We start from the raw sequence: 56,352 nt of genomic DNA, 5'->3' as shown, positions 1-56,352 counted from the left end.
GTCGCGGGCGGTTCACCGATGGCGAGCGCAATTTCACGTTGCGCCATCGCGTAACGGGTTAAGGAGTCCATAATCAGCAGCACATCAAGGCCGCGATCGCGAAAATCTTCGGCGATACGCGTGCAGTAGACCGCGCCCTGCATACGCAGAATCGGCGATACATCCGCCGGTGCGGCGATAACGACTGAACGTTTAAGCCCCTCTTTACCAAGAATGTTCTCGATAAAATCCTTCACCTCACGGCCACGCTCGCCAATCAACCCGACGACGATGACATCCGCTTTGGTGAAACGCGCCATCATGCCCAGCAGTACGCTTTTACCGACGCCGGAACCGGCGAACAGCCCCATACGCTGGCCGCGGCCAACGGTCAGTAAGCCATTGATCGCGCGAACACCCACGTCGAGCACGTTTTTGATGGGATCGCGCTGCAGCGGGTTAAACGGCGCGGTAAACAGCGGCCCGCGATCGGTCGAACCCGGCGGCGGCAGGCCATCGAGCGGACGCGCGCTGGCATCCAGCACGCGCCCCAGCAATTCCGGTCCCAGCGGCAGCAGTTTGCCTTTAACGTTGTTACCAAAGGCATACACTCTGGCGCCAGGCAGTACGCCTTCGACGTTTTCCAGCGGCATCAAATAGAGGGTTTCGGCATTGAACCCCACCACTTCGCTCTCTACGCGCTGAATGCCCGTTTCGGTCTCGCGTTCGACAATGCACAGCGTGCCGATCGGCAATTTCAGACCGACCGCTTCCATCACCAGACCGGTCGCGCGCGTCAGCCGACCATAGCGGCGAAACGGCGGCAGTTCCGCCATTTTGTGCTCGCGCAGGTCAATGCCATCAAGCCACTTTTTTAGCCGGGCGGTCATAACGCGAAGCCCTCACGACTCAGATTACACAGCTCGTTCCAGCGGGTTTCCGTGGTTGCGTCCAGCTCGCCACCGTCGGTGGTTAACCGACAACCGCCCGGCAGCATTTGCGCATCGGTACGCAATTCCCAGCCACGGGCTTCCAGCACCGAGCCCAGCATCTCCTGCACAGCGGCAGACTCTTCGGCGCTGACCCACAGCTGCACATTGCCTTGCTGCAACGTGTCTTCATGCAGCAGTTGCTGAATGCGTGTCATCAGCCAGGCGTTGGTCGAGGTTGACACCACGCTTTCGCCCAACAAACTGCGCGCCGCCATCAGGGCGACCTGCACCAGACGCGCAGGCATCACGCTGTCGAGGCTATCGAGCGTTATCCTGACGTTATCAAACAGTTGGGCGAACTCATCGGTCTGCTTCTGCTGTTGCTGACGGTATTCCGCCGCGCCCTGCGCTGCGCCCTCTTCCCGGCCTTGCGCAAAACCCTCTTCGTAGCCCTGTTTTTTTCCTGCTTCCAGCCCCTGCGCCTGCCCCTGGGCAAAGCCTTTTTGTTCGGCCTGTTTGCGCAGACGCGACAACTCTACCTGCATCGCCGCTTCCGTCGCCGGATCGCCTGCCGGTACAGCCTCGCGCAACTCGCTCTCCTGACCGAATGACTCCTGAAGGAGATTTTCTGGCTGCCAGGACTTCCACTGGTGCTTAGACGTAGACATCGTCGCCTCCACCCAACACGATTTCGCCAGTTTCTGCCAGACGACGGACAATCAACAGGATCGCTTTTTGCTCGTTTTCGACTTGCGACATACGAACCGGGCCACGGGAATTCAGATCGTCACGCATAATATCGGCCTGACGTTTGGACATATTGCGGAAGAACTTATCGCGCAACGCGTCGTCCACGCCTTTGAGTGCCACCAGCAGCGATTCGTTATCCACTTCCTGCAAAATACGCTGGATGCTGCGGTCTTCCATTTCGACAAGGTTTTCGAACAGGAACATCTCGTCGATGATCTTCTGCGCCAGCTCCTGGTCGTATTCGCGCACCGCTTCGATAGCCGCGTCTTCCTGGTGGGATTTCATCATGTTGAGGATCTCCGCCGCCGGACGTACACCGCCCATCTTGTTGCGCTTGATGTTCTGACCGTGCAGCAAGTTGTTCAGCACTTCGGTCAGTTCCTGCAACGCCACCGGCTGCACGCCGCCGAAGGTGGCGATACGCAGCATGATGTCGTTACGTTCGCGCTCATCGAATTTCGCCAGCAGATCGGCTGCCTGGCTGCGTTTCAGATGCACAAGGATGGTAGCGATAATCTGCGGGTGCTCATCGCGGATGAGGTCAAAGACCATCTGCGGTTCCATAAAGTTGAGCGTCTCAATACCGTTACGCTCATCGTTGGCATCCAGCAGATCTTCCAGCAGCGAATTCGCCCGCTCTTCACCCAACGCTTTCACCAGCGCACTGCGCAGGTATTCGTTGGTATTCACATCCAGCACGGCAAACTCACCCGAATCACGGCGGAACTCTTTCATCACCGTGCCCAGCTGATCGTGGGTATAACTGCCGATGTGGACCATGGCGCTACTGATTAACGTAACTTCATGGGTATTCAAGTGTTTAAACACTTCGGCTGCACGCTCGTCACCGAGCGTCAGCATGACTATGGCGCTTTTCTGGGCGGCGTTCATGACGACTTCTGTTCCTTATTCAACCATTGACGAAGAACCAGCGCGATAACCTGCGGCTCCTGATCGGCCATTTCACGCAGCTGCTGCGCGCCTTGTTCCGCCTCAACACGCTGCTGTGCTTTCGCCATTTCCGCGCTCTGACGCTTACGGATTTGCTCTTCCAGCTCGGCCTGGCGGGCCTCTTTTTCCATTTCCATACGCTGTAACAGCATCTCCTGGTGGCGCGTCCAGAACGGCTGTACCGCTTTACGCCACAGGATCCAGGCGATCAGCACTACAAACAGATAACGGGCGCCAGACATCATCAGTTTGATGACTTCAGGCTGTTTCCACAGCGGAACCGGCGGTTCGTCGGCCTCAGTGCTGAACGGGGTGTTCACGACATTCAGCGTATCGCCGCGTTTGTCGGAGTAGCCCATCACCTCTTTCACCAGCGCGTTGATCTGGTCGAGCTTATCTTTGCTGAGCGCGGCGGTTTTACCGTCTGCGCCAGCCACATAGTTCACCACCACCGCAACAGAGAGGCGTTCCACCGTACCGGTGCTGCGCTTGATATGCGTGAGCGTTTTGTCCACTTCATAGTTGGTGGTTTCATCGCTCTGCTTGTTGTATGGCGTCGCCGGTGTGGCAGGCGTCGCGGTTACATTCGCATTGGCGTTGGCATTGGTCGCGCCTTGCCCATTGGCTTGCTGCGCTGCCGGTTGCTCAATCGGCGCCGAAACCGGTGCAGGCGGCTGGTTGCTTAACGCACCAGGTACGCCACCTACCGCACTCTTACCGCCCTGCTCGGCATTGCTGCTCTGGCGGCTGCGGATCGCCATATCTTCCGGGCGGCTGTTGGGCTGGTACTGCTCGGCCGTTTGTTCGTGCTGCGTGAAGTCAACCTGCGCGGTCACCTGCGTTCTGACGTTTTGCGCGCCGACAATCGGTGCCAGGATGGCCTGAATGCGATTCTGGTATTCCGCTTCAATTTTGCGCGTATATTTCAGCTGCGTGGTCTGCGTCGCCTGCTCGCCGCTCTGCGTCATCAGGTGTCCGCTTTGATCGACAATCGTCACGCGATCGGCGCTCAGACCCGGCACGGCGCTGGAAATCATGTAAGAAATCGCACTCACCTGCCCGGCATCCAGCGTTCTGCCACTGATCAACGTCAGCGTCACCGACGCGGAAGGTTGTTTCTGATCTTGCAAAAACAGGGACGGCTTCGGCATTGCCAAATGCACACGCGCCGTGCTGACCGGACCAAGCGTTTCGATGGTGCGCGAAAGCTCGCCCTCCAGCGCACGCTGGAAGTTCACTTGTTCGTTAAACTGGCTGATGCCAAATTTTTCCTGATCAAGCAGTTCAAAGCCCACTGCGCCACCTTTCGGCAGCCCCTGCTGGGCCAGCTTGAGACGCACTTCATACACCTGCTCAGCGGGTATCTGAATAGAACCGTCGATCTCCGCAAAGCGGTACGGTATCTGCATCTGTTTCAGTTGCGTGACGATCGCCCCGCCATCCTGCTCGCTAATATTGCTATACAGAACACGGTAGTCAGGTTCTTTAGCCCAGAACAGCAGTGCAATTACGATGGAAATAGCAGCTGCGGCGGCAATGAAAAATATCATCCGGGGATTAAGCCGGATATTATCAAGCAGTGCCTTAATATCGACAATGCCTTTCTTGTTACTGCTTTGGGTCGTGGCAGTCATGCCAATATCCTGTAAAAGTGATCGCCGCAATAAAAATTAAAAAGCATTACGGCTCGCCTCATTTGGTATGAAATAAGTAAATGCAAAGTATTTCCCAGGGGAATTCCTGGTTACGTATTATCTACAAAACAGGCCATTTTCTAAGTGGTAAAAAGGTGAAATTTGTGTCAGCTATTCAGGTTATGTCGTTTTTCGAGCCACATGATAAGCTTACGGCTAATTACTACTAAGGTTGTTTTCTATGTCTATGAATGCAATAGGCGGGGTACTGGATCAGATTCAGTCCCAGGCCAGAAAAGTCTCAGACGCGTCAGCGCTGAACCCCTTTACTTCGAACCGTAATGTCGAGAATAAGTCACAATTCTCTGATATTTTATTTAACAGTATTAACAATATTAGCCAAATGCAGACCACCGCTAAAACCCAGTCACAGGCTTATCTGGCCGGTGTCGAAGGTATTGGCTTAAACGATGTGATGGTTTCAATGCAAAAATCATCGCTGGCATTAAATCTTGGTATTCAGGTACGCAACAAATTAGTAAATGCATATCAAGATATTATGAATATGCCGGTATAACCGCTAAGTATTATCTTAATGCCGATTACCCCGGAAATATGGTTGCTATTTTTCACACCCGAATCATCCTGGATATTTCTTATTAAGATTTAACAGCACACACGTATTTATCGGGTGATGAGTGACTCATCATTTGCGAATACGTGTGTGCGCAATAAACCAGTGAATTACCGTCAACATTATTATTGATTGTCAGAAAAATATGCGTTCCATGACTCCGCACGCTCCACAAGCACCCATCGTGCTGACCGAGAGTGAAATAGAAAAAATCAGCAAATTGATATACCAGCGCGCCGGTATTGTCCTTACCGCGCAAAAACGCGACATGGTTTATAACCGTCTCTCCCGTCGTCTGCGGGAGCTGAATTTAAAAAGTTTTGAGGATTACACCGATCGGCTGGTGGCAAATCCAGGCAGTGACGAGTGGCAGGTATTTGTGAATGCCCTGACCACCAACCTGACCTCTTTTTTCCGCGAGGCGTATCACTTCCCGACGCTGGCCCGGCATGCCCAGTCCAGAAACGGCAGCTACAACGTCTGGTGCGCGGCGGCTTCGACCGGCGAAGAGCCGTGGTCAATCGCCATGACGCTGGAAGAGACGCTGGGGCGCAGCATTACCGGCCCGCGCGTGCTGGCCACCGATATTGATACCGATGTACTGGAGAAAGCCAGCCTCGGGGTTTACCGGTTAAGTGATATCGACAACCTGACCGAACAGCAAAAACGCACCTGGTTTTTGCGCGGGACGGGCGAGCATCAAAACAGAGTGAAAATCAAAAGCGAACTTCGCAGCACCGTACAGTTTCGCCAGCTCAATCTGATTGATGCGCAGTGGGATATTCCCGCGCCTTTCGATGCCATTTTTTGCCGTAACGTGATGATTTATTTCGATCAGAACACCCAGGAGAAGCTGCTGCAGCGCTTCGCGAAAATACTGAAACCCGGCGGGCTGCTGTTTGTTGGCCACTCGGAACATTTTCAAAATTTAACCAGCCCGTTTCGTCTGCTCGGGCAGTCTGTCTATCGCCTTGGAGATTAATGTAAATGAGAAAAATCAAGGTGTTATGCATTGATGATTCGTCACTGATCCGCAAAATCATGACGCACATCGTTAACGAGCAGCCGGATATGGAAATGGTCGCCACGGCGCTGGACCCGATTGTCGCGCGCGATCTGATTAAACAACACAACCCGGATGTGCTGACGCTGGACGTGGAAATGCCGCGTATGGACGGGCTGGAGTTTCTGGAAAGGCTGATGCGCCTGCGCCCGATGCCGGTGGTGATGTTGTCATCTCTCACCAGCAAAGGCTCCGATATTACGCTCAGCGCGCTGGAGCTTGGCGCGGTGGACTTTATCACCAAACCGCAGATGGGCTTAAAAGAAGGCATGGCGCAATACAGCGACATGATTGCCGACAAAATCCGCATGGCGGCGAAAGCGCGTATCCGGCGCAGCGAAACGAAAGTGGCACCACCCCGCGTGATGAGAGCGCCGCTGGTGGGCAGCGAAAAGATTATCGCCATTGGCTCTTCCACGGGTGGCACCGAAGCGCTGCGCCACTTGTTGCAACCGCTGCCGGCGACAAGCCCGGCCATTGTTATCGCCCAGCATATGCCGCCTGGTTTTACCCGCTCCTTTGCCAACCGGCTGGACCATCTGTGCCAGATGTCGGTGAAAGAGGCGGAACACGGCGAGCGCGTACTGCCTGGTCACGTCTACATTGCGCCCGGTGCTTTTCATATGGAGCTGACGCGCAGCGGGGCGAACTATCACGTCGCGCTGAGTGATGATTTGCCGGTTAACCGCCACCGCCCCTCGGTGGACGCGCTGTTCCATTCCGTCGCGCGAAGCGCCGGGAAAAACGCCATCGGCGTCATTTTGACAGGGATGGGCAGCGACGGTGCCGCCGGGCTGCTGGCCATGCGCCAGGCAGGAGCGTGGACCATCGCGCAGAGTGAACGCACTTGCGTGGTCTTCGGCATGCCGCGCGAAGCGATTGCGCACAACGCCGCCTGTGAAACCGTCGATCTGGAACAAATTGGTCAGCACATCCTTCAGCGTTCTGCCGGTCAGGCGCGCAGGATTTAATTTTTCACCTACTTCGTTCTCTCTTATTCAGGAAAAAAAGAATGGCAGACAAAAACTTACGCTTTCTCGTTGTTGACGATTTCGCCACCATGCGCCGCATCGTTCGCAATCTGTTGAAAGACCTTGGCTTTAACCGTGTTGAAGAAGCCGAAGATGGCCTGGACGCGCTGAACAAACTGCGTGCAGACGCGTTCGATTTCGTTATCAGCGACTGGAACATGCCGAACATGGATGGCTTACAGCTGCTGACGGAAATCCGCGCCGACGCGAATTTAAACAAAATGCCCGTGCTGATGGTTACCGCAGAGGCCAAGAAAGAGAACATCATCGCGGCCGCGCAGGCGGGTGCCAGCGGTTATGTGGTGAAACCTTTCACCGCCGCAACGCTGGAAGAAAAGCTCAACAAAATCTTTGAAAAAATCGGGTGGTAACCGATGAGCGGCTTAGAAAATACGCAGCCAGAAGACGACTTTAAAAGCATCTTCTCCCGTGTCGGACAACTGACACGACTGCTGCGCGACAGCCTGGTCGACTTAGGTCTGGACCGCACCATTGTTGAAGCGGCAGAGGCGATCCCCGATACGCGTGAACGCCTGAACTACGTGATAGCGAAAACGGCGCAGGCGGCTGAACGCGTACTGACCTGTGTGGAAGAAGCGCGCCCGCAGCAGGAGGCAATTAGCGCGCAGGCGGAAGATCTCTCCGCCCGCTGGGATGCCTGGTTCGCCGATCCGGTGGAATTGCCGGTCGCCAAAGAGCTGGTCACGGATACCCGCCAGTTCCTCGTTCAGGCGCCGATGATGTCCCGCCAGACCAACGAGCATCTGATGGAAATCATGATGGCGCAGGATTTTCAGGATCTTACCGGCCAGGTGATCCGCCGCATGATGCTGCTTATCGAAATGGTCGAGAAAGAGCTGATTCAGGTGCTGCTGGCTTACGTGCCGGAATCACTCCAGCAGGAGAAAGAGGCGGAAGCGGAAGCAAAAACAGCCGCCATGCTGGTCAATGGCCCGCAAATTGACAGCAGCAAAGCGGGTGTTATGGCGTCGCAAGATCAGGTCGACGACCTGCTCGATAGTCTGGGGTTCTAACGGTGCGCGGTTCGCCGCGCCGCTGAGCAAATCATGTCAGAAGAGAGTGATGTAGAAAAAACAGAAGAACCCACACCCCAGCGAAAACAGAAAGCGCGTGAAGAGGGGCAGATCCCCCGCTCGAAAGAGCTGAGTTCGCTGCTGATGTTGCTGGCCGGGTGGGCGTTTATGCTCTCTGGCGGTTCGCAGTTTGCCCGGCAACTGCTGGAGTTATTGCGAACCGGCCTGGTACTCAACCGGCTGTCGGTAATGGATGAACAGTCGATGTTTCATCAGACCCGCTATTTGCTGGAGATGATGAGCAACGCGCTACTGCCCATTTTGCTGGGATTGTTTGTCACCGGGATCGTATCGCCGATGTTGCTGGGCGGCGTCAACCTGAGCGGTAAATCGCTGAAGCTCGATCTGAAGCGGATCTCGCCGCTTTCGGGGTTCAAACGTCTGTTTTCCGCCCAGGTGTTATCAGAAATGCTCAAAGGGTGCCTGAAGGTCGTGCTGGTCGCGTGCGCCTTCGCACTCTACATCTACAAAAATAAAGCGCATTTCATTCAGTTAGTTAACGAAGCACTGCCGATGGCCATCGCGCATGCCATGAGCATGACGCTGGATTGCCTGATGATGGTGATTTTTTTCCTGTTACCGGTGGTGGGTTATGACGTTTTTTATCAGATAACCAGCAACCTGAAAAAGCTGCGGATGAGCCGTCAGGAGATCCGCGACGAATTTAAACAGAGTGAAGGCGATCCGCACATTAAGAGCCGCATTAAACAGATGCAGCGTGCGGCGGCGCAAAACCGAATGATGAGCGATATCCCGCAAGCGGATGTCATCGTCAACAACCCGACGCACTACTCTGTCGCCCTCTCTTATAAAGAAGGCGGAATGAGCGCGCCGGTCGTGCTGGCCAAAGGCGCCGGTGATATTGCCTTAAAAATTCGCGAGCTGGGGGCGCAACACCGCATCCCGATGCTCGAAGCACCACCGCTTGCCCGTGCGCTCTATCGCCATTGTGAGATTGGCGAACAGATCCCAGGCGAGCTTTATAGCGCCGTCGCAGAAGTGTTGGCCTGGGTTTATGGCCTGCGTCGGTGGCGCAACAACGGCGGCGTTCCGCCGAAGCAGCCCAGGGATCTCGCGGTTCCTGAGTCGATGGATTTTGTACATGAGAGTTCAAACTGATGGCTAATATCGCCAGCAAATTACGCTTACCCGCGTTTAAAGAGACACAGTGGCAAATCATGGCAGGCCCGGTGCTGATCATGCTGATTCTGGCAATGATGGTACTGCCGCTGCCGGCATTTCTGCTGGATACCCTGTTCACCTTTAATATCGTGCTGTCGCTGATGATATTGATGGTGGCGATGTTTACGCAGAAAACCCTTGAGTTTTCCGCGTTCCCGACGGTGTTGCTGTTTTCGACCCTGCTGCGCCTCGCGCTGAACATTGCCTCCACGCGTATCATTCTGATGGAAGGCCACACCGGTGCCGCCGCAGCGGGCCGGGTGGTTGAAGCCTTCGGCCACTTCCTGGTCGGCGGCAACTTCGCTATCGGTATCGTGGTGTTCGCCATTCTTATCATCATCAACTTTATGGTTATCACCAAAGGTGCCGGACGTATCGCCGAAGTGGGCGCGCGTTTTGTGCTGGACGGGATGCCAGGTAAGCAGATGGCGATTGATGCCGATCTTAACGCCGGGCTGATTGGTGAAGCGGAGGCAAAACGCCGCCGTAGCGAAGTGACCCAAGAGTCTGATTTTTACGGCTCGATGGACGGTGCCAGTAAATTCGTACGTGGTGACGCCATCGCCGGGTTGCTGATCATGGCGATTAACGTCGTCGGCGGTTTGATCATCGGTGTAATGCAGCACGGCTTAAGCGTGGCGGAAGCGGGCGAAACCTACACCCTGCTGACCATCGGTGATGGTCTTGTCGCGCAGATCCCGGCGCTGATCATCTCCACCGCCGCCGGTGTGATTGTGACCCGTGTTTCCAATGATGAAGACATTGGGGAACAGATGGTCGGCCAGCTGTTCAACAACCCGCGCGTGATGCTGCTTTCCGGCGGGGTAATTGGTCTGCTGGGGCTGATCCCGGGGATGCCGAACCTGGTATTCCTGATGTTCACTGCCATCCTGCTGGGGCTTGCCTGGTGGCTGCGCGGTCGCGAAATGAAAAATCCGGGCCGTCGCAGCGCCGTGACCGAAGATAAAGACAGCGCCAGCGCGCTGGCCGCCAACGAGCAGGCCTCGGCCGAAGCCTCATGGGCAGATGTTGAAATGGAAGATGTGCTGGGTCTGGAAGTGGGCTATCGCCTGATCCCGCTGGTTGATAGTGACCAGGACGGGCAACTGCTGGTGCGCGTGCGCGGTATCCGTAAGAAATTCGCGCAGGAGATGGGCTTTTTGCCACCGGCGATCCATATTCGCGACAACCTCGATCTGGCGCCTGGTGACTACCGCATTCTGCTTAAAGGCGTGGAAATCGGCAGCGGCACCATGGAGCCGGAACGCTGGATGGCCATCAACCCGGGTTATGCCGAGGGTGAGCTGCCCGGTACGCCGTGTGTCGATCCGGCCTTTGGCCTGCCCGCCTGCTGGATTGATGAAGTATTACGTGAACAGGCGCAAATCCAGGGCTTTACCGTGGTTGACCCAAGCTCGGTTATCGCCACGCACCTGAACCACTTGATCACGCTGTATACGGATGAATTGTTCAGCCGCCAGGAGACCCAGCAGTTGCTCGACCGCATCACCAAAGAGATGCCGAAGCTGGTGGAAGATTTAATTCCTGGCGTGATTTCGGTGACGCTGTTCCACAAAGTGTTGCAGAACCTGCTCTCTGAACGCGTTTCTATCCGCGATATGCGAACCATCATCGATACGCTGGCGGAATATGCGCCGGTGCAAAACGATCCGGATGAGCTGACCTCGCAGGTGCGTATTCGCCTGGGCCGCGCGATCACCGCGCAGTGGTTCCGCAATGACGATGACATCAAAGTGATCGGTCTGGATACGTCGCTGGAAAAACTGCTGATCCAGTCCCTGCAAAGCGGTAGCGCGATTGAGCCGGGTATTGCAGAAAACCTGATGCGTCAGGCCGACCGCGCCATTACCGAACAGCAGTCGCTCGGCGTTTCGCCGGTGCTGCTGGTTAACCCGGCGCTGCGCACCATGGTGTCACGTTTCCTGCGTCGTGCGTTCCCGCAGCTGGCGGTATTGTCGACGCTGGAAATCAGCAATAACAAGACCGTGCAAATGACGGCGGTCATTGGCACCCATTAATGAAATCCCGGGTATGACTTCTTCCGGCGCTGCAGGTATCCCCTGCAGCGTGCGCACAAACGACGGCTGCAACTGGCAAAAACTAATGAAATCAGTGGTATTACTTCTTCTGGCACTGCAGGCATCCCCTGCGGCGTCCGCCCAAACAACAGGCGCCTGGAGCGCCTCATCCGCTGGCGGCAGCGTCACTACCGGTAAGCAGTTACTGCGTGGACGCCCGCTGTTCTCCCCTGAATCCCTTTCTCCTTCGGCGCAAGCGGTGCGTATTTCATGGCGTATTACGCTGCTCTCCCCTCCCCCGCCGGGGCTGGTCATTAAACTTTGCCGCATCGATAAATGCATTCCGCTGCCTGCCCTGAGCGGCGAGCGGCGCATTGATGTGCCGCTGGCGGCGAACGGTGAGTTCCGCTTTATCTACTCCGTCAACAGCCTCGGCCAGCTAAGACCGGCACTCAACGTTGTACGTAATCAGTTAACCGTAAATTATCGCTAATCAGAAAAATGAAAGGCTATGCGGGCAAATGCTGTGCCGCTGGCGGCGAACGGTGAGTTCCGCTTTATCTACTCCGTCAACAGCCCCGGCCAGCTAAGACCGGCGCTCAACGTTGTACGTAATCAGTTAACCGTAAATTATCGCTAATCAGAAAAAACGAAAGGCTATGCGGGCATATGCTGTGCCGCTGGCGGCGAATGGTGAGTTCCGCTTTATCTACTCCGCCAACAGCCCCGGCCAGCCAAGACCGGCACTCAACGTTGTACGTAATCAGTTAACCGTAAATTATCGCTAATCAGAAAAACGAAAGGCTATGCGGACAAATGCTGTTCCGCTAGCCTTTTGGGGATGATTAATGCAGTGAAGGGGCTTGATGTTGGGAATAAAGCTGACTGCAACGGGCACCACGATGTATGGAGGATAAATTCTGTTTGAGAGTATTAAGACGCGCCTGTAAATTCCGCGTTATTTCCGCTTCATTCGCCAGCAATTCTTTTAACAGTATCTTCAATTCGTCTTTCACCATCATTGAAAGCGCATCGGTACTATGATTTAAAATATCCTGCTTCTTAATAACATAATCCGATGCGACTTCAACGAAGTCATCCCAGCGAGCCTGTTTCGTCATCTCCAGCATCGCTACGTTCATTTCAAATAATTCATGGTAATACTGCAAAATACTCTCAGCCATAACGCACTCGCTTCTGTACCGGCTCAATCTCTTTCCATGTGGCGGCCAGTTTCATTAACAGGCTGTCGACATGTTTTAACGGCTCAGGTTCGTTACGCAAATTCGCTTCTAATAATGTGCGCGACATATATTCGTACATCTGTTCGAGATCGGCGGCAATATGCTGACCTTTTTCATGATCGAGCGCGGCACGCAGTCCGTTGTCGATAATATTAATCGCTTTAGAAATCATTTTTCCGCGCTGGGCAACGTTGCCTTTTTCAAAATAGATAGAGGCTTGCAAAATAGCGCTGTGGGCGCCATCAAACAGCATGGAAATTAACTGATGCGGTGTCGCGCCCGCTAATTTGCTTTGCAGTGATACCTGCGCATAGGCATTAGTGCCCTGAGATGCATACATATGCGGCTCCTGAAAGCAGGCCGTCAGGCCTGCTGATAACAAAAATTAAAGAGTTGCAAGCAGCGAGGACAACTGGCTGCTCATGTTGTTCATGTTCGACATCACGGTATCCAGATTCTGGAACTCGACGCGATAACGCTCAACCTGGGCGTCAATCAGCTTCTGCGTTTTGTCGATCTGGGTCTGGGCGATTTTGGACTGGGTTTCCAGACTCTCGGTCGCGGTATCAATTATACCGTCGGTCTTGGTTTTGCTATCGCCGAGGTACTCTTTCAGAATCGAACCCAGCGACGTCGCCAGCCCTTCGTTCGCGCCGCGACCGGAGAACATGTTCGCAATCTGCTCCGGGTTGTCGGCAATCGCTTCATCCAGCGTATCTTCATTCAGCGTCATCTGACCGGTCTGGGCATCAATCGAGATACCGAGATCCGCCAGTGATGCATAAGTGGCATCCGCATCGCCGTAAACACCGTTCACCGCAGAGCGAACTTCACTCACCAGACCGCGCAGGGTGGAATCGCCCATCAGCGCACCGCTCTTGGAACTCTGCGTGGCAACGTCTTCATCGCCAAGGCCGGAGGTATCCGCGGCAACATATTTACTCGCAGCAGAGGTCTTATCCAGCAAGGCGTTGTATTGCTTCACAAAATCTTGCAGGCTGGTTTTAATCGCCGAGGTATCGCTGGTCAGCGTAAGCTGCTCAGATTCACCGTTTTCCGAGACTTTTTTCAGGTTCAGCGTCACGCCATCGATGATGTCCGTGATGTTGTTGGTTGAACGCGTATAGTCAGAGCCATCGACGCGCAATTTCGCGTCTTTCGCATCGGAAACGGAGACCATGTTATCGGTCTGGCCCGGGTCGTTAACCACCTGGCCCTGATCGTCAATATGCTGGCCGCCATTCGACGTATCCAGCACACCGGCAAGCGAAGCATCGCCGGTTACTTTGACGCTCATTTGCCCGTCGGAGCCGGTTGTTTTCGAGCTCAGTACCAGCTGATAACCGTCATCGGTGCGCTGAACGGATGCGCTCACATCGCCTTTCTCTTTATTGATTGCTTTCGCAATCTGGTTCAGCGAGGTTTCATCATCAGCCAGCTCAACGTCCATCGTTTTCCCGTTGTTCTGGGTAATAGTGATGGTGCGCGTACCGCCAGAGGTTTTCGCACCGAGTGCGGTATCGGCATCGGTTTGCGGCTGGGTTTTCAGTTTATGCGCGGTGGCTAACTGCGAGATCGTTACCGAGTGGCTGTCGGCTTGCGCGCCGGTGCCCGCGACAGCGGAAAAGGCTTCGTTAGCGCTGACGGTCATTTTGCTAAACGCGTCGCCGCCCATGGTGGTGACGCTTTTTTGCAGGTTCGACAGCAGGCTTGAAATCTGGCCCCAGGCCGAGATTTGCGAGTCGTACTTTTTTTTCAGGTTGGTATACGGCGTCAGGCGCGTTTGTTCGCCCGCTTTCAGCTGATCCAGCATCGACGCCGTATCAATCCCGCCAGTACCAACCCCTAATGATGATATAGCCATTTCTTCTCCTGTCGGAAATGTATATTTGCGGTAATTCTCTATTAAGCTATCGGCGCGGGAAAATAAAAGATGAATTTTTTACTTTCATTCCCCTATAAAGGAAGAACCACTTTTCAGCGGCTATTCTCAACAATTCAGGTCGTTTACAAAAGGGCAAACACCGCACATAAAGAAGCGAAAAACCATTCCTGATAATTAGCGACAAAAATGACGGCAATTTATCGCTTTGCGTGCAATAAAAACGCCTTCCTTATATAGCAGAGATGCACCATTAAAATTCAAAGAAAAAATCCAAAAAAGTAATTAGGCAAAACACGCGCGGTTTTGCGGGCAATTTAAAAGATAAACGGCAAAGGCGCATAAAATATCAACGATATAGCACCAAAACCCCATAAAAAAACAAAAAACGGCCAGCGAATAAAAAAGTTTTTCGCGCAAAAGATTTTAGTCATTTTTTATAAGGCCGATTTATTAAGTATGCGAACGAAATGACGCATAACCATACTCTGTATAGTAAATTGTGTATAAGGAAACCCCATGTCCCAGGTTATTAACACCAACGCACTCAGCCTCGTCGCCCAAAACAACCTGAATAAATCTCAGGGCTCTCTGGGTACTGCAATTGAACGTCTGTCTTCTGGTCTGCGTATTAACAGCGCAAAAGACGATGCCGCAGGTCAGGCAATCTCTAACCGCTTCACTGCGAACATCAACGGCCTGAGCCAGTCTTCCCGTAACGCCAACGATGGTATCTCTCTGGCGCAAACCACTGAAGGCGCGTTGAACGAAATCAACGACAACCTGCAGAACATCCGTCGTCTGTCTGTACAGGCGCAGAACGGCACCAACTCTGATTCTGACCGTCAGTCCATCCAGGACGAAATCGACGCGCGTCTGTCTGAAATCAACCGTATCTCTGAACAGACTGAGTTCAACGGCGTGAAAGTACTGAGTAAAGATCAGAGCCTGTCTATCCAGGTTGGATCTAACGACGGCCAGACTATCGATATCCAACTGAACAAAATGGATTCCAGCACCCTGGGTATGGACGGCTTCACCATTGCAAGCGGTGTTGACGTTAACTCCCTGACGGCTTCTACCACCGTTGACATCAGCGTAGCTGTTGACAAGGGTATGACCAACGTTGTTGATTCCAATGGTGCAGCGACAGTAAACGCGACCGGCGTTGTTGAAGGTTCCGATGGTAAAACGTATGTTTCCGGGGATGATGGTAAATACTACGAAGCAAAAGCGAACACCAACGGTAATGGTCTGACCTACGATACCACCACTGCAGCAAACACCACCGGTGTGACCATGAGTGCTAACAAAGCGGGTTCTTCCGTTACTGTATCTCAGAATGCCACCACCACCGGTTTGCCTGCTGGTAGCAGCCTGATGACTGATGGTGAAGGTAACTTCTATGTTAAAGATTCTGCTGGTGGCTTAACTGAAGCCGTAGCAGCACAAAATGGTGACATTACCACGGGTAAAGCGGTGTCTACCGCTCAGGCGACCACCGATCCGCTGAGCAAAATCGACGAAGCGCTGGCTCAGGTTGACGAACTGCGTTCTGGTCTGGGTGCGGTACAGAACCGTTTCGCTTCTGTTATCAGCAACCTGAACAACACTGTTAACAACCTGTCTCAGTCTCGCTCTCGTATTCTGGATGCTGACTTCGCTTCTGAAGTTTCCGAAATGAGCCGCGCGAACATCCTGCAGTCTGCTGGTACCTCTGTACTTGCTCAGGCTAACCAGGTTCCGCAGAACGTACTGTCTCTGCTGCGTTAATTTCTGGTGTTTCCGGCAGGCTCCGGCCTGCTTTTTACCCACCCGCCCATTCGCCCGGGCGGGTTTTTTATTGCCTGCAATTTACCCCTCACTTTCTATCAGTAATAACCGCCCTGCACCGCGTTGACTAAAACGCGTTATCAGAACCTTCATCTATCTTTTATTTCCGTGCTGGCTCTCTTTTTTATATTCCGTTTAAAGGAGAGTAGTCATGGCAGATTTAACCGCACCAGAAGGTTCATTCGCATGGGCAATATTACAGCTTCAGGCTGGTAACCGGGTCAGCAGAAGCGTATGGCATGATGCAGGAATGTACCTCGTCAGAAATCCAGGCTTAACAGAGCAGGTGGTGGTTGAAAATGACTGGCGTGCGGCGGCAGGTATAACGGTTGGCACACCATTTAACTATTTGCCCAATATCGAGCTATGCAATGCGCAACAGGATTTTGGTCCCTGGGTTGCGACACAGGAAGACAGGGAAGCGACGGACTGGAGCGGGGTTGGTGAGCCTAGCGACAACGGGAAATTGATAGTTGATATGGAGGTTATCGTTCTCACTGGAGGAGAGGGAGAAACATATGCAGCTAAAAGTTAGTAACGATTATTCAGGCACCTGAGTTGATTGCTAATGTGGTGTATTTCAGGACGGGGTATCTACCTGAACTCACCCCCGCTAAATGCCAATTCGCCATATTCTTTACCACCTACACTCTTGAAAACAATGAGCCATTAACGGCTGACAATATTGCAGGAATACATGTCCTGCCTGGTGATACTGCTTATTACCTTTCTCATGGCTTTAGGGTTGAGACTTTTGCCGCGACGAATGAACATCTGGTACTTTTTTACTTTGACGACGTTAAAACCAGCAATGATGCCTACAAAATGCACCAGTATCTGAAAAGCCAAGTTGGTAGAACCATTCGGGTTTATATCACCTGGTGATCACGTTGCGAAAAAGCAAAAAAAAGCCTTTCCGTCTGGAAAGGCCCGTAAGGTACAGCGCGTATAAAAAGTAAAACAAAATTAGTTGAATGAGGTCTCGGTCGCGCGCTCAATCAGCTCCATCTCTTCGCTGTTCAGCAGCTTTTCAATATCGACCAGAATCAGCATGCGCTCATCAAGCGAGCCAAGACCCAGCAGATACTGCGTGGAGAGCGTGACGGTATATTCCGGCGCAGGTTTGATCTGCTCGGCATTGAGCGCCAGCACATCGGAAACGCCGTCAACCACAATCCCGACCACCCGGCCGCTGTCGAGGCTCAGCACAATCACCACCGTATTGTCGTCAAACTCGGCGGAAGCCAGTTCAAACTTCACGCGCAGATCGACAATCGGCACGATGACGCCGCGCAGATTGGTCACACCGGCAATAAACGCAGGCGTGTTGGCGATGCGCGTAACGCGATCGTAACCACGGATCTCTTGAACTTTGAGGATCTCAATGCCGTACTCTTCATTGCCCAGGCGGAAGACCAGGAACTCATTACCCGTGTTATCACCGGTTAACTGTTTGTCTGTGTTAGATAAATTCATTTCTTAACCTTTTTAAAAACTGATGTCAGGCGTTGTCTCAGTTCGCCCTGGCGCTTTTTGCCAGCGTCGTTAGAACCGCGACATCCAGAATGAGCGCAACGCTGCCGTCGCCGAGGATGGTCGCCGCGGAGATACCCGGAATTTTGCGGTAGTTCTGCTCAAGATTTTTCACCACCACCTGGTGCTGGCCAACAAGCTGATCCACCAGTAAGGCGTAGCGGCTACCGGCGCTCTGCACAATGACGGCAATCCCTTCGCTGATGTCGTAGTTTTCATCGTGAATACCAAACAGCGTACCCAGCTCAACTAATGGCAAATACTCTTCGCGCACCTGCAACATGCGTTCGCCGCCAGTCATCCGGTGCAGCGTATTTTCCGAAAGCATCAACGATTCCATCATGCTGCCGAGCGGCAGAACGTAGATCTCCGGGCCAACACGCACCGACATCCCGTCGAGGATCGCCAGCGTGAGCGGCAGAATGATGCGGATCTTCGAGCCGCGCCCCTGCTCAGAATGGACAGTCACATGCCCGCCCATTTCCTGAATATTACGGCGCACCACGTCCATACCAACCCCGCGGCCAGAGACATCGGTCACTTTTTCCGCCGTGGAGAAGCCCGGCGCGAAAATCAGCATCCAGACATCTTCATCGCTCATGTTGTCGCTGATGGTCATGCCCTGCGCCTGCGCGCGCGCGAGGATCTTCTCGCGGTTCAGACCGGCACCATCATCGGTCACTTCAATGATGATATTGCCGCCGTGGTGTTCCGCCGAAAGGATCAGATTGCCTTTGTCGGCTTTACCGTTGGCGCGGCGCACATCAACCGGTTCAATACCGTGGTCGAGGCTATTACGCACCAGGTGCGTCAGCGGATCGACAATCTGCTCGATCAGGCGCTTATCCAGCTCAGCAGAACCGCCGACCAGCGTCAGTTCCACCTCTTTATTGAGCTTACCGGCCAGGTCATGCACCAGCCGAGGGAAGCGGCTGAAGACATACTCCATTGGCATCATGCGAATCGACATCACCGATTCTTGCAAGTCGCGCGCGTTGCGTTCGAGCTGCGCAATGGTGCTGATCAGCGTGTCGTGATTGGTGGAATCAAGCACGCCGGAAAGCTGCGAGAGCATCGCCTGGGTGATGATAAGTTCGCCCACCTGATTGATTATCTGGTCGACCTTCTCGACCGCCACGCGGATGCTGCTGGCTTCTGTCGCTTGCGGGCGCTGACGATTATTTTCCGGGCGTGTCGCGCGCACTGTTGGTGCTGCCGGTGCCGCCACCGCGTTAACCGGCGCAGGCGTGGGTGGCGCAGGTTCGTTGGTTGTAGCAACGGGTTCGTCTGCAGCCGGAGCGGGCTCAATGGAAATCTGTTCCGGTTCGAGCACAAAACACAGCACTGCCAGAATATCGTCCGGGGATGCGGTGGTGTGCAGCGTCAGTTGCAGGCTCTCATTTTCAGCCTGCAACTGGCTTACGCGGCCTAAATTACCCATTTCATCGATTAGCGGCTGGCGATCGTCTTCTTTGATTTTGCTCAGCACGATACGCAGCCGCTGGCCGTCTTCGCCAGGTGTCGCAGCCGCTTGTGCGACCACGGTTTCGGCGGCAACAGGCGTGGCTACGTCTGTGGAAACCGCAGCAGGAGCCGTGCCGTCGAGCGCTATCTGACGTAGCGCTTCGCAAATATAGTGGAATGTCTCCTCATCGGGCTCGGCGGAAGCTTTATAGGCATCCAGTTGATCCTGCATAATATCTTTGCTCTCCAAAAACAGATCGCGAATAGGGCCGGTAATCGTCAACGTACCGCTGCGTACATCATCCAGCAGGTTTTCCAGGATGTGCATGGTTTGCTGTAACACAGTGAAACCAAAGGTGCCCGCACCGCCTTTTATCGAGTGCGCAGCGCGAAAAATCGCATTCAGAACTTCTCTGTCCGGCGAGTCGAGATCCAGCTCCAGCAGATACTTTTCCATATCCGCCATCAGCTCATCCGCCTCGTCAAAAAAGGCCTGATAAAAATCGCTTATGTCCACTTACTTAATCTCCTCAGGACCGCTTTTTACCGTAGGTTCAACTGCCACTGCGCCGCTGCTCTGCGCCGGCGCATCGGTGGCCGATGTACTCTGGCGCGCCGGGGATGAAACCAGCGTGTCGCGCAAAAGCACATCTTCTTGCATGATCTGTTTCTCTTTCTGCTGGCTCAGCACCAGGATACTGATACGGCGGTTGATCGGATCGGCCGCGTCGGAACCGGCCTGCATCATGGTGTCCGCCGTACCGACAACGCGGATAAATTTATTGCTGGCAAGTCCTGCACCCGCCAGGATGCGCCGCGCCGCGTTTGCACGATCGGAAGAGAGCTCCCAGTTGCTGTAGCCCTGCTCACCGTTGGCATAAGGCAGCGAATCCGTGTGGCCGGTCACAATGATGCGGTTCGGCATGTCGTTTAACACCGGCACCAGCGCCTGCAGAATATTCACCATGTAGCTTTCCGGTGTCGGCCGGCCTATCTGGAACATCGGGCGATCCGCGCTATCGGTGATTTGGATCAGCAATCCGTCATCGGTCAGTGAAAGCCGCAGGTTGGAGGTGAAGTTGTTCAACCGCGGATCGATTTGGATCAGGCTTTCCAGCTTCTCCCTCGCCCGCTTCAGATTGACTTCACTCTTCTTCGCGTCCAGTTTTTGCAACGTCTGTTTAAGGACTTCGCCATCCTGTTTGATAGGGTCATCGCCGCCGCCGGGAATAACGCTATCGCTGAGGCTCGCTTTATCACCCTGCGCCAGCGTGGTTTTAATCGGCATTTTGAAGTATTCCGCGATCTGCTGGCGCTGCTCCGGGCTGGAAGAAGAGAGCAGCCACATCACCAGGAAAAACGCCATCATTGCGGTCATAAAGTCCGCATAGGCGATTTTCCAGGAACCGCCGTGAGAACCATGCTTTTTATTGATGGATCTGCGGACAACAATGGTAGTGGCAGACTTCTTACTCATGCCGACTCACCCGAAGAGGATGAAGAGCTTGAGGTGCGCACTTCGCGAACGTGATCTTCCAGTTCCGCGAAGCTGGGACGTTCCGTGGAAAAGAGGGTTTTGCGACCAAATTCAACGGCGATCTGCGGCGCATAACCGTTCATGCTGGAAAGCAGCATCGTTTTAATGCACTCAAGCATTTTCAGGTGTTCCGCACTATGCTGACGCAGCAGCGTCGCCAGTGGCAGCACCATGCCGTATGCCAGCAAAATACCGAGGAAAGTACCCACCATGGCGTGGGCAATCAGCGCGCCCAGTTCCGCTGCCGGGCGATCGGCGGCCGCCAGGGCGTTAACCACCCCCATTACCGCCGCCACGATACCAAACGCAGGCAACCCGTCGCCGATGGCGTTAAGGCTGCTCGCGGGCACTTCGTGCTCGTGCTCGCAGGTCTCAATCTCTTCATCCATCAACGCTTCCATTTCAAAGGCGTTGGTATTCCCGCTTACCATCAGGCGCAGGTAATCGGTGATGAAGTTCATGATTTCACTGTCGGCCATCAGCCGTGGATAGGCAGAGAAAATCGGGCTGTTTTGCGGATCTTCAATATCGTTTTCCAGCGATACGAGGCCATTCTGGCGACCTTTCGCCAGCAACAGATACATCATCGCCAGCAGATCCATATACAGCGCTTTGGTGAAATGGGAGCTTTTAAACAGGCCAGGAAATGCTTTTAAGGTGGCCCGGATCGCTTTACCGTTATTTCCGACAATAAAAGCCCCCACGCCCGCGCCGCCGATAATTAAAAATTCGGTCGGCTGAAACAGGGACGCGAGATTGCCGCCGCTGAGGGCAAAGCCGCCAAATACGGTCGCGAACACGACGATATAGCCAATAATGACTAACACTTCAACTCCTTAATAACTCGATAATCATTGCGCAACACTAATAACGGGCTGCGCGATGAAGATGTCGCAGCTTTTATTCCGATTGACTATGCGAACACGTCAGTTCGGGGGCGGCTTTTTTAATGGCCCGCGAGGGTGGAAAACACAAACAGCAGGTAAATGTCGCGCTGTTATTTTCCGGCGTGGTAATAAAACGCCCGCCACAAATGCTGCACTCAGTGTGTTTAACCATGCCGCAGTCAATAAACCGCAGCAGCGTCCAGGCGCGCGTTAAACCCAAAACAGGCTTTTTCTCTGTACCGTTGAGACTGTTTTCCAGATACAGTCGATAGCCTTTCAGCATTATTTCAACGGGACGCCCCGATTCCGTCTTTTGCAAATAACAATAAATGTTATAAAACATTGACGAATGAATATTTTGCTCCCACGCCATATACCAGTCGGTGGAAAATGGGAGCATGCCTTTCGGCGGCGAACAGCCTTTGAGTTCTTTATACAGTTTTAATAATCTTCTGCGGCTAAGATTGGTTTCACTTTCGAGAACCTGCATCCTGGCGCCAAAAGAAATCAATTCCATGGCAATTTGCGCATCCCTGATTTCTGACATGATGCTTTTTTCACACATACAAACTCCGCTGTCAGGATCTCGAAGGCTCTTTCCCAGAAAGAGAATTAAGCAAATCAGTGGATAAAATGATTCCGGTATGGATACTTTGCAAAGCATCAATACGGGAATCTTTGGTTAAACAGTCAATGACTGTTTCATTATCAATGCGTAACCGGCAAATAAGCTGACCGGTTGACGAAAGTTTAATAAGTTGTGGAAACGTTAATCCTTTCACAATATCGATCGTGGCATCACTTAATCCAAGGCGGAACTTTGCGGTAAAGCGGTCCTCATGAATTAAGCGCTGCGCCAATAACAAATAAGAAAGGTTCAAGTCCCGGATACATTGTGTCGGCTCATTAAAACTTGTTACGTTCATTACCATTCCCCTTGTATAAGGTAATCCATACTGCAATTACCGTCCTTTTGCTGTGTAACCACTATGTAACAACTTTAATGCCGATCTTTAGTTTAAGAAATCAAGGTGAAACGGAAATAATGAACCCAGTAAGGAAAGCCGGCCGAATCAATAATTAATCGGAGTAGGATTTTCCTGATATCTGATTATTCCCAGCCTCTTCCTTCCAGACGCGCACGTAAACGTTTGATGGTTTGACTATGCAACTGGCTGACGCGCGTTTCGGTAATACCCAGCAGTGAACCAACCTCTTTCATATTCAACTCCTGTTGATAATATAAATTGAGTAGCATCTGCTCGCGCTCAGGAAGTTCTCTGATCTCCTTACTGATCTGCTTTGTTAAATCGCCTAACAGAACATCATTTAGCGGGTCAAGATGGTCCTGTTCCATTTCTGACAGCTCAACACCATCTGCCAGTAATTCCTGCAGCTCGTCGAGTGAACAGAGCATGCTGGTATTGGTATCAGATAATACTTGCTGATATTCCTGCAAGCTCATACCTAATTCAGCAGCGACGTCCGACTCGCTTGCCACACCACCAGCACGTTGCTCAACGCGCATAATGGCAGAAGAAACTTCACGGGTTTTACGACGAACGCGACGAGGTACCCAATCGTGTTCACGTAATTCATCCATAAAGGCCCAGCGTAAACGCTGCGCAATGTAAACCGTGAGTTTGACCCCTTTTTTGGGGTCAAACTGTTCGATTGCATCCAGAAGCGCAATGGCACCCGCCTGAATAAGATCGTCAATATCAACACTTGACGATAATTTAGACTGCATCTTTAACGCTTCGTAGCGAACCAAATAACCATATTTGGTCCATAACTGGTCTTTCTGAATTAACCCGTCAGGGCTATATAATCCATTCACTATTACAATTTCCGGGATGATAATAATTGACTAAAATTATTATCGATTATCGCCAATTCAAATAGCATGATAAGCAACCGGAAAGTGGAACATATCGTGACTTTATTTCCCCACGAAACCCACAGCTAATTAAAATGTTTCCCAGTCGCCTTCCATTTTCTTGGCAGGAACATAATCTCGCTTGGCAGTGGTAATAACAGGGCGCAATGTTTCGCTGTTATTTCGTTCACGAGCGACGGCAGAAACATGGTTCTCATTAACGGTAAACTGAGCGACAATTTGTTCCAGCTCGCTGGCATGCTCTTCAACGCTGGTTGCAGTTCGCGCGGCGTTTTCTACCATGCTGGCGTTCTGTTGGGTAACCAGGTCCATTTCATTAACCGCCTGCGCAATCTGGTTAATTCCCGTGCTTTGTTCATCCGATGCTGAGGTAATTTCCGCCATGATGTCGGTTACCTGAATGACGGATTTCACAATTTCCTGCATGGAAGAACCAGCCAGTTCCACTTCCTGGGAGCCGATGTTCATATTGGCAACACAGGTGTTGATCAACTGGCGGATCTCTTTCGCCGCGTCGGCGCTGCGTTTCGCCAGGTTACGCACTTCACCGGCGACAACCGCAAAACCACGCCCCTGCTCACCGGCACGCGCCGCTTCAACCGCCGCGTTAAGCGCCAGGATGTTGGTCTGGTTAGCAATGCTATCAATTACGCTGTTGATGTCGGCAATTTGACGGGAGTTTGCCGTAATTTCCGTCATGATCTTATCAAGATTGGTCATCACTTCACCGCCTTTCTGCGCGCTGACGCTGGCGCTTTCAGCCAGTTGCTGCGCACTGTGGGCGTTGTCGGCGTTCTGACGCACGGTGATTTTCAGCTCTTCCATGCTGGCCGCCGTTTCCTGCAGAGCGGACGCCTGCTGCTCAGTGCGCGAAGAGAGATCGTTGTTGCTGGTGGCGATTTCCTGAGCGTTAGAGTAAATCTGTTTCACGCCGCGACGGATACCATAAACCGTGTCGGTCAGCGACTGGCGCATGTGCTCAACTTCCAGCAGCATTTGGCCGATTTCGTTAAGCGCACCCGCTTCAATTTTGCTGCTCAGATTGCCTTCAGCAATAGACTGGAAAGAGGTAATCGCTTGTTCCAGACGGTTAAAGATGGTGCGTTTCAACCAGATACGCGAACCCACTGCGATGATAATCGCTAATGCCAGAGCCAGGAAAGAGACAAAGGTCATACGCTGGGTGTCGTTGTGCGACGTTTCGCTAAAACCGCCAACCAATTGTTCGGCATACGCTAAATATTCTTCGGAAGCGTCCTGCAGCGCGACACGCATTCTGGCTTCAGAAATAATATTTCCGGAATAACCTGTTGGGTTGCGAATAAATTCTACCTTCTTACGTGCAGCTGCCAGCACAGTTTCAAAGTGTTTTTGAATATTCGCGGCAATAGTGCGCTCGTCTTCCGTTTGAAAAGGCGTGGACATAAATTTATCCATTTGCTTTTCGGCGTTATTCAACATGCTTACTGCCCGGTCAATACCGCTTTGCTCAAGTGGTTCATTGAGCATGGTGGCCAACATACCGGCGTTAATATGTGCCATCCCGCCAGACACACCAACGATTGCGCTATTTAACATATCAATATTGGTGTTGGTCATAACGGCATCGTCGAAGTTTTCCGCTGTCGATTGGGAACTGGTCAACGCGTAAGCAGATATCACAACAATACAAGCAATTAACAACCCAAACAGGATATTAATCCCGGTGGAAATTTTTAAGTCTTTAAACATAATGAAACCTAACTAAAAAAACAGGGTGAAATATCTTTTCGCAGATAGTGATTCACACATGCGGGGTGAATAAAAACCCGTCAATAATGACGGGCCTGTAATGCGTTATCCCATAACTTTAAATATGGAAAGTTGCTGCATCGACTGAAATACGGTCATGGACGAATTGAGCGCGAATTCCGACATTTTTGATTGCGACAATAACGTAATCATCGAATCCCAATCCGAACCTAATGTTTCCTGCAACCGGCTTTGCACATTGATATTTTGCGTTTCAGAGCTGAAACCCAGGGCTTCAAGTTGCTGCATATTGGTACCGACGGTGGCGCGAACCTTACCGAGGTTATCAATGTTTTTCTTAACGCTGATGTTGGTGCTGTCCAGCGTGGTTTGCAAAGCCTGGCGATCGGCATCGCTGGTAATCGGCTGCTGCAGTTGCGTAATAGCCGCGTCCAGCGCTTTGAACAGATCGTCTGGCGTACCGCTCATAAAGACATCGCTGCCGGTATGCCCCACCTGCATTTCCGTGCTGTCGGAAACCACCTGCGTCATCGCGGTATCACCGCCGACATAGCTACCGTCTTTCTGGAAAGGCGCGGCCCCGGTTTTGTAACCGGCGAAGATGTAGCGACCGTCGCTGTTTTTGGCGTTCGCCAGATCCAGCAGGTTGTCGCGAATACCCTGCAACTCCTGCGCCAGCGCCGTGCGATCTTCGTCGGAGTACGTACCGTTACCGCCGGCGACAATTTTCTGCGTCAAATTTTTAGACAGCAGATTAGAGATAGAGTCCAGCGTACTATCTTCCTGGCCCAGCGCATCCTGCGCGTAGGTGCGCGCCGTGTCGTACTGGCTCATTCTGGATAACGCGTTCTGCAAAATAACCGCCTGCGACGCGCCCGACGGATCGTCGGAAGGCTTCAGCAGCGTTTGCCCGGCAGAGAGGCGCGTGGACAAATCGTTATAACCGTTCATGGCATCCGACAGGCTATCAATACGGTTTTGAAACATGTAACTGGTGCTAAGACGCATCGTTTATTCCTGACTTTTCATTTAGTGGCCCGGCTAACCGGGCGTACTTAGCGAATACTTAACAACGTGTCGAACAGGGTGGTCGCCGTCTGTAAAACTTGCGCGTTCGCCTGGTAATACTGAGAAAACATCTGCAAATTGACGTACTCCTCATTGATGTCGACACCGGATACCGACTGCTGCTGAAGCGCCCACTGGTCATAAACATTCGCCGAGGTGCTCATGTCCGCTTTCAGCCCGCTGACCGAAGAACCGACTGAGCTGACAAGGCTTGCGTAAGCGCCAGACAGCGTCATGCCGTTCACCACTTTTTCATCCTTGATGCCAATCATCGCCAGCATGTTTTCGTTATCGCTCTGATCGGCCGGATCGGGAGATTTCGCCGCCGCAATCTGATCGCCATCGGTGATCGCCACGGTGATGTTATCCGCCACGCCATCGGTCGGGTTCAGCGTAAAGCTGTCTCCCGGCTGCGGCGTACCGCCAGGGGTAATCGTGATCCCTTCGAATTCCAGTTCGCCATTGCCGCCAATGGTCGGCGTGATGGTGCGGCCGTCGGCGGTGGTGATGCTCCAGTCGGTGCTGGCTGGCCCGTTAAAGGTCAGTTCGTAGTTTTCCGATTTCACCGCAGGGATATCGGCAAAACTGACATCCAGCGAACCGGTGCCGGTGTTGTTGATATTGCCGATGGCTTGCGGCTTGCCGATGTTGAAAATATCGGCACCCGCATTACCGTCGAGGTCGTAACCCTGGCCGTTCACTTCATTGAACGTGTTGGCCATTTGCAGCGCCAGCTGGTTCAGTTGATCGCGCGCGGAGACCAGGTCTTCGTTGCGGAATTTGAACAGCCCGCCCAGCGCACCTGTGGTTTTGCCTTCGTCGAGCGGCAGGGCGTTGCCCGAAGCATCAACGTACGCCACCACGGTTTTTGCCGGGTTGCTTTCAGATGCGCTGGCCTGTAGTTCATAGGATTTGCCGCCGCTGACCAGCGCCATGCCGTTTTGCATGGAAACACTCACCGCGCCGGTATCGGTATTTTCTGTCACCTTAATACCGAGCTTCTCGCTCAACTGGCCTAATAATTGGTCACGCTGATCGAGTAAATCCGCAGGCATACCGCCGGTCTGACCGTGGATCTTTTCAATTTGCTTATTCAGCGACGCCAGCTGTTTGGTATAGGAGTTAATATCATCAACGGTCTGTTTAATTTGCGTGTTGGTGCTCTGCTCCAGACCATTTAATGTTTTGCTGCTGCTGCGATATTGGTTAGCAAGAGCATTTAATTCAGCCATAACCCCCTGGCGAGCCGCCGGGTCAACGGGATCTTTACTGACCGATTCCATGGCTTTGAATAAATTGTCCGTGGTCACGGAAATATTGTTGGTGCTATCGCCAAGCATGTTATCAATTTGGCTAACCTGCTCGTAACGGCTATTAAGGGAATAAAATTCCGTTGCCGCACCGCGCACCTGGTTGGTCATAAAACCATTATAAGCGCGCTGAACGTCGCCTACTTTTACGCCATAGCCGAAGAAACCATAATTGGTGGATTTGCCACCCGCTTCGCCCAGGACAATATTCTGGCGGCTGTATCCGGCAGTCGTCGCATTTGACAGGTTATTCCCCACCACATTCAATGCATTCTGCGCAGCGTTAAGCCCATTCTGGGCCAGGTTGATTAAATTCATATGTTATCGATCCTAACCAGAGGAGGAGGTAAGACGCCCCTGATAAAAGTAGCGCTCTCTTATATTTATCGGCCTTGCAAAATTTCACTAAAGCCTGACGGTTAAAATAATGAAGAAAAATCTGACGAATAAGCTTCAGCCGCCTGATTCACGTTATTCTTCACTTGCTGAATGATGCTGATCAATTTTTTCGCATAGGCGGGATCGGTTGCATATCCGGCAGACTGCAACGCTTTTGCCGCTATTTCCGGCGATTCAGATTTCACAACATTTTTATAACGCGGGCTACGACTTATTAACGACGTATAATCTTCCAGCGCCTCGGCATAAGAGGAATAAACTTTAAATTTGTCTTTTATTTTTTGTGCGACGCCACCTTCATATTCCGTGGTGGTGATTTCCGTGGTTTCACCCTGCCAGTCCGCCGTGGCTTTCACGCCAAATAAGTTATGGCTGGGTTTACCATCGCTGGTCATAATTTCGCGTTTACCCCAACCAGATTCCAGCGCCGCCTGCGCAATAATTAATTGATGCGGAATACCGCTTAAACGCGCGACCGCCATCGCGGGTGCCATCATGCGGGAAATAAAGCTGCCACCCGGAGCTGCCGGTATTTCCGCCTGCGCCGTGGCGGCTTTTTCCGCCGGCTGCTCGTCAGGCTCAACCGGCTGCAAACGCAGCGGCACGCTGATAAAGCGTGCCGGGCTGATATTAAGCGGCACTTCACGCGTCGCGGTGACATTTTCCACGGTTGAGGCGGGTTTACCGGTCAGTTGTTGCACCATCAGATCGGCAAAGCCCATTTTTCCTTTTTCGGCGATGTTCTGCGACAGCTGCTGGTCATACATCGAGGTAAACATCTCCGACTGCTGCGTATTAAACAGCCCGTCTTTGAAGGAGGCCTGGCGCATGCTCTTGAGCATCATCTGCACGAACAGGCCTTCCATCTGTTTCGCCACCGCCTTTAGCGCATCCGGAGCGTCGTTGCGGGCGGCCAGTTTCAACTTGTCGAGGCTGTGCGCGTCAAACGCCGCCCCCTGAGTCATTGCCGGGCCGATCATCAGTTAATCTCCAGACGAGCATGCAGGCAGCCTGCGGTTTTCATAGATTGCAGGATCGCCATCAAATCATTCGGCGATGCGCCAAGGCTGTTTAACGCACGAACCACATTGTTCAAATCGGTGCTGGTGTTCACGCGTTGCAGAGAGCCGTTTTGCTCACGCACGGAAAGCTGCGTGTTTTGCGTGACCACCGTTTGCCCGCCTGCCAGCGGCGTATTCGGCTGATTCACCTGGGTGTTGTTAGCGACTTCTACCGTCAGATCGCCCTGCGCAACCGCACAGGAATCGAGGGAAACATGGCGGTTCATCACCACCGAGCCGGTACGCGAGTTGATGATAATTCGCGCATCGCCCGCATCCACGCGCAGCGGGATATCCTGCACTGTTGCAAGGAAACGCACACGCGCGGCGCTGTCGGCAGGTGCGCGCAGGCTAATGGTGCGCGCATCTTCCGCAAACGCGGCACCCGCGAAACGGCGGTTGATGGCATCGCTCACCTGTTGCGCTACGGTGAAATCATCTTCATTAAGCTGGAGCTTGAGCGAGCCTTGTCCGGCAAAGTTCGACGGTACTTCACGTTCAACCGTTGCGCCGCCGCTAATGCGCGCGCCATTGAGCTGGTTCACCTGCACCCGGTTGCCACCGGCCTGCGCACCTGCGCCGGAAACCAACAGGTTCCCCTGCGCCAGCGCATAAATCTGGCTATCCGCGCCCTTCAGCGGGGTCATCAGCAGCGTGCCGCCGCGCAGACTTTTCGCGTTACCCATTGAGGAGACCACCACGTCAATTTGCTGACCGGCGCGGGCAAACGGCGGCAGTTCCGCTGTCACCATTACCGCCGCGACGTTTTTGAGCTGCATATTCACGCCCGCCGGCACGGTGATACCGAGCTGCGAGAGCATATTGTTCAGGCTCTGGGTGGTGAACGGTGTCTGCATGGTCTGGTCACCCGTACCATCAAGCCCGACAACCAGGCCATAGCCCATCAGGGAGTTGCCGCGCACCCCTTGCAGGGTGGTGATATCGCGGATCCGCTCCGCGCTGGCCTGCCCGGCTACCAGCGCAGACAGACAGCACACCAGCGCCAGGCAGCGGGTTAAGAAATTCGTTTTCATCATCAATCAAAAAGGTGCAAGGTTAAGAAACATGCGCTGCAGCCAGCCCATTTGCTGCGCTTCGTTGATATAGCCATTACCGACATACTCGATGCGCGCGTCCGCCACCTGGGTGGAGATAACGGTGTTACTGGCGCTGATCGTGCGTGGGTTCACGATGCCGGAGAAGCGGATAAACTCAGTCCCCTGGTTAATCGCAATCTGTTTTTCGCCGACAACCGCCAGGTTGCCGTTTTCCAGCACCTGTTTCACCGTCACGGTGATGGTGCCGCTAAAGGTATTTTTCGCCGCCGCGCCGCCTTTCCCGGCGAAGTCATTCGTTCCACTGATCGACGCATCGGCTTTGCCGTTGCCCACCAGACCGGCCATAAAACCGGGTACGCCGGCAACGCCGACATCGGTGGAACCGTCACGCGAGGCACTCGCCGAGGAACTTTTGCTGGCGCTGACATTTTCCTGCAACGCAATGGTCAGCGTATCGCCGACGTTACGTGGGCGGCGGTCTTCAAACATCGGTTGATAACCATAATTCATCGCCTGCCCTGTCTGAAAAATCGAGCCATTCGCGGTAGCGGCAGCGACCGGTGCAGGCATAGCGGAGGTTTCGCCCCCCACCAACGGTTTTTGCGGGATATAGGCACAGCCGGTAACCACGGAAATCAGCATAAAGGTCGTTGCAAAACGACAAAGCGTACGTACAGAGCAAGGGTGATTGGTCATCTCATTCACTACAGGTAAAGCAGCCGCGAGCAACGCCCGCGGCCAGGGATCAAAGTTGGGTCAGTCGTTGCAGCATCTGGTCGGACGTCGACACCGCTTTACTGTTAATTTCGTAGGCGCGCTGTGTCTGGATCATGTTGACCAGCTCTTCTGCGACGTTAACGTTCGAGGTTTCGACGTAGCCCTGTTTCAGGGTTCCCGCGCCGTTTAAACCCGGTGTGGATTCATTCGGTGCGCCAGACGATTGCGTTTCGCGATACAGGTTTTCACCAATGCTTTCGAGGCCGGAATCATTGATAAACGAGCTCAGCGTCAGCTGACCCACCTGCTGCGGCGCGGTCTGCCCCGGCACGGTCACGCTGACAATACCGTCGTTACCGATGGTCAGGCTTTGCGCGTCCTGCGGGATGGTGATCGCCGGTTGCACCTGGTAACCGCTGGAGGTCACCAGTTGTCCGTTCTGGTCAAACTGGAACGAACCGTCGCGGGTATAGGCGGTGGTGCCATCCGGCAACTGTACCTGGAAGAAACCGCTGCCCTGAATGGCGACGTCTTTGCTGTTGTTGGTCTGCGTCAGGCTGCCCTGGCTGTGAATACGCTCGGTCGCAACCGGGCGAACACCGGTACCCAGCTGTAAACCAGAAGGGATGGTGGTCTGCTCGGAAGACTGCGCGCCCGGCTGGCGTAAGGTCTGATAAATCAGATCTTCAAACACCGCACGCTGGCGTTTAAAGCCGTTGGTGCTGACGTTCGCCAGGTTGTTGGAAATCACATCCATATTGGTTTGCTGGGCTTCGAGGCCGGTTTTCGCAATCCATAAAGAACGGATCATGGTGTTTTTCTCCTTACCGGGGCTTAACCGGCGCTCAGTAACTGGTTAGCTTTTTGTTCGTTATCATCAACGGTGGTGATGACTTTCATGTTCATGTCAAAACCGCGCGCGGTGGCGATCATGTCCACCATCGATTTCACCGGGCTGACGTTGCTGCCTTCCAGCATGCCGGGCATCAGGCGCAGATCGGCATCAGCGGGAAGCACCTGTGCCGCAGCCGGATCGGCGACATGAAACAGACCGTCGTCGCCATGTTTCAGCGTGTTCGGTGTGGCGTTAACCATTTTCAGGCGCGCCACCTGCGCCAGCGCTGAAGGCTCATCCCCTGCGCCCAGCGCGGTGATGGTGCCGTCCGCCGCGATAGTCAGTTCCGCCTGCGGCGGTACGGCTACCGGGCCGCCGTCACCGAGTAGCGGCATACCGCGCACCCGCAACTGGCCTTCGGCATCCACTTCGATGTTGCCATCTTTGGTGTAGCCTTCACTGCCATCGGGCAGTTGCACTGCCAGCCAGCCGTTTTGCGGCATGGCCACATCCAGGCTGCGCCCGGTGGCCTGCATCGCGCCCATGGTGTTGTCGCTAAACGGCGTGGATTCCGCCACCATGGTGCGGGTTTCTATCGACGGCCCCTGCACAGGGATCGCGCGAAACGCCGCGATCTGCGCACGAAAACCGGTGGTAGAAGCATTCGCCAGGTTGTTAGAAGTCACCGCCTGGCGGTTAAGGGCCGCGTTCGCGGCCCCCATTGCGGTATAAATCGCGTGATCCATGAAGCGCTACTCTTAACCCAGGTTAACCAGCGTTTGCAGAAGCTCAGACTGGGTCTTGATGGTCTGAGAGTTGGACTGGTAGTTACGCTGGTAAACAATCATGTTCACCATCTCTTTACTCAGATCCACGTTGGACGCTTCCAGCATGTTGCCGCGCAGCGAACCCAGGTTACCGGTGTCGGCAATACCAATCACCGGCTGGCCCGATTCCGGGGTTTCCGTCCAGCAGTTGTTCCCCGCCGACTGGAGGCCGCCCGGGTTGGTGAAGTTGCTCAGCACTACCTGGCCCAGCAGCTGGTTTTCACCGTTGCTGTAGGAGGCGATGATCTGGCCGTTATCACCGACGGTGTAGCCGTTCATCAGTCCCGGCGGGTAGCCGGTGGTGCTTGGGCTGTCCATGGTGTTTTCCGAGGCTTGCTGAGAAAGACCGGAAAGATCGAGGTTGAAATTCAGCGCCGCGCCGCCCTGGTAAGCGGCACCCACCACCGGCAGATTCGCCGGGTTGGTGGTGAGCTTGCCGGAGGTATCAAACGTCAGGTTGACGGAGCTGGTGGTGCCCGGCGACGTGGAGTCCACGGAGTAAGCCGTCCACTGGTTATCCGCCGTTTTCACGTAATAGACGTTGATCGCATGCTCGTTGCCCAGGCTGTCATAAGCGTTAACCTGGGTGGAATAGCTGTAAGATTTGCCATCAGCCGGATCGAAAGGCGTTACCGTGACAACGTCGTTACCGGAATTCAGGTTACCGGAAATGGAACCTGCGTCAGACGCACGCGCTGGCATCTGCCCGGTCGGGATCTGAATCGGTCCTACCGGAGCGCCCTGCTGGATCGCCGGCGGGGTACCCGTTGCCATATAACCGGTCAGGCGCATGCCCTGGTTATTGACGACGTAGCCATTTTCATCGCTCTGGAACTGACCATTACGGCTGTAAAATACGCGACCCGCTTCGGTCACCATGCGAAAGAAGCCATTGCCCTGGATACCCATATCCAGCGGGCTGCTGCCTGCGCCAAGTACGCCATCGCTGAAGTTCTGGTTCACACCAGCAACCTGTACGCCCATGCCGACCTGAGAACCGGCAAACACATCGGCGAAAGCCACAGAACCTGATTTAAAACCGACCGTTTGTGAGTTGGCGATGTTGTTACCTACAACATCCAGCGCCTGTGAAGAGGCGTTTAATCCACTAAGACCTTGAGAAAAACCCATGTGATAAATTCCTGTGCGCGGGTTGCGCAAAATCCAAACTAAAAATTACTCGATGAGGTAAACGTCACTCAGCGAGGCGGTACCATTAACACCCAGTTGCAGTACCGCCCCTGAGTTGGTGAAGGAGACGCTCTGCACTTTCGCCGGTTTCAGCGCGGTAATGGTTGGCGTGCTGCCGTCGGCGTTGGTGGCCGAGAACGACACTTTGAAGTTCGCGTCGGCCTGCAAGCGCGGGTCGCTCGGCTGGAAATCGTCAAAATCATCCAGCGAGTACTGATGCACGCCCGCGTCCACATTTTTCAGCTTCGCGGTATAGGCGTTACCGGCCGGATCGGTCAGCGTGACGGTGACTTCATCCGCCGGGCTGTTCAGGGAAAGCCCGACTTTCTGGTTTCCGCCCTGCGCGGTGGAAACTGAAGGTTCGCCTTCAACCATGATGTCGCGGCCTACCCAGTCAGCGGAGTTCATCTGCTGCATACTGGCGACCAGCGTGCCCATGCTGTTCATGGTGGTGTTGAGCTGCTCGACACCCGCCGCCGTGTTGAACTGCGCCAGCTGAGCAGTCAGCTGGTTGTTGTCCATGGGGCTGGTGGGATCCTGGTTTTTCATCTGTGCAACCAGCAGCGTCATAAAGTTGTTCAGCAAGTCGTCGGCGCTGGAGCCGTTACCAACGCTGGTATTACTGGTGTTATTAGCCCCGGACGACGAGGTGGTTTTCGTCGTCGTGGCGCTTTGGGTCATGACCGGTGAAATTGCCATCGTTTAATCCTTACTGGCCCAGCGTCAGCGTTTTCAGCATCAGGTTCTTCGCCGAGTTCATCACTTCGACGTTGGCCTGGTAGCTGCGGGATGCAGAAATGGTGTTGACCATTTCACCCACCACATCGACGTTCGGCATATGCACATAACCTTTGTCGTCCGCCAGTGGGTTTGCGGGTTCATAAACCAGTCTGTCCGGCGCAGTGGATTCCGTAACGCCGCTCACTTTCACCCCGCCAATCTCCTGACCGGCGGAGTTATCGACATTGAAAACCACCGAACGCGCGCGGTACGGTTTACCATCCGGACCGGCAATACTGTCGGCGTTCGCCATATTGCTGGCACTGACATTAAGTCTTTTTGATTGGGCAGCCATTGCCGAACCTGAAATATCGAAAACACTAAACAGCGACATGAAAATTATTGACCTTGGTTAAGGGCACTCGTTAAACCTTTTATTTGAGCGCCGAGAATCGTTAGACTCGTCTGATATTTGACATTGTTGTCAGCAAAATTAACGCGTTCACGATCCATATCGACAGTGTTTCCATCAGCTCTTGGCTGATCGGGAATACGATAAAGTAATTGACGATTGTCCGTTTTCGGCGCTACGCCAGGAATATGTTTCCCGGCTGTTAAACTTAGTGTTAATGGATGACGCGTTTCCTGCTGCATTGCATTTTTCAATTCTTTCGAAAAATCAATATCTCGCGCCTTGTATCCCGGCGTATCGGCATTCGCGATATTGGACGCTAAAATATCCTGCCGCCGTGACATCAGGCTTAACGCCTGCTGCTGGAAACGCAATTCATTATCAAGTTTATCAAACATGAAATGACTCGCTTACTTCGAAATTGATTACGGGGCATAGTCTAAGAGACAACCTAATAAATCTATACCTTAAAAATCCGACAGAAGTAGACGCATTTAGCCAATTCACTTTCGCTTAATTTGCCAAAAAGAAGCTTATATTTAAAAGTTGAAATATCAATGCAGTGAAATGCTGTCAAAACTGACGGCATTTAATTGATAAGAAAATAGCCTTCCTGAATTACAATAAAAAAAATATTAATCCTATTGCTCTTTTATATTATAAGGCAGGTTTATCCCATTATGCCGCAGTCCCTTATCAGGTCGCTTATCGTGATTTTCGCGCTCTGCAGCCCGTTCTCACCGGCTTTTGCCAGCGCGCCGGAAAATAGCGATCTCGAAGCCAGGATCGCCACCTTGCTGGCCGCGGACAATAAACAAACAGAAAATCAGCCGCAGCTGCGCATTAACATTCTTACCCCAGCGGCCAAACTCGCCGCATTATGCGCACAGCCGGATTTACGCCTTTCTGGCCGCTCCGTGCGCCTGACCGGCCGGCGCAGCGTCATCGCCAGATGCGGTAAAAAACAGCAGTTCATTCAGATTCAGATTAGTGCCACCGGCAGGTACTGGGTGGCAACGCAGACGCTGAAACCGGGGCAGATTATCGGCGCAGAGGATATCCAGCCCGTGAGCGGCGAACTGGATCGTTTACCGGCCGGTTTATTGCTTGATCCGCAGCGCATCATTGGCAGCACGCCCACGCGCATCATCCAGCCGGGGTCGCCACTGGCGGATAATCAGCTGCGCCGCAGCTGGGCGGTGATTGCTAATCGCACTGTCGAAATTACCGCGCCGGGCGACGGTTTTCTGATCCATGCCAAAGGAAAAGCGCTGGATAACGCGGCACTTGATGAAAGCGTCAGAGTACAGACGCGCACCGGCCAGGTGGTGGTCGCCACCGTAACAGGACAAGGCCAAGTGAGCATTAGCCTGTCGAACTGATTTCAGTTTTATTTTCCCCGTGCCGATATCTTTAATACAGAGCCACCGCATAGAAAACCAGGATCCGTATGAACATTGAACGCACCCGCCAGGCCACTCCTATTCAGGCAACCGGCACTCAACAACCGCTCGTTGAGACCAGAGTCATGAATGATGAGCCAGCGCAATCGGGGAAAACAGACGCCCAGCAGGCTGGTACGCAGGTCAAACTTAGCCAGCTGACGCAGCAAATAAAAAATGACGGCAGCCGTGATATTGATACGGAACGTCTTGCCGCCATTAAAGCGAAGATGGATGCAGGTGAACTCCACCTGGACAGCGATAAAATCGCCAGCGCGTTGGTACGCGACATCTTTCGATTCTCATAATCTCAACGTGCACGTGAATGATGGAAAACTTACCCGTAATTCTGAACAAACTGTATAAGCTGCTTGGTGAGCTTGAAGCGACCCTGGTGGAAGAAATTGGTCAGCTTAGCCGCGCCCAGATCAACCCGGTTTCGCTGCAAGTGATCTCCGACAACAAGAGCCGTTTGTTGTCGGCGATTAACTTTTATGATGAGCAGCGCAAGCAGGAAGAGAAACAGCATAAGCTGACGTTTCCCTATCCGCGCCACTCCGAACTGGCCACGCTTTGGGATCGTATTACCGTGGTAGTGCGAAAATCGGCTGAGCTCAACCAAAAGAGCTATCAGTTGCTGAACATGCATATGAAGAAGATGAACGACTTCAAAAAGATTGTCAGCCAGACGGCCACCACCACGCAGCTTTATGGCGAAAGCGGAAGCCGCAGCAATGATGCTTCGGGTAATGTTTACCGCATTTCCGTTTAACGCGACGTCTTCTCTGTGCAGCATTCAGCATTAACACCATGTCATGGCGACTTACCCGCCCGTGTTGTTTCCCGCGCCAGGTTCGGAAGTGATTCTCTGCTTCCGCGCCTGGTGTGTATCTCCTGCCTGTGCCTGGTGTGTATGTCCTGCCCGTGCCTCACGCGTTGCCCCTGACGCATAGTACCTGAACCCTCTATGCGCGGATTTTCTGCGCATCATCTCCTGTATCCGTTCGGCATAGCCTACCGACGCGGTGATGGGCCTTTCTTGCGGGCTGCGGGCTGGTATTTCATTCCATTGGTTTCTTCGGCGTGCTGTCGGGCAGGTGGTCGATGGCTAAGCCAACCCTTTTCTTAACCCGGATCTTCTCTTCTATGCTGTTAGCTGGCGTTTAGTTCCGGCAATGTGTTCTATGTGACGTCAGGACGCCGAAACCAGCACCTTTCTTCTGCGCTGTTAGCTGACTTCCAGTTCCGGTGTTTTCTTCTGCGTGACGTTCGGGCGCGAAAATCAGCGCCTTTCTTCTGTACCGTTAGCTGGCGTTTAGTTCCGGTGTTTACTTCTGCGTGGCATTCGGGTGCTAAAACCAGCATCTTTCTTCTGCGCTGTTAGCTGGCTTCCAGTTCCGGTGTTTTCCTCTGCGTGGCGTTCGGGCGCGAAAATCAGCACCTTTCTTCTGCGCTGTTTGCTGACGTTCAGTTCCGGCGTTTTCCTCTGCGTGGCGTTCGGGCGCCAAAACCAGCATCTTTCTTCTGTGCTGTTAGCTGGCATTCGGTTCCGGTGTTTACTTCTGCGCGGCAGTCGGGCACCAAAACCAGCACCTTTCTTCTGCGCGGTTAGCTGCCGTTTAGTTTCGGTGGTTTACCCTGTGTGGCGTTATGGTATTCATTTGGCCTTCAGCGCCTGTCCGGACGGCTGCAATTTCCCGATGCGCCCTTGCGTTCTGTTTTACGGCCTTTATCCATAGCACAATCCTCTGTGCGGTTTATTTGACCATCAGCGTTGGTTATCTTCGTACTAGTCTTAGCGATAAACCCGCGCAGAATGCCGCTCCCAGGGCATCCCCTAACAAAAATGTTTCTAAATGTTTCATAAATTCCGACGATGAGTGTGAGGTCAATCGCATTAAAAAACAAAAGCGCTGATTTTGATCCTTTTTTTCCGGTTAAAAATGCTGCCTGATCGGGGGATGACCAGAGTAAATAATTGGCACTTTTTTAATAAGGTTTTTTTGTTCTGTTTTTTTACCCCCGGATATATCAATCGGTAGAAAAAAGGTTATTTACGAACGCATCAAAAATAGAGAAAATACATTCAAGCAATGCAACAGGACGTTTTACCGGTTCATTCTGATTGGTGCTTTGCTTAAATCCCCTCTCGATGAAAGGCGTGATCTTTAGTTGCCATATGTCGGGAAACCTGGTGACTAAACTATATTACTGTGGCAATTAAACAGTACATTAGTTGTCATATGTGATGTAAAACCACTATTTCGATTGCCACCTTGGGTGGCATTTTTTTTTGCCTTTTTTTCAGTGCGTTAAGCAAGGAAGGCAAGCAGAAACTCAACAAAGACAGGAAACAAGGGAAAGGTCTGCATATTTTTCTCAGCACGCAAGCTGGAAAGTTAAAATGCAAAGAGGAGATATAAAAAAGGTAAACGTCAGGAATGGGAATTACTGTAATTCAAAAAAAACAGGAGATATAACACACCATAAAAATATCCATTTAATATTTTAATGGATATATTCTGATGGTTTTATCTTATTAGCGAAAAAAATAGATGGCAGCGTGTTTGGCAATGACTGCGGAGGCGTATTCTACCGTATCTTTTTTAATCGTCCAGTTTCTGCCGTCTGCGATGTTAACACCACAACCCATTGTTATAGTTAAACTTTATTGCAAAAGCACGAAAAAACGATACCACAAGGCAACTTTTAATATCGTCAGCGTTAATTTTCCATGCCAATTTCCGATTTTAAACACCAAAACTAACGAAAATCACGACATTTTAAACCAGAAAAGCTACTCCTGTTGCGGTTGTATGCTCTCGGCAGGCTGCGACTCATCGGTCCATAGCCTTGTGAAATCGGGCCAGCTTTGCGGGTAGCAAAAAACCCCCTGCACGCTGGCAGGTGTTACAAGACGGTAGCGTTGCGCAAGCAGCGGCACGATCCAGCGGCGGTTACTGAGAAAGCGCATCAATCTTTTGACGCGCTGGCTATAGCGCTCAGCAGGCCCGGCATTAATACGATCAAGAATGCTGATCCCGCGCCGCCAGACCGCTTCGCCCCAGAACCAGGCCCACATCACGCTATGACGGTATCGCTCTTCCATGCTGAAAGCATCATGCTGCTCAAAACGCAGAAAACCCATGCACAGATCCTGCTCGGCCCAGTTTTTATCCTGCAACAGCCAGTGCGTCACGCTTATCGGCGTCAACGTTACCTTGCACCCGCGATAACGCAGGCTTTTTGCCAGCTCATCTACCACTTTGCGCATCTCCGTTGAGCGGAAATAGACAAGATTCAGGCTATCCGGCAACAACGCCTGCACATCCGGCTCGTGGGTTGGCTGCAGCCACTCCGGCAGCGGGCCGAGCGTCTCTTCCCGCTCAATCAACCCCGCGCAAATGCAGCGCGTAACGCGCCGGATAAACGCCTGCTGCTGCGCATTTAAACGTCCGCGTGCCTGGTTGAAAGTGACATAGTAGAACGCGTCGGCATTATCCCGTTCGGTCATGGCTTCCGGCGCAATCATCAAATGAGGCGTATCCAGACGCACCAGCGCCGGCAGCGGTGCGACACTGAGCGGCGTGTTGTAAACAATCTCCGACGCCTGCGGTGTTTCACCATACCAGGACGCCGCGCGGGTAAGCACCAGTTGGCTGCTTGAGTGCTCACTCACTTTAAATGGCCCCAGGCCAATGGAGCCGTTGCGCGGATGCGGTAGCGCATAAACCGGGTTTGCCAGCCGGTAAAGCAGCATGTTGTCTCGCTGGCCGAGCTGCATCGTCAGCACATAATTTTCGCATTTCACGTCCATGACATGCGGCAGGCCAGGGCCACCGGCATAACGCTCGAGCGTCTGCCGAAGCTGCTCAGGCAGCACAGGCTCGCCGTTATGCCACACCAGACCGCGACGCAGAATAAAACGCCAGCGCAATCCATCTTCACTGCAGGTGATGGTATGGGCAAGACCGGGGATCGGCGCAACTTGCTCAGGAATATGGCGCGCCAGACCGGCATGCACCATTTGCAAAATATGCCGCCCGGCGCGATCGGTGTGGATGGAAGGAATCGGCGCCAGCAGCGGCCGGTAGAAAGAGATGAAATAGCGAAAGCCATCGCTGGAATAGTGCGGCTGCGCCTGCACGGCCGCCATTTCGGTTTCCGATGCCGGGTACTCACCAGCCACCAGCGTCTCCAGCGCCGCCGCATTCATGCGGCATTGCAGTACGCCAAGCGCGCCGCGCCCCGGGCGGGAATTCCACACCAGCCAGCCCTCCTCCTGCATTTCATGGAGCAAAGAGCGCGCATAGCGCGACGTACAGGCTAATGTATCGGCGATTTGTGCCAACGATACTTCATGGCGGTGGGTATTATAGCGGGTGAGCAGCCGATTATAACGGCGCAGCAAACTCCCTTTTTTAACGGCAGAGTTATAGAGCATTAAGGTTTCCCAGCGTCACACAAGGAAGTTAAAAGATGAGCCATCAGGCCAGAGGAAAGCCTCTTAAATGTAGCATATGAGAAAAAAGCCAGAATCGACGCCGCCGCATTCCGTGCGCTTTATAACCGTCCTCTAAGGGCAGTAATCATATGACAAACAAGGCTAAATGGGTAATTTTCATTTGAAACCCAGCCCCTTTTTATCAGGTTAACCAATTCAGATTTTTCATTGATTTTCTTTTCCAGCACACCATAAAAATGCACATGACGCAGCATTACGCACCACGCTTGCCGGGAAAATAACGCTATTTTTTTAAAGCTGCGCGAAACTTTTGCCGGCATTCGAACGAACTGTATTTGAGCGTTAACTGACTTCCCCAACTGGAGCGCAACATGATCCCGATAAAAAAACTCGTTCTCAGCCTCACCGCCGCTGCACTGTTAAACATCGCAAATGCCCACGCTGCCCTGCCCACCGGTTCGCAAGCACCGGACTTTAAATTACAAGGCGCGCTGGCCGGAAAACCGCTCACCTTCTCGTTGCAGCAGGCACTGCAAAAAGGCCCGGTGGTGCTCTACTTCTTCCCGGCGGCGTTCAGCAAGGGTTGTACCATCGAAGCGCACGCCTTCGCCGAAGCGACGGACGATTTCAAAAAACTGGGCGCAACAGTGGTTGGCGTTACCGCTGGCAACACCGACCAGGTCGATGAATTTTCAAAACTGGAGTGTCGCGACAAATTCACCGTCACCGCCGATCCGGGCGCGAAAGTGGCGGCGCAATATGACACGCTGATGAAAATGAACGGCAAAACCCTCTCGGATCGCACCTCTTATGTGATCGCGCCGGATGGCAAAATCCTGTTGAGCTACACTGACAGAAACCCGGAGACGCATATTCAGAAAACGATGGAAGCGGTGAAACAGTATGCGAACGCGCATTCGTAAACAGCCCCGTTAATGTCGTTATCCATCAGAGAATCGCTATGTTAACCGCCATGCTCGCCGCCTTCGCAGGCGGCATTATTCTCAACTTTATGCCCTGCGTGTTTCCCATCATTTCGCTGAAAGCGCTGGGGCTGCTGCGACATACGCAACGTCCGGCGCAAACCCGCAAAGAGGGGCTCGGTTTTTTACTCGGCTGTGTGCTGACCATGCTGGCGCTTGCGGGCGTGTTGCTGGCGTTACGCGCCGGGGGAACCGCCGTGGGCTGGGGCTTTCAGTTGCAATCGCCGCTGGTGATCGCCTTTCTGGCGCTGGTTATTCTTGGTGCGGCACTCAATTTGCTCGGCGTGTTTGAGGTCGGTCTGTCGGTGCAACGCGCCGGTGAGTTAACCATAGAACGCGGGGCATTTCTGCGTGCGGCGCTGACCGGTGCGCTCTCAATCATTGTCGCTACCCCGTGCGCGGCCCCGTTTATGGCGGGCGCCATCGGCTACGCGCTGGTGCAACCGCCCGCCGTGGCGCTGGCGATATTCGTCGCACTGGCGCTCGGTTTTACCGCGCCGTTTACGCTGATTTCACTGTTTCCGGCGCTCGGCAAATGGCTACCGCGCCCCGGCGCGTGGATGAATACGCTAAAACGCGGGCTGGCCTTTCCGATGTTTGGTGCCTTCGGCTGGCTGGTGTGGGTACTGGCGCAACAAGCGGGAACGACGGCGCTGGCGGCTATTCTGGCGGCGGCCGTGGTGGTCAGTTTCGCCGCCTGGCTTTACGGCATGGCGCAGCAGCGTCGGTTCGCCGGGCGCGGTCATAAAGTGCTGTTTGCGCTGACCGCAGCGCTACTGCTGGCCGCGATTGTTCCGCTGCCTTCGGTAGTGCAAAGCGGCGCGCCGCTTACGGCGAGCAATACGGTAGAAGAGGTCAAATGGTCGCCGCAAACCGTGGCGGATAATCGCGGCCACGGCAAGGCTATCTTTGTCAATTTCACCGCCTCCTGGTGCATAACCTGCCAGGTGAATGAAAAGACCTCGCTCTCGACAGAAGCCGTGAAAGAGGCGCTGGCGAAAACCGGCACGCTGTATATGGTGGCGGATTCGACCAAATTTAATGCTGATATTGATGATGCGCTGAACGAGCTGGGGCAAGGCAGTTTGCCGCTGTATGTGGTCTACCCGGCGGACGGCAGCGCACCGCATATTTTACCGCAGGTGCTGACCCCCTCAATTGTCGTCAACGCGCTCACGCAGGCCAGCGGTAAAAAAACCTGAAGGCGGGATATGGAAAAAAATGAGGCAGCGCGCGACGAATGGCCGCAGCTGATGGCGCTGGCGCAGTCCGGCGACAGTCAGGCCTATACGCGGCTGCTCAAAGCGCTGGTGCCGGTTATCCGCTCGCTTGCGCGCAAACATATCGCCGACGAGGAGCTGGTGGAAGATGTGATTCAGGATGTGCTGCTCACCGTACACCGGGTACGGCACACCTACGATCCGGGCGCACCTTTTCTGCCATGGCTGATGGCGATAGCCAACGCCCGCGCGGTGGATGCCCTGCGCAAACGCGGTCGCCACCAGCAGCGCGAAATCGCCAGCGAGACGGATATTCCCCTGCTTGCCACCAGCATGGAACCGCCATCACACGACGAGCTGGCAGTGCTGCTGAATCAGCTTCCTGCGCGCCAGCGGGAGGTGGTTGAACATGTTCACCTGCGCGAAATGACGCTGGCAGAAACCGCGACACAGCAAAATTTGACGGTCGCCGCCGTGAAATCCCTGCTGCATCGCGCCCTGAGCAACCTTCGTCGGTTAGGAGCACACCATGGCCGATCATGAACTGTTAATTGAACAACTGGGGCGTTCCATCGCCCCGGTAAAACGCCCCTTCCAGCCGGGCTGGCGGGCGCTAAGCTGGGTGGCGCTCGCGCTGCCCTGCGGGGTTATAGCCGGTTTCGTGCTCAACCGCACGCTAACCGACTGGTCGCAGCCTGGTGCGTGGTGGGCGCTGATGCAGTTGCTGCTGACGTTTATCGCCGGGACGCTGGCGGTGCGAAACGCGTTTTTGTTGAGCATCGCCGGACGCAACGCGCTGGGCTGGAAATGGTTTACACCGCTGGCGGCACTGTGGCTTGCCGGTACGTTCAGTAATCTGCATCTGCACCGCGTGTTGCCGGTAAGTACGGCGGTCGAAGGGCCAAACTGTTATTTGTTTATGGTGACGGTCAGCACGCCGATGGTATTGATAGTGATTGCTTACCTGCGCCGCACGCGCACGCTTTTCCCGGCGCGCAGCCTGGCGGCCGCAGGCGCGGGCGTCGCCTGCATGGCGCTGACGTTGCTTGCCCTTTGCCACCCGACGCACATCAGCCTGGCGGATTTGATGCTGCATATCGCCGCCTTTAGCACCATTGTGCTGGCGACGATAGCGCTGGGTTACAAATGGGTGTCACTGCCGTAATGCGCAGCACGTACTGAACAGTCAGTACGTGCTTACATACTTAGCTTTTTTGCGGGAAGATCCACAGCTGTTCAGCAGGCAGCACCACGCGGTAGTTTTGCTGGTTGCGCTGCTGGGTGCCGTAAACACGGATCGCGAAATCATCGCCGGAGGTGCGGAACAGGTACTCCCAGCGATCGCCCAGATACATGCTGGTGAGCATGGGCAAATCCAGCGAGTTATCCTGCGGCGAGTCCGCCAGTCGCAGGCTTTCGACGCGGATCACCGCCGTGCAATCCTGGCCCGCGCGTACGCCCGGCCCGGCAACGCCCCACAGCGCCCAGTTTGCCCCTTCAATCCTCGCCCTGCCGTTACTGACTTCGCTCACCTTGCCGTGCAGCCGGTTGTTGCTGCCCATAAACTCGGCGGTAAACAGCGTCGACGGCGTGGCGTACATCTCCTGCGGCGTACCTTGCTGCTCAATCACCCCGTTGTTGAGCAACAAAATGCGGTCGGAAATCGCCATCGCTTCATTCTGATCGTGCGTCACCATCAGCGCCGATAGCCCCAGTTTGACAATCAGTTCGCGCAGGAAAACCCTCGCCTCTTCACGCAGCTTGGCATCGAGGTTGGAAAGCGGTTCATCGAGCAAAATCACCGGCGGGTTGTAGACCAGCGCCCGGCCAATCGCCACACGCTGCTGCTGGCCGCCGGAAAGCTGGTGCGGATGGCGCTTGCCAAGCGTACCCAGCCCAAGCTGATCCAGCACGGTTTGCACGCGGGTGTTGATTTCCGCCGTACTCACTTTGCGCAGCTTGAGCGGGTAAGCGACATTCTCGAACACCGTTTTATGCGGCCACAATGCGTAGGACTGGAACACCAGGCCAAGATTACGTTCCTCTGCCGGAACTTCACTACGCGGCGTACCGTCGTATACCACGTTATTACCAATGGTGATCCGCCCGTGGGTTGGTTTTTCCAGCCCGGCGACAGCGCGCAGCAGCGTGGTTTTACCGCTGCCGGAAGGGCCAAGCAGCGACACCACTTCGCCGCGTTTCAGCTCCATCGAGACGCCTTTAAGCACCGCGTTATCACCGTAGGTCAGATGCAGGTTTTCTACCGCCAGCTCAATCATGTAATTTCACTCCAAAGCGCAGGGCCACACCAAGACCAATGACCACCAGCAGAATATTGATAAACGACAGCGCGGCGACAATATCAATCGCCCCTGCCGCCCACAGCGACACCAGCATCGAGCCGATGGTTTCCGTCCCGGGCGAGAGCAGATAAACGCCGGTTGAGTATTCGCGCTCAAAAATCAGGAACATCAGCAGCCAGGAGCCAATCAGGCCATAACGCGACAGCGGCACCGTCACATGGCGGGTTACTTGCCCACTTGTCGCCCCCGTGCTGCGCGCCGCCTCTTCCAGTTCCGGCCCGACCTGCAACAGCGTGGAGGAGATAAGCCGCAGGCCGTAAGCCATCCACACCACGGTGTAGGCCAGCCAGACGCTAAAGATGGTGTTACGCAGCGAGCGCAGCCAGACAATCAGGTTTTCGCGCAGCCACTCGGCCACCGGCAACCCGGAAAGCCAGCCGTTTTTTAGCGACTGATCGAGCCACATCGGTAAAAACAGGAATACCCACAAAAATGCCAGACCGGCCAGCAGCCCAGGTACGGCGCGGGGAACCAGCACGCTGTAATCAAGAAACCGCGTCACGTTATCCTGCTTGCGGTGCATGGCAATGCCGACAAACAGATAACAGATCACCGCCAGCGCGCCACCAAAAATGCCAATCGCCATCGAGTTGACAATGGCGCGCAGCAGGTTGGGTTGCTGCCAGATATTGCGGAAGGTATCGAGCGACACTTCATCCCACAGGGAAACGCCAACCCCCCAGTTGGAGATAAACGCCCGCAGCACGACGCCAATCAACGGCACGCCGATGGTGACCGTCAACCAGGCTACCACCACCGCACCGGCGACCCAGCGCCATTTACCCAGCGGCAGCGCCCGCGCCTGCGAGGCTTTGCCTTTCATGGTGACAAAACGGTTGGCGGTGCGCATCAGGCGGCGTTGCAGCATCACCAGCGGAATAGTGATACAAATCAGCACCACCGCCACCGCTGCCATCAGGTGGTAAGAGGGCGTGCCCAGTTTATTGGTCAGTTTATACAGGTAGGTCGCCAGCACCATGTTGCCTTCCGGGTCACCCAGCACCAGCATCAGGCCGAACACCTCCAGCCCAAGGAAGAACAGCAGAACGCAGGCGTACAAAATTGACGGGCGCACCATCGGCAGGCTGACAGAAGTCATCACCTGCAACGGCGAAGCGCCAACCGTTCGCGCGGCTTCTTCCACGTCAGAACCGACGCTGCGCAGCGCCGAGGAGATATAGAGATAAGCGTGCGGGACGTGCGTTAGCCCGGCAATCACCACGATGCTGAACATCGAATAGATGTTCCATGGCACAAAGCCGATTAACTCCTGCGCCCAGCGCGAGAAAAAGCCCACCGGCCCGGCGGCCACCACGTAGCCAAAGCCGAGCACCATCGGCGAGACAAAAATAGGCACGAGGATCAGCGGCTCAATAAAACGGCGGCCCGGTAAATCGGTGCGCACCATCAAAAACGCCAGAATGCCGCCCAGTGGAATAGCGATAAACACCAGGCCAAAAGCGAGGATAAAGCCGGACTTCAGTGCCAGATAAAAATCCGGATCGGTAAAGATAAACTCGAAGGCTTCGAGACTCAGTTCCTTAGAACGGACAAAAAAGGGCGCCGAGAGAAAACTCTGCACCACAATAAATAACAGCGGGATATAGATAACCAGCGCGGTAATTAACACAATGACGCCGCGCGGCAACCCCTGCCATTTTCTGCACACACTATTCATACATCTTCCCTTTGGTCAGGAACCTCACGCCAACCCGCTGGCTGAGAAAAGGGTTGTGCGCAAAACCGGCGCACAACCGGTCAGGGCGTTATTTAGCGGCAGCAGCGCGCCATTGTTTAATAAATTCCAGACGTTTTTTCGGCTCCAGATACTCCAGCAGCGACTCATCCACCGCAATCGGCTTCAGTGCGTCGCCCAGCTGTTTGGTCATGCCATCGATGTCGTTTTTGCCTTCAATATCGTTACGCAGCGAGGGGATATCCGCCTGGTTAGCGAGAATGCTCTGCCCTTTTTCCGACAGCACATAGTCAAACCACAGTTTCGCGGCGTTGCTGTGCTCTGCTTCAGCGCTAATAAACGACACGCGCGACAGCACCAGCACGTAATCTTTCGGGTAGGAGATGCCCAGCGAGTTATCCCCCTTCGCGCGCGCTTCGGCGTAGGAGCCCAGGATGTTGTAGCCAATCAGATTTTCGCCGGAAGAGACGCGCTCCATCATCGTGCCGGTGGAGGATTGCACGGTTAAACCGCCCTTCGCCACATCCGCCAGATGGGTGAAATAGTCTTTGTCGTGCTTGCTGTCTTCAACCGCGAGCATAAAACCAAGCCCCGATTTTTCGATATCGTAGGTGGTGACTTTATTTTTGAATTTGTCGGTCTGACTGGCGATAAGTTTGCCAAGCGCGGTGTGCGAATCCGGTACGTCGCCCGCCGGGATCAGGCGTTTGTTATAGATAAAGACCACTGGCTCGTAGGTGGTGCCGTAGGCTTTTTTCTCCCAGACCGCCCACTTGGGTAGTTTATCCAGCTCGGGCGACGCGTATTCAGCCGCATAGTCGGTAGCCAGCTTCAGCGCGGTATCCATTGAGGAGCTCCAGACCACATCGCCACTGCCGCCACCGGAAGCCTGTTCGCTAAGATAACGGTTGTACAGTTCGGTACTGTTCATATCGTTATATTCCACTTTTATGCCCGGATACTGCGCCTCGAATCCCTTGATCAGCGGGCCTGCGGCTTTGGTATCGGTGGTGGAATAAATAACAACTTTGCCTTCTTTGGTTCCGGCGTCTACGATTTTCTGGTAATCCGCCGGGTACCCCTGAGGCACGGCAGCCAGCGCAGCGCCGGAAAACAGCGCCGCCAGCGCCACGGCCAGAACAGTGAATTTCTTATCCATGAACAAACCCCTTTGGTATCATTTTTTTAAACACAAATTTAACATATAGCGTGCATTTCACCCGCTGCAACGCAGTGGCTTGTTTTTTCCAGGTTTTGTGACGCTGGCGGGATTAAAATTCATGCTGTTGCAGTGTGCGGGCATAACGCGGGTTAACGCGCTGGCTGGAAAGGGAAAATGGCGCGAATCTCAGGCGAAAAGTCGGTGGAAGGACATCCCTTGCGGCGAAGGGAATGGCGGGGATTAATCCCCTAAAATTAACGGGCGGTCATATAAGATAATGTGCTGCGGATTTTGCGGATCGTACTTCACGGTCGTGCCGTTGCCCTCGGCAAACCGCACAATTTCACGGCTATCCAGGAACTGAAACACGCTCGCCTGCACCAGTTGCCCCTCGCGCGTTCTGAAGCGCAACACCAGTTCACAATAGACAGAGCGCCTGTCCATCCAGTTGGTGCGTTTAAGGGCAATAATATCGGCATTCGCACCGATACCGTGTTTCATCACATGGGCTTCGATAAAGAGCTGGCGAACCCAGCGCAGCGCGTAATAAAGCAGAAACGCCGCCAGGGCGGCAATGAAGGCGGAAACAACATAGTCCAGGTGGTACGGCATAAGGTTATTTCCTGACCTGAGAAAACGGATTTTAATCGCCTAAAATCAATGGGCGATCAGACAGCGCAATACGCTTAGGATCTTTGGGATCATACTTAAGCGTCACACCATTTCCGGGCTCAAATTGCATAACGTCCTCTGCCGCTAACGGGCGCTCAAGACTCGACTCAACCTCAACACCTTCGCGAGTTTTGAATTTAAAAGTCAGCCTGTAAACGGGTAGCCCTCCCTCAAATGAACCAGCACGACTCCTGGAGACAATAGTGGCTCCAACGCCAACACCATTTTTACGCACATCTGATTCCATCATTGTTTGTCGAATACCCGGTATCACCATCGAACCGGCCATGATCAAAACTCGAATGGCGACAATAGCGATAAAGAGATAAACGAGATACATCCATCTGAATTCCATTTTACAGCTCCATCATTTTAAACTATTAACGTCAGAGCCTTAGAACTCCACCGTAACGCTCCTGACTCTAGTAAGACCCCAACCTGCTTGTAATCCAGCGGCACATTTTTCTTTTCAAATGCTTTTGAACTAATAGAAATAACATTACGTGAGATAGCTGTGTTCGCTACACCGATAGACAGAGCTTTATAATCAAACGCAACACCTGTAACCCCTTCCGACGCCCCAGTGAAGCTAAGACTATTGCCCGTCACGGCTTCCTTATGGCCACCCACGGTATAAGTTGATTTCGGTGCATCAAGATCGATGGAAACACCGCTGCGCAACGTTATGGTTTGCGGGCTGGTAATGGTAATTGTCCCGTTGTTAACGTTTTGCGTCCAACTGCCGCTGTTAACATTGATTGTCACGCCACCATCAATCGTTTCGGTTTGCCCGCCTTTAACAGTGGTTATCAGCGCGCTATCGAAGTTTTGCGTCATATTACCTGTTACATGGTGCAACTCATTGCCCGTCACATCGGTTGTGCGACCATCTTTTATGATCACATTGTCACCGCCGCTGGTGATTTCCAACTTACGGCCATTCTGGATGGTGGTGGTTTCGCTATCGTTAAAGGCTTTGATTTCCGCTTTCTTTACCGTAGTTGTGCGCTTCGCCTGATAATTGAAGGTCGCATCCTCCGTGACAGTATCGGTCTGCGTCTTTTTGATAGTGGTATTGCGATGACCATCAATATTGACCGTTTGGTCATTTTCCACCGAGACAGACATATCTTTTTCTGAATGAAGCTGGACGGCTTCACTACCCGGTTTATCTTCGAAAAACAAATAGCTGGCATTATCTTTATTGCCATCTTTACTGCGCGTCATAAAGCCCATCACGGTTGCTGCCGCAGGCAGTTCCCATGGAGGCATGCTGGCTTCGTTATACACGCGTCCGGTAATAATCGGGCGATCCGGATCGCCATTAATAAAGTCGACAACCACTTCATCGCCAATGCGCGGGATCTGCACCCCACCAAATCCCTGCCCTGCCCACGCGCTGGAGACACGCACCCAGCAGGAACTGGTATCATCGCCTTTCGATTGCCTGTCCCAATGGAATTTAACTTTCACACGACCATAACGATCGGTCCAGATGCTCTCACCAAGTGGGCCAACGACGTTAGCCGTCTGCGGGCCATAGGTTCGCGGCCAGGGTGTTTTCACTTCGGGACGATACGGTGTTGAAGCAGGAATCACAGAGAAATCAATGCGGTGCATGGTTTCACCTGCATCGCTTGAGGAATAAGGGTTTTCACGGAAATCATATTCAGCGGTAGTAACCAGATAGTCGCCATTATCCCCGGTGAAAGGCGCGTTCCTCAATGTGAAAACAAACCCTGGCGCAATGCCGGTAGCCGTTGCCGAACCACCAATTTGCTGGTGATCCACCTGCCAGCGCTCCTGGCGAATGCGGGCATATTTCTCACCATGGCTATGTTGCGTAAAACGACCGGGCCATTCATAAACATCAATATCGCCGGGTTTTGGCGATGCCGGGTTCTGCCGGGCCTGGAAAAGCCATGCATTCGGCTGGCGGAAGTCGTAATCCTCAAGACTTAATTTTCCGGGCGTAACGCTATCTTCCATCGCCCACTGGCTAATCCCCTCTTCATCAGTCACCCCGCCAGACGTTGTCGAATGATAGGGAATCGATTCATAGCCCGGGAATGTTTCATGTTTTGAGTCGGCATCATTCAGTACCAACATATGGCGATCCGCCTGATGGCGAAAGTAATAGCTAATCCCTTCGAGTTCCATCAAACGGCTTACAAATTCGAAGCTGCTTTCCTGATACTGAACGCAGTAATCCCAGACGCGATAATTTCCGGTTAGCTGGTCATCCACATTCACCTGATATTCACTGAACAGCGTTTTGACAATTTCCGGCACCGTCTGCCCCTGGAAAATACGCATATTGCGGTCGCGTTTCATCGGCCAGAGGTCTGACTCGACGGTAAGCGTATAGGCAGCATAACGCGTACCGGACAGCTCAACAGGACGCACACCGGCACGCGTTATTTTGCCGTTGAGGTAGCGCGGTGTTGTCAGCGATTGGGTAGGTATCGTGATGGTCACGGGCTGACCAAGCAGCTTATTGCGATCAAGGCGAGCATCCTCGCCCAGTAAAGTGAGACTGAATAAATAAGGTTCAGATAGAGCTTCATGACCGGACAATTGCCAAAACAACAGATTACTCGCTACAGGGAGTTGTACAGAAATACGCTCGTTCATACGTGTTGCGTCCTTAGTACGGCGCGTGTACCTGCGCCTTCAACCTTTTGTTCGCGAAGCCCTATTCGGTTACAGACTATGTGAACCGTGTTTATTCTGGCTTAACGCCAACAATTACCTCAGCCAATGAAAATACTCATCCATGATGACAATTTATATTCAGATCAACTGACCGGAAGTGGGTATCTCTTTCGCTGTGTCATATACAAAAGCTTACACAGAATACGCACTTTGCCCGGCTTGGAGATAAGAATAATCTGAAGATAAAATCACAAGCTGTTCTATGGAGTAACCGATGTAAAAAAGCGATAGCGTTGACATAATCACAGCGCATGAAGCAACCGAGTTCTCACAAGCCCGTTCGACAGTTGTTATTGGCGGGGTCGCTACAAATCTCATCGTTCCATGCCTGGTGCTGGAAGCTGCGGTACAAATCGATTCACGCCATTATCTGCTGTTTCTCACCGACGACATTATTTTTGAAGAGTGGCTGACGATAGTGTTGTTGGATATTCATCATGGTGTGAAAGAAACAGTGCGTATTGGTCAGGCGTGGGCCAGCGGCTATTTTGAGAATTTGTCGGTCAAAGAGGAGGAAATAACCTTTCGCTTTCTCGGCGATGCGAAATGGCGTGTAAAAATAACCCTTACTCCCCGTCTGCGCTTTCCCTTTTTTTTTCCGATCCACCAGCCGTTCACCGCGCACCGGGCTGGAAAAAACACCTCACCGTCGATTGCGTAAAATAAAGGTCCACACGGGCGAGTATCTAAGCCAAACACCCGTGTTCATTATTTGTTCGCTTTTTCGTCATAAAACGATCATCACCCGTGCTCTTAATGGTCGCCAGTTTAATGAAAAAACCGGAAGACTTATGAACAGCGCGTTGGCAGAAATCTCTGAAGACCACTATTCGTCTCTGCATCAATTAAACACGGTGCCGAAGCAAAAGGTGCTGAGCGTGAAGAACTTACGCAAAGCCTATAACGCGCACCAGACCGTGCTGCACGACATCAGTTTTGATCTGCACAGCGGTGAGATGGTCGGCGTGATTGGACGCTCCGGCGCAGGGAAATCCACCTTGCTGCATGTACTAAACGGCACGCACAGCGCCACCTCTGGCGAAATTCTAAGTTTCCCGGAAGTGGGTACACCGCGCGATGTCACTCATCTGAAAGGTCGTGCGCTTAATCAGTGGCGCAGCCAGTGCGGCATGATTTTCCAGGACTTCTGCCTGGTGCCGCGCCTCGACGTGCTGACCAATGTGCTGCTCGGCAGGCTTAGCCAGACGTCGACGCTGAAATCCCTGTTTAAAGTCTTTACCGATGAAGACCGCGCCAGAGCAATCGCTTTGCTGGAGTGGCTGAACATGCTGCCGCATGCCTTACAGCGGGCGGAAACGCTTTCCGGCGGTCAGATGCAGCGTGTCGCCATTTGCCGCGCGTTGATCCAAAACCCCTCTCTTTTACTGGCGGACGAACCTGTCGCTTCGCTGGATCCGAAAAATACCCAGCGCATCATGGGCGTATTACGCGAAGTGAGCGAGCAAGGCATCAGCGTGATGGTGAACCTGCACTCCGTGGAGCTGGTGAAAGAGTATTGCACCCGCGTTATCGGCGTTTCCCAGGGACGGATCATTTTTGACGATCATCCCTCCCGGTTAACGCAGGACGTGCTGCAGGTGCTGTACGGCGATGAAATCAGTCAATTGCATTAATTATTCCTTCCAATGAGACGACACAGGCAATGACAATGAAAAAGCATATTTCTGGCGCATTACGTTTATCGGCATTGATGACAGGTCTTCTGCTGGCATGGCAGGCGGCTGCCGCGGAGCAGCCGAAGGAATTAAATCTGGGGATTTTGGGCGGCCAGAACGCAACCCAACAAATTGGTGATAACCAGTGCGTGAAAGAGTTTCTGGATAAAGAGCTCAGCGTGGATACCAAGCTGCGCAACTCGTCTGATTATTCGGGCGTGATTCAGGGTCTGTTGGGCGGAAAAGTCGACGTGGTGCTGAGCATGTCCCCCTCCTCTTACGCATCCGTGTATATCAATAACCCGAAAGCCGTGGATATCGTCGGGATCGCGGTGGATGACAAAGATCAATCGCGCGGTTACCACTCGGTGGTGATCGTGAAAGCCGACAGCCCGTACAAAAAACTGGAAGATCTGAAAGGTAAAGCGTTTGGCTTCGCCGATCCGGATTCCACTTCCGGTTACCTGATCCCGAACTACGCCTTCAAACAGAAGTTTGGCGGTAACGCGGACAATAAATACAACAACTACTTCTCCAGCGTCACCTTCTCCGGTGGTCACGAGCAAGATATCCTCGGCGTGCTGAACGGCCAGTTCGCGGGCGCTGTAACATGGACCTCGATGGTCGGCGATTACAACTCAGGCTACAGCGTCGGGGCGTTTAACCGTCTGATCCGCATGGATCACCCGAACCTGATGAAAGAGATCCGCATCATCTGGGAATCGCCGCTGATCCCGAACGGCCCGATTCTGGTGAGCAACAGCCTGCCGGCGGATTTCAAAGCCAAAGTGATTACCGCGGTTAAAAAACTGGATACCGATAACCACGCCTGCTTCGTGAAAGCGATGGGCGGTACGCAGCATATCGGCCCGGGCAGCGTGGATGACTTTAAGCAGATTATCGAGATGAAACGCGAACTGGTTACCGCACGCTAATCCTTCGCCGCATCGATTCTTCGGCCCCTGCGTAAAAACCAGGGGCTTTTATTCGATGGTCATACAGGATCTCCCGCTACGCATGAATATGTCGAATACGCAGTTTGAGCACTACTATCAGCAAGTCCGAATGCGACAGAAGCGCGACACTGTCGCCTGGTCGCTGGTGCTGCTGGCGCTCTATTTCGCCGCCGGTAACGCGGCAGAATTCAATCTCACCACCATCTGGCACTCGCTGCCGAACTTTATGGATTACATGCTGGAAACGGTGCCGACGCTGCACTGGCCGGTGCTGTTTGCCGACAGCCACACCAAAGGCTCGCTGGCGTACTGGGGCTACCGTTTGCCGATCCAGCTCCCGCTGATTTGGGAAACCCTGCAACTGGCGCTGGCTGCAACGCTGGTTTCATTCGCCATTGCCGCCGTGCTGGCTTTTCTGGCGGCGGGCAACACCTGGTCTCCGCCGCCGGTACGTTTTGCCGTGCGTACGCTGGTCGCATTTTTGCGTACCATGCCGGAACTGGCGTGGGCGGTGATCTTCGTGATGGCGTTTGGCATCGGGGCGATCCCCGGATTTCTGGCACTGGCGCTGCACACCGTTGGCAGCCTGACCAAGCTGTTTTATGAAGCGGTCGAGAGCACGCATGACAGACCGGTGCGCGGGCTGGCCTCCTGCGGCGCGACACGTTTGCAACGCATTCGCTTCGCGCTGTGGCCGCAGGTGAAACCGATTTTTCTCTCTTATGGCTTTATGCGTCTCGAAATTAACTTTCGCTCCTCGACCATTCTTGGGCTGGTCGGCGCGGGCGGCATCGGCCAGGAGCTGATGACCAACATCAAACTCGACCGTTACGATCAGGTCAGCATCACATTGTTGCTGATTATTATCGTCGTTTTCGTGCTCGATACGCTCTCTGGTCGCTTGCGCCAGTGGGTGCTGGAGGGGAAAAAATGACCAACTGGCAAGCCGTACCGAATGTGGAATTGAGCCGCAAATTAAACCGAAAACTGTTCCAGGCGCAGGGGCGTTATCTGCGCCGCCTCGGGCTTATCGCCCTTGCCGTACTGCTCTATTACGTGTGGTTCTTTATGCAGTTCGGCATTCCTGTTGAACAGGCGCTGACCGGCATGCAGCAGATCGGCCGCTATATTTTGCGCATGTTCGTCTGGCATGATTTCCTCAACTGGCCGTTTGGTTACTACTTCACGCAGATTGGCATTACGCTGGCGATTGTCTTTGCCGGCACAACGACCGCCACACTATTCGCGCTGTTGTTGTCGTTTTTTGCCGCGCGCAACATCATGAAAGGCGGCATTGCGGGCGTTATCGCTTTTTTCGTGCGCCGCCTGTTCGATATGTTGCGCGGCATTGATATGGCGATCTGGGGGCTGATTTTTGTGCGCGCCGTCGGGCTTGGTCCGCTTGCCGGGGTGCTGGCGATCATCATGCAGGACACCGGCTTGCTCGGCCGGCTGTACGCCGAAAGCCACGAAGCGGTGGATCGCTCGCCAGGGCGCGGCTTAACCGCCGTGGGCGCGGGCGGTTTGCAGAAACACCGCTTCAGCACTTTTACCCAATCCTTCCCGACATTTCTGGCGCTGAGCCTGTATCAAATTGAGTCCAACACCCGCTCGGCAGCGGTGCTCGGTTTTGTTGGCGCGGGCGGGATTGGTTTGATTTACGCCGAGAATATGCGGCTGTGGAACTGGGATGTGGTGATGTTTATCACCGTGATTCTGGTGGCGGTAGTGATGCTGATGGATAGCGCGTCGGCCTGGCTGCGCCGACGCTATATTACCGGCAAGACAGTGCCGCTGTTTAAACCCGAGTAAGTTGCCGGGGCCTCAATGCCCCGGCAGGTTAGCCATAATAAATTTTCGCGTTCACATATCCTTTTTTAGTTTGTCCCACTCGCCCTCCACTTTGCTTTTGAACGTGGCCTGTTTGTCCTGTTTGCAGGCTTCAATCACGGCGGGCGTCACCGTTTCAATCCCCTGAACATCCACCACCGCTTCTTCAGGTTTGTCCTTGTTATTTAACGCTTCAGCAATGCCGATGGCAGTTGGCTGGAAAGAGGCTTTCAGCGCGAGGAAATCCTCACAT

The 56,352-nt window shown here is 53.6% G+C and carries 60 protein-coding genes (2 of these 60 running past the window's edge); 25 read left to right on the top strand and 35 right to left on the bottom strand.

From position 1 onward, the window contains the following. The 4 genes in view from fliI to fliF are tightly spaced (each overlapping or abutting the next) and all read right to left on the bottom strand, a layout consistent with a single transcriptional unit that may run on beyond the window. A protein-coding gene (fliI, locus tag O3S68_RS16220; protein ID WP_269231940.1) for a flagellar protein export ATPase FliI crosses the window boundary here: on the bottom strand, positions 1-869 show its 5' portion. The gene continues 499 nt to the left of window position 1, outside the view; the window shows 869 of its 1,368 coding nt (coding positions 1-869); its start codon is at positions 867-869; the stop codon falls past the left edge of the window. Beyond that, the gene (locus O3S68_RS16215) at positions 866-1,579 is read right to left on the bottom strand and encodes a flagellar assembly protein FliH (RefSeq protein ID WP_044489458.1); all 714 of its coding nucleotides are present in this window, start codon (positions 1,577-1,579) and stop codon (positions 866-868) included. Before O3S68_RS16215 ends, fliI begins: the two co-directional genes overlap by 4 nt. Beyond that, a complete protein-coding gene (fliG, locus tag O3S68_RS16210; protein ID WP_020454834.1) occupies positions 1,566-2,552 on the bottom strand; it encodes a flagellar motor switch protein FliG in 987 nt (328 codons plus the stop codon). Before fliG ends, O3S68_RS16215 begins: the two co-directional genes overlap by 14 nt. After that, positions 2,549-4,246 (bottom strand): flagellar basal-body MS-ring/collar protein FliF, encoded by a 1,698-nt coding sequence (fliF, locus tag O3S68_RS16205; RefSeq protein WP_269231939.1) that lies wholly within the window; start codon positions 4,244-4,246, stop codon positions 2,549-2,551. The genes fliG and fliF overlap by 4 nt, the downstream gene beginning before the upstream one ends. A 241-nt stretch (positions 4,247-4,487) precedes the next feature. Between fliF and fliE the strand changes: the two genes are divergently transcribed. The 10 genes from fliE to O3S68_RS16155 all read left to right on the top strand — a co-directional run bounded on the left by fliE (position 4,488) and on the right by O3S68_RS16155 (position 12,077). Continuing rightward, positions 4,488-4,823, top strand: coding sequence for a flagellar hook-basal body complex protein FliE (gene fliE, locus O3S68_RS16200; protein ID WP_020454836.1), 336 nt, complete (start codon positions 4,488-4,490; stop codon positions 4,821-4,823). A gap of 202 nt (positions 4,824-5,025) precedes the next feature. Next, positions 5,026-5,862, top strand: coding sequence for a CheR family methyltransferase (locus O3S68_RS16195; RefSeq protein WP_071925218.1), 837 nt, complete (start codon positions 5,026-5,028; stop codon positions 5,860-5,862). Positions 5,863-5,867: 5 nt separating this feature from the next. Continuing rightward, entirely contained in the window at positions 5,868-6,914 is a 1,047-nt protein-coding gene (locus tag O3S68_RS16190; protein WP_044489461.1) for a protein-glutamate methylesterase/protein-glutamine glutaminase, read from the top strand. 41 nt (positions 6,915-6,955) lie between these two features. Next, positions 6,956-7,345 (top strand): chemotaxis response regulator CheY, encoded by a 390-nt coding sequence (gene cheY / locus O3S68_RS16185; RefSeq protein ID WP_020454839.1) that lies wholly within the window; start codon positions 6,956-6,958, stop codon positions 7,343-7,345. Positions 7,346-7,348: 3 nt separating this feature from the next. Next, positions 7,349-8,008 (top strand): protein phosphatase CheZ, encoded by a 660-nt coding sequence (gene cheZ, locus O3S68_RS16180; protein ID WP_269231938.1) that lies wholly within the window; start codon positions 7,349-7,351, stop codon positions 8,006-8,008. A 33-nt stretch (positions 8,009-8,041) separates the two neighbouring features. Then, a complete protein-coding gene (gene flhB / locus O3S68_RS16175) occupies positions 8,042-9,187 on the top strand; it encodes a flagellar biosynthesis protein FlhB (RefSeq protein WP_269231937.1) in 1,146 nt (381 codons plus the stop codon). Continuing rightward, positions 9,187-11,289 carry a flagellar biosynthesis protein FlhA gene (flhA, locus tag O3S68_RS16170; RefSeq protein ID WP_020454842.1) on the top strand — a complete coding sequence of 701 codons (2,103 nt, stop codon included), beginning with the start codon at positions 9,187-9,189 and terminating at the stop codon, positions 11,287-11,289. Before flhB ends, flhA begins: the two co-directional genes overlap by 1 nt. 85 nt (positions 11,290-11,374) lie before the next feature. Further along, positions 11,375-11,782 (top strand): flagellar protein FlhE, encoded by a 408-nt coding sequence (locus O3S68_RS16165; protein ID WP_269231936.1) that lies wholly within the window; start codon positions 11,375-11,377, stop codon positions 11,780-11,782. Between the two features lie 18 nt (positions 11,783-11,800). Next, a complete protein-coding gene (locus tag O3S68_RS16160; RefSeq protein ID WP_269231935.1) occupies positions 11,801-11,929 on the top strand; it encodes a flagellar protein FlhE in 129 nt (42 codons plus the stop codon). Between the two features lie 19 nt (positions 11,930-11,948). Continuing rightward, positions 11,949-12,077, top strand: coding sequence for a hypothetical protein (locus O3S68_RS16155; RefSeq protein WP_269231934.1), 129 nt, complete (start codon positions 11,949-11,951; stop codon positions 12,075-12,077). A gap of 57 nt (positions 12,078-12,134) precedes the next feature. On the opposite strand, the gene fliT is transcribed toward O3S68_RS16155, so the two are convergent. Genes fliT through fliD form a run of 3 tightly spaced genes read right to left on the bottom strand, consistent with a single transcriptional unit; the run spans position 12,135 to position 14,397 of the window. Further along, positions 12,135-12,473 carry a flagellar protein FliT gene (gene fliT, locus O3S68_RS16150; RefSeq protein WP_020454846.1) on the bottom strand — a complete coding sequence of 113 codons (339 nt, stop codon included), beginning with the start codon at positions 12,471-12,473 and terminating at the stop codon, positions 12,135-12,137. After that, positions 12,466-12,873: a flagellar export chaperone FliS gene (gene fliS / locus O3S68_RS16145; RefSeq protein WP_020454847.1), complete on the bottom strand. Its 408-nt coding sequence runs from the start codon at positions 12,871-12,873 to the stop codon at positions 12,466-12,468. Before fliS ends, fliT begins: the two co-directional genes overlap by 8 nt. Before the next feature lie 45 nt (positions 12,874-12,918). Continuing rightward, positions 12,919-14,397 (bottom strand): flagellar filament capping protein FliD, encoded by a 1,479-nt coding sequence (gene fliD / locus O3S68_RS16140; protein ID WP_020454848.1) that lies wholly within the window; start codon positions 14,395-14,397, stop codon positions 12,919-12,921. A 537-nt stretch (positions 14,398-14,934) separates the two neighbouring features. Between fliD and O3S68_RS16135 the strand changes: the two genes are divergently transcribed. The 3 genes from O3S68_RS16135 to O3S68_RS16125 all read left to right on the top strand — a co-directional run bounded on the left by O3S68_RS16135 (position 14,935) and on the right by O3S68_RS16125 (position 17,133). Next, positions 14,935-16,188, top strand: coding sequence for a FliC/FljB family flagellin (locus O3S68_RS16135; RefSeq protein WP_269231933.1), 1,254 nt, complete (start codon positions 14,935-14,937; stop codon positions 16,186-16,188). A gap of 211 nt (positions 16,189-16,399) precedes the next feature. Then, positions 16,400-16,783 carry a Thoeris anti-defense Tad2 family protein gene (locus O3S68_RS16130; RefSeq protein ID WP_269231932.1) on the top strand — a complete coding sequence of 128 codons (384 nt, stop codon included), beginning with the start codon at positions 16,400-16,402 and terminating at the stop codon, positions 16,781-16,783. Positions 16,784-16,806: 23 nt separating this feature from the next. After that, positions 16,807-17,133 carry a hypothetical protein gene (locus O3S68_RS16125; protein WP_269231931.1) on the top strand — a complete coding sequence of 109 codons (327 nt, stop codon included), beginning with the start codon at positions 16,807-16,809 and terminating at the stop codon, positions 17,131-17,133. An 81-nt stretch (positions 17,134-17,214) separates the two neighbouring features. Here the strand turns inward: O3S68_RS16125 and cheW are convergent, their stop codons facing one another. From cheW to flgB, 19 genes are all read right to left on the bottom strand, one after another. Then, the gene (gene cheW / locus O3S68_RS16120) at positions 17,215-17,724 is read right to left on the bottom strand and encodes a chemotaxis protein CheW (RefSeq protein WP_269231930.1); all 510 of its coding nucleotides are present in this window, start codon (positions 17,722-17,724) and stop codon (positions 17,215-17,217) included. 37 nt (positions 17,725-17,761) lie between these two features. Then, the gene (gene cheA, locus O3S68_RS16115; RefSeq protein WP_269231929.1) at positions 17,762-19,762 is read right to left on the bottom strand and encodes a chemotaxis protein CheA; all 2,001 of its coding nucleotides are present in this window, start codon (positions 19,760-19,762) and stop codon (positions 17,762-17,764) included. Next, positions 19,763-20,722 (bottom strand): flagellar motor protein MotB, encoded by a 960-nt coding sequence (gene motB, locus O3S68_RS16110; RefSeq protein WP_160269011.1) that lies wholly within the window; start codon positions 20,720-20,722, stop codon positions 19,763-19,765. It lies immediately after the preceding gene. Then, complete coding sequence (motA, locus tag O3S68_RS16105) at positions 20,719-21,609, bottom strand: flagellar motor stator protein MotA (protein ID WP_020454854.1); 891 nt, start codon at positions 21,607-21,609, stop codon at positions 20,719-20,721. Before motA ends, motB begins: the two co-directional genes overlap by 4 nt. A gap of 73 nt (positions 21,610-21,682) precedes the next feature. After that, entirely contained in the window at positions 21,683-22,234 is a 552-nt protein-coding gene (flhC, locus tag O3S68_RS16100; RefSeq protein ID WP_020454855.1) for a flagellar transcriptional regulator FlhC, read from the bottom strand. A 13-nt stretch (positions 22,235-22,247) separates the two neighbouring features. Further along, positions 22,248-22,595: a flagellar transcriptional regulator FlhD gene (flhD, locus tag O3S68_RS16095; protein ID WP_020454856.1), complete on the bottom strand. Its 348-nt coding sequence runs from the start codon at positions 22,593-22,595 to the stop codon at positions 22,248-22,250. A gap of 185 nt (positions 22,596-22,780) precedes the next feature. Beyond that, entirely contained in the window at positions 22,781-23,509 is a 729-nt protein-coding gene (locus O3S68_RS16090; RefSeq protein WP_020454857.1) for an RNA polymerase sigma factor FliA, read from the bottom strand. A 129-nt stretch (positions 23,510-23,638) separates the two neighbouring features. Then, on the bottom strand, positions 23,639-25,300 hold the full coding sequence (locus O3S68_RS16085; protein WP_269231928.1) for a methyl-accepting chemotaxis protein: 1,662 nt from the start codon (positions 25,298-25,300) through the stop codon (positions 23,639-23,641). Positions 25,301-25,405: 105 nt separating this feature from the next. Further along, positions 25,406-26,329 (bottom strand): flagellar hook-associated protein FlgL, encoded by a 924-nt coding sequence (gene flgL / locus O3S68_RS16080; protein WP_020454859.1) that lies wholly within the window; start codon positions 26,327-26,329, stop codon positions 25,406-25,408. Between the two features lie 47 nt (positions 26,330-26,376). After that, positions 26,377-28,017, bottom strand: a complete 1,641-nt coding sequence (gene flgK, locus O3S68_RS16075) for a flagellar hook-associated protein FlgK (protein WP_020454860.1) — start codon at positions 28,015-28,017, stop codon at positions 26,377-26,379. 101 nt (positions 28,018-28,118) lie between these two features. After that, on the bottom strand, positions 28,119-29,078 hold the full coding sequence (gene flgJ, locus O3S68_RS16070; protein WP_269231927.1) for a flagellar assembly peptidoglycan hydrolase FlgJ: 960 nt from the start codon (positions 29,076-29,078) through the stop codon (positions 28,119-28,121). After that, a complete protein-coding gene (locus tag O3S68_RS16065; protein WP_020454862.1) occupies positions 29,078-30,196 on the bottom strand; it encodes a flagellar basal body P-ring protein FlgI in 1,119 nt (372 codons plus the stop codon). The genes flgJ and O3S68_RS16065 overlap by 1 nt, the downstream gene beginning before the upstream one ends. A 3-nt stretch (positions 30,197-30,199) precedes the next feature. Beyond that, the gene (locus O3S68_RS16060; RefSeq protein WP_020454863.1) at positions 30,200-30,859 is read right to left on the bottom strand and encodes a flagellar basal body L-ring protein FlgH; all 660 of its coding nucleotides are present in this window, start codon (positions 30,857-30,859) and stop codon (positions 30,200-30,202) included. A gap of 103 nt (positions 30,860-30,962) precedes the next feature. Then, complete coding sequence (flgG, locus tag O3S68_RS16055; protein WP_017459383.1) at positions 30,963-31,745, bottom strand: flagellar basal-body rod protein FlgG; 783 nt, start codon at positions 31,743-31,745, stop codon at positions 30,963-30,965. Positions 31,746-31,768: 23 nt separating this feature from the next. Then, positions 31,769-32,515: a flagellar basal body rod protein FlgF gene (locus tag O3S68_RS16050; RefSeq protein WP_020454864.1), complete on the bottom strand. Its 747-nt coding sequence runs from the start codon at positions 32,513-32,515 to the stop codon at positions 31,769-31,771. A gap of 12 nt (positions 32,516-32,527) precedes the next feature. Next, positions 32,528-33,727: a flagellar hook protein FlgE gene (flgE, locus tag O3S68_RS16045; RefSeq protein WP_020454865.1), complete on the bottom strand. Its 1,200-nt coding sequence runs from the start codon at positions 33,725-33,727 to the stop codon at positions 32,528-32,530. Positions 33,728-33,772: 45 nt separating this feature from the next. Then, the gene (locus O3S68_RS16040; RefSeq protein WP_269231926.1) at positions 33,773-34,486 is read right to left on the bottom strand and encodes a flagellar hook assembly protein FlgD; all 714 of its coding nucleotides are present in this window, start codon (positions 34,484-34,486) and stop codon (positions 33,773-33,775) included. Between the two features lie 10 nt (positions 34,487-34,496). Continuing rightward, complete coding sequence (flgC, locus tag O3S68_RS16035) at positions 34,497-34,901, bottom strand: flagellar basal body rod protein FlgC (protein ID WP_020454867.1); 405 nt, start codon at positions 34,899-34,901, stop codon at positions 34,497-34,499. 5 nt (positions 34,902-34,906) lie between these two features. Further along, entirely contained in the window at positions 34,907-35,317 is a 411-nt protein-coding gene (gene flgB, locus O3S68_RS16030) for a flagellar basal body rod protein FlgB (protein WP_017459378.1), read from the bottom strand. Between the two features lie 282 nt (positions 35,318-35,599). Here flgB and flgA point away from each other — a divergent pair, with 282 nt between their 5' ends. From flgA to O3S68_RS16015, 3 genes are all read left to right on the top strand, one after another. After that, positions 35,600-36,301, top strand: coding sequence for a flagellar basal body P-ring formation chaperone FlgA (gene flgA / locus O3S68_RS16025; RefSeq protein WP_269231925.1), 702 nt, complete (start codon positions 35,600-35,602; stop codon positions 36,299-36,301). 68 nt (positions 36,302-36,369) lie between these two features. Beyond that, positions 36,370-36,669, top strand: a complete 300-nt coding sequence (gene flgM / locus O3S68_RS16020) for a flagellar biosynthesis anti-sigma factor FlgM (RefSeq protein ID WP_020454869.1) — start codon at positions 36,370-36,372, stop codon at positions 36,667-36,669. Between the two features lie 17 nt (positions 36,670-36,686). After that, positions 36,687-37,133, top strand: a complete 447-nt coding sequence (locus tag O3S68_RS16015) for a flagella synthesis protein FlgN (protein WP_020454870.1) — start codon at positions 36,687-36,689, stop codon at positions 37,131-37,133. 2,025 nt (positions 37,134-39,158) lie between these two features. On the opposite strand, the gene O3S68_RS16010 is transcribed toward O3S68_RS16015, so the two are convergent. Continuing rightward, positions 39,159-40,805 (bottom strand): SgrR family transcriptional regulator, encoded by a 1,647-nt coding sequence (locus O3S68_RS16010; protein ID WP_269231924.1) that lies wholly within the window; start codon positions 40,803-40,805, stop codon positions 39,159-39,161. 119 nt (positions 40,806-40,924) lie between these two features. Then, a complete protein-coding gene (locus tag O3S68_RS16005; protein ID WP_269231923.1) occupies positions 40,925-41,146 on the bottom strand; it encodes a hypothetical protein in 222 nt (73 codons plus the stop codon). Between the two features lie 51 nt (positions 41,147-41,197). Here O3S68_RS16005 and O3S68_RS16000 point away from each other — a divergent pair, with 51 nt between their 5' ends. Genes O3S68_RS16000 through O3S68_RS15985 form a run of 4 tightly spaced genes read left to right on the top strand, consistent with a single transcriptional unit; the run spans position 41,198 to position 44,194 of the window. Further along, positions 41,198-41,749 carry a peroxiredoxin gene (locus O3S68_RS16000; RefSeq protein ID WP_269231922.1) on the top strand — a complete coding sequence of 184 codons (552 nt, stop codon included), beginning with the start codon at positions 41,198-41,200 and terminating at the stop codon, positions 41,747-41,749. A gap of 38 nt (positions 41,750-41,787) precedes the next feature. Then, positions 41,788-43,011, top strand: a complete 1,224-nt coding sequence (locus tag O3S68_RS15995) for a protein-disulfide reductase DsbD family protein (protein ID WP_269231921.1) — start codon at positions 41,788-41,790, stop codon at positions 43,009-43,011. 9 nt (positions 43,012-43,020) lie between these two features. After that, positions 43,021-43,572: a sigma-70 family RNA polymerase sigma factor gene (locus tag O3S68_RS15990; protein ID WP_020454875.1), complete on the top strand. Its 552-nt coding sequence runs from the start codon at positions 43,021-43,023 to the stop codon at positions 43,570-43,572. Continuing rightward, positions 43,559-44,194 (top strand): DUF1109 domain-containing protein, encoded by a 636-nt coding sequence (locus O3S68_RS15985; RefSeq protein WP_045510850.1) that lies wholly within the window; start codon positions 43,559-43,561, stop codon positions 44,192-44,194. The genes O3S68_RS15990 and O3S68_RS15985 overlap by 14 nt, the downstream gene beginning before the upstream one ends. Before the next feature lie 40 nt (positions 44,195-44,234). On the opposite strand, the gene O3S68_RS15980 is transcribed toward O3S68_RS15985, so the two are convergent. The 6 genes from O3S68_RS15980 to O3S68_RS15955 all read right to left on the bottom strand — a co-directional run bounded on the left by O3S68_RS15980 (position 44,235) and on the right by O3S68_RS15955 (position 51,556). After that, the gene (locus O3S68_RS15980; protein WP_020454877.1) at positions 44,235-45,308 is read right to left on the bottom strand and encodes an ABC transporter ATP-binding protein; all 1,074 of its coding nucleotides are present in this window, start codon (positions 45,306-45,308) and stop codon (positions 44,235-44,237) included. Continuing rightward, on the bottom strand, positions 45,301-47,070 hold the full coding sequence (locus O3S68_RS15975; RefSeq protein ID WP_269231920.1) for an ABC transporter permease: 1,770 nt from the start codon (positions 47,068-47,070) through the stop codon (positions 45,301-45,303). The genes O3S68_RS15980 and O3S68_RS15975 overlap by 8 nt, the downstream gene beginning before the upstream one ends. Before the next feature lie 88 nt (positions 47,071-47,158). Continuing rightward, complete coding sequence (locus tag O3S68_RS15970; RefSeq protein WP_160268989.1) at positions 47,159-48,247, bottom strand: ABC transporter substrate-binding protein; 1,089 nt, start codon at positions 48,245-48,247, stop codon at positions 47,159-47,161. Positions 48,248-48,490: 243 nt separating this feature from the next. Further along, on the bottom strand, positions 48,491-48,862 hold the full coding sequence (locus tag O3S68_RS15965; RefSeq protein WP_269231919.1) for a DUF3592 domain-containing protein: 372 nt from the start codon (positions 48,860-48,862) through the stop codon (positions 48,491-48,493). Positions 48,863-48,893: 31 nt separating this feature from the next. Next, a complete protein-coding gene (locus O3S68_RS15960; protein ID WP_269231918.1) occupies positions 48,894-49,277 on the bottom strand; it encodes a DUF3592 domain-containing protein in 384 nt (127 codons plus the stop codon). Positions 49,278-49,294: 17 nt separating this feature from the next. Then, positions 49,295-51,556, bottom strand: coding sequence for a type VI secretion system Vgr family protein (locus tag O3S68_RS15955; RefSeq protein WP_269231917.1), 2,262 nt, complete (start codon positions 51,554-51,556; stop codon positions 49,295-49,297). Positions 51,557-51,968: 412 nt separating this feature from the next. Here O3S68_RS15955 and O3S68_RS15950 point away from each other — a divergent pair, with 412 nt between their 5' ends. The 5 genes from O3S68_RS15950 (at position 51,969) to phnE (O3S68_RS15930) (ending at position 56,081) form a co-directional block, all read left to right on the top strand. Next, positions 51,969-52,298 (top strand): hypothetical protein, encoded by a 330-nt coding sequence (locus O3S68_RS15950; protein WP_269231916.1) that lies wholly within the window; start codon positions 51,969-51,971, stop codon positions 52,296-52,298. A gap of 130 nt (positions 52,299-52,428) precedes the next feature. Next, the gene (gene phnC, locus O3S68_RS15945; RefSeq protein ID WP_097407959.1) at positions 52,429-53,271 is read left to right on the top strand and encodes a phosphonate ABC transporter ATP-binding protein; all 843 of its coding nucleotides are present in this window, start codon (positions 52,429-52,431) and stop codon (positions 53,269-53,271) included. A gap of 35 nt (positions 53,272-53,306) precedes the next feature. Continuing rightward, complete coding sequence (phnD, locus tag O3S68_RS15940; RefSeq protein ID WP_020454882.1) at positions 53,307-54,248, top strand: phosphonate ABC transporter substrate-binding protein; 942 nt, start codon at positions 53,307-53,309, stop codon at positions 54,246-54,248. Between the two features lie 82 nt (positions 54,249-54,330). Beyond that, complete coding sequence (phnE, locus tag O3S68_RS15935; RefSeq protein WP_269231915.1) at positions 54,331-55,203, top strand: phosphonate ABC transporter, permease protein PhnE; 873 nt, start codon at positions 54,331-54,333, stop codon at positions 55,201-55,203. Further along, complete coding sequence (gene phnE, locus O3S68_RS15930) at positions 55,200-56,081, top strand: phosphonate ABC transporter, permease protein PhnE (RefSeq protein ID WP_269231914.1); 882 nt, start codon at positions 55,200-55,202, stop codon at positions 56,079-56,081. The genes phnE (O3S68_RS15935) and phnE (O3S68_RS15930) overlap by 4 nt, the downstream gene beginning before the upstream one ends. 51 nt (positions 56,082-56,132) lie before the next feature. Here phnE (O3S68_RS15930) and hdeA read toward each other — a convergent pair whose 3' ends face one another. Next, positions 56,133-56,352, bottom strand: the 3' portion of a protein-coding gene (gene hdeA / locus O3S68_RS15925; protein WP_020454885.1) for an acid-activated periplasmic chaperone HdeA. It continues 95 nt past the right edge of the window; 220 of the gene's 315 nt are visible here — the last part of the coding sequence; its start codon lies beyond the right edge, outside the window; its stop codon occupies positions 56,133-56,135.

It is taken from the genome of Kosakonia sp. SOY2 (genome assembly GCF_027109175.1).
In the GTDB taxonomy this organism is placed as follows: domain Bacteria; phylum Pseudomonadota; class Gammaproteobacteria; order Enterobacterales; family Enterobacteriaceae; genus Kosakonia.
This window is presented reverse-complemented; position numbering and strand designations above follow the sequence as displayed.

Bases quoted from the DNA above. Each gene is read 5' to 3' on its own strand.
- O3S68_RS15990 (WP_020454875.1), top strand. From the start codon at position 43,021: ATGGAAAAAAATGAGGCAGCGCGCGACGAATGGCCGCAGCTGATGGCG.
- O3S68_RS15965 (WP_269231919.1), bottom strand. From the start codon at position 48,862: ATGCCGTACCACCTGGACTATGTTGTTTCCGCCTTCATTGCCGCCCTG.
- O3S68_RS15955 (WP_269231917.1), bottom strand. From the start codon at position 51,556: ATGAACGAGCGTATTTCTGTACAACTCCCTGTAGCGAGTAATCTGTTG.
- flgL (WP_020454859.1), bottom strand. From the start codon at position 26,329: ATGCGTCTTAGCACCAGTTACATGTTTCAAAACCGTATTGATAGCCTG.
- phnE (WP_269231915.1), top strand. From the start codon at position 54,331: ATGAATATGTCGAATACGCAGTTTGAGCACTACTATCAGCAAGTCCGA.
- O3S68_RS16135 (WP_269231933.1), top strand. From the start codon at position 14,935: ATGTCCCAGGTTATTAACACCAACGCACTCAGCCTCGTCGCCCAAAAC.
- fliF (WP_269231939.1), bottom strand. From the start codon at position 4,246: ATGACTGCCACGACCCAAAGCAGTAACAAGAAAGGCATTGTCGATATT.
- cheY (WP_020454839.1), top strand. From the start codon at position 6,956: ATGGCAGACAAAAACTTACGCTTTCTCGTTGTTGACGATTTCGCCACC.
- O3S68_RS16040 (WP_269231926.1), bottom strand. From the start codon at position 34,486: ATGGCAATTTCACCGGTCATGACCCAAAGCGCCACGACGACGAAAACC.
- flhD (WP_020454856.1), bottom strand. From the start codon at position 22,595: ATGAACGTAACAAGTTTTAATGAGCCGACACAATGTATCCGGGACTTG.
- fliD (WP_020454848.1), bottom strand. From the start codon at position 14,397: ATGGCTATATCATCATTAGGGGTTGGTACTGGCGGGATTGATACGGCG.
- fliE (WP_020454836.1), top strand. From the start codon at position 4,488: ATGTCTATGAATGCAATAGGCGGGGTACTGGATCAGATTCAGTCCCAG.
- phnC (WP_097407959.1), top strand. From the start codon at position 52,429: ATGAACAGCGCGTTGGCAGAAATCTCTGAAGACCACTATTCGTCTCTG.
- fliG (WP_020454834.1), bottom strand. From the start codon at position 2,552: ATGAACGCCGCCCAGAAAAGCGCCATAGTCATGCTGACGCTCGGTGAC.
- flhA (WP_020454842.1), top strand. From the start codon at position 9,187: ATGGCTAATATCGCCAGCAAATTACGCTTACCCGCGTTTAAAGAGACA.
- O3S68_RS15985 (WP_045510850.1), top strand. From the start codon at position 43,559: ATGGCCGATCATGAACTGTTAATTGAACAACTGGGGCGTTCCATCGCC.
- O3S68_RS16160 (WP_269231935.1), top strand. From the start codon at position 11,801: ATGCGGGCAAATGCTGTGCCGCTGGCGGCGAACGGTGAGTTCCGCTTT.
- O3S68_RS16130 (WP_269231932.1), top strand. From the start codon at position 16,400: ATGGCAGATTTAACCGCACCAGAAGGTTCATTCGCATGGGCAATATTA.
- O3S68_RS16060 (WP_020454863.1), bottom strand. From the start codon at position 30,859: ATGCTGATTTCCGTGGTTACCGGCTGTGCCTATATCCCGCAAAAACCG.
- O3S68_RS16085 (WP_269231928.1), bottom strand. From the start codon at position 25,300: ATGTTTAAAGACTTAAAAATTTCCACCGGGATTAATATCCTGTTTGGG.
- O3S68_RS16165 (WP_269231936.1), top strand. From the start codon at position 11,375: ATGAAATCAGTGGTATTACTTCTTCTGGCACTGCAGGCATCCCCTGCG.
- O3S68_RS16215 (WP_044489458.1), bottom strand. From the start codon at position 1,579: ATGTCTACGTCTAAGCACCAGTGGAAGTCCTGGCAGCCAGAAAATCTC.
- O3S68_RS16065 (WP_020454862.1), bottom strand. From the start codon at position 30,196: ATGATGAAAACGAATTTCTTAACCCGCTGCCTGGCGCTGGTGTGCTGT.
- O3S68_RS15995 (WP_269231921.1), top strand. From the start codon at position 41,788: ATGTTAACCGCCATGCTCGCCGCCTTCGCAGGCGGCATTATTCTCAAC.
- fliT (WP_020454846.1), bottom strand. From the start codon at position 12,473: ATGGCTGAGAGTATTTTGCAGTATTACCATGAATTATTTGAAATGAAC.
- O3S68_RS16015 (WP_020454870.1), top strand. From the start codon at position 36,687: ATGATGGAAAACTTACCCGTAATTCTGAACAAACTGTATAAGCTGCTT.
- O3S68_RS15960 (WP_269231918.1), bottom strand. From the start codon at position 49,277: ATGGAATTCAGATGGATGTATCTCGTTTATCTCTTTATCGCTATTGTC.
- cheW (WP_269231930.1), bottom strand. From the start codon at position 17,724: ATGAATTTATCTAACACAGACAAACAGTTAACCGGTGATAACACGGGT.
- phnD (WP_020454882.1), top strand. From the start codon at position 53,307: ATGAAAAAGCATATTTCTGGCGCATTACGTTTATCGGCATTGATGACA.
- O3S68_RS16195 (WP_071925218.1), top strand. From the start codon at position 5,026: ATGCGTTCCATGACTCCGCACGCTCCACAAGCACCCATCGTGCTGACC.
- fliS (WP_020454847.1), bottom strand. From the start codon at position 12,873: ATGTATGCATCTCAGGGCACTAATGCCTATGCGCAGGTATCACTGCAA.
- O3S68_RS16010 (WP_269231924.1), bottom strand. From the start codon at position 40,805: ATGCTCTATAACTCTGCCGTTAAAAAAGGGAGTTTGCTGCGCCGTTAT.
- O3S68_RS15970 (WP_160268989.1), bottom strand. From the start codon at position 48,247: ATGGATAAGAAATTCACTGTTCTGGCCGTGGCGCTGGCGGCGCTGTTT.
- flgB (WP_017459378.1), bottom strand. From the start codon at position 35,317: ATGTTTGATAAACTTGATAATGAATTGCGTTTCCAGCAGCAGGCGTTA.
- O3S68_RS16000 (WP_269231922.1), top strand. From the start codon at position 41,198: ATGATCCCGATAAAAAAACTCGTTCTCAGCCTCACCGCCGCTGCACTG.
- flgC (WP_020454867.1), bottom strand. From the start codon at position 34,901: ATGTCGCTGTTTAGTGTTTTCGATATTTCAGGTTCGGCAATGGCTGCC.
- flgA (WP_269231925.1), top strand. From the start codon at position 35,600: ATGCCGCAGTCCCTTATCAGGTCGCTTATCGTGATTTTCGCGCTCTGC.
- O3S68_RS16155 (WP_269231934.1), top strand. From the start codon at position 11,949: ATGCGGGCATATGCTGTGCCGCTGGCGGCGAATGGTGAGTTCCGCTTT.
- motB (WP_160269011.1), bottom strand. From the start codon at position 20,722: ATGAGTAAGAAGTCTGCCACTACCATTGTTGTCCGCAGATCCATCAAT.
- flgM (WP_020454869.1), top strand. From the start codon at position 36,370: ATGAACATTGAACGCACCCGCCAGGCCACTCCTATTCAGGCAACCGGC.
- flgE (WP_020454865.1), bottom strand. From the start codon at position 33,727: ATGGGTTTTTCTCAAGGTCTTAGTGGATTAAACGCCTCTTCACAGGCG.
- O3S68_RS16005 (WP_269231923.1), bottom strand. From the start codon at position 41,146: ATGCCGGCAAAAGTTTCGCGCAGCTTTAAAAAAATAGCGTTATTTTCC.
- O3S68_RS16050 (WP_020454864.1), bottom strand. From the start codon at position 32,515: ATGGATCACGCGATTTATACCGCAATGGGGGCCGCGAACGCGGCCCTT.
- cheZ (WP_269231938.1), top strand. From the start codon at position 7,349: ATGAGCGGCTTAGAAAATACGCAGCCAGAAGACGACTTTAAAAGCATC.
- flgG (WP_017459383.1), bottom strand. From the start codon at position 31,745: ATGATCCGTTCTTTATGGATTGCGAAAACCGGCCTCGAAGCCCAGCAA.
- flgJ (WP_269231927.1), bottom strand. From the start codon at position 29,078: ATGATCGGCCCGGCAATGACTCAGGGGGCGGCGTTTGACGCGCACAGC.
- phnE (WP_269231914.1), top strand. From the start codon at position 55,200: ATGACCAACTGGCAAGCCGTACCGAATGTGGAATTGAGCCGCAAATTA.
- flgK (WP_020454860.1), bottom strand. From the start codon at position 28,017: ATGAATTTAATCAACCTGGCCCAGAATGGGCTTAACGCTGCGCAGAAT.
- O3S68_RS16190 (WP_044489461.1), top strand. From the start codon at position 5,868: ATGAGAAAAATCAAGGTGTTATGCATTGATGATTCGTCACTGATCCGC.
- O3S68_RS15975 (WP_269231920.1), bottom strand. From the start codon at position 47,070: ATGAATAGTGTGTGCAGAAAATGGCAGGGGTTGCCGCGCGGCGTCATT.
- flhB (WP_269231937.1), top strand. From the start codon at position 8,042: ATGTCAGAAGAGAGTGATGTAGAAAAAACAGAAGAACCCACACCCCAG.
- O3S68_RS15980 (WP_020454877.1), bottom strand. From the start codon at position 45,308: ATGATTGAGCTGGCGGTAGAAAACCTGCATCTGACCTACGGTGATAAC.
- flhC (WP_020454855.1), bottom strand. From the start codon at position 22,234: ATGTGTGAAAAAAGCATCATGTCAGAAATCAGGGATGCGCAAATTGCC.